The organism is Arthrobacter sp. MYb213 (assembly GCF_002979915.1).
Lineage (GTDB): Bacteria > Actinomycetota > Actinomycetes > Actinomycetales > Micrococcaceae > Glutamicibacter.
Genome location: NZ_PCQA01000007.1, coordinates 173,015 through 230,420 on the forward strand (window position 1 = coordinate 173,015; position 57,406 = coordinate 230,420).

General features: G+C 55.0%; 54 protein-coding genes, 4 tRNA genes and 1 riboswitch (2 of these 59 cut by a window edge). Of the genes, 23 read left to right on the forward strand and 35 right to left on the reverse strand.

The features are described 5' to 3' along the window. From CQ011_RS15895 to rpsB, 6 genes are all read right to left on the reverse strand, one after another. Positions 1–421 carry the 5' portion of a DivIVA domain-containing protein gene (locus CQ011_RS15895; RefSeq protein ID WP_414652640.1) on the reverse strand. It extends 152 nt beyond the left edge of the window, so only the first 421 of its 573 coding nucleotides appear in the window; its start codon is at positions 419–421; its stop codon lies off the left edge, out of view. Between the two features lie 143 nt (positions 422–564). Next, positions 565–2,076, reverse strand: a complete 1,512-nt coding sequence (locus CQ011_RS18100; protein WP_286161231.1) for a phosphatidate cytidylyltransferase — start codon at positions 2,074–2,076, stop codon at positions 565–567. Further along, entirely contained in the window at positions 2,076–2,633 is a 558-nt protein-coding gene (gene frr / locus CQ011_RS15905) for a ribosome recycling factor (protein ID WP_096256744.1), read from the reverse strand. Before frr ends, CQ011_RS18100 begins: the two co-directional genes overlap by 1 nt. Before the next feature lie 114 nt (positions 2,634–2,747). Continuing rightward, positions 2,748–3,470 (reverse strand): UMP kinase, encoded by a 723-nt coding sequence (pyrH, locus tag CQ011_RS15910; RefSeq protein ID WP_105678687.1) that lies wholly within the window; start codon positions 3,468–3,470, stop codon positions 2,748–2,750. Positions 3,471–3,638: 168 nt separating this feature from the next. Further along, on the reverse strand, positions 3,639–4,475 hold the full coding sequence (tsf, locus tag CQ011_RS15915; protein ID WP_096256799.1) for a translation elongation factor Ts: 837 nt from the start codon (positions 4,473–4,475) through the stop codon (positions 3,639–3,641). A gap of 143 nt (positions 4,476–4,618) precedes the next feature. Continuing rightward, positions 4,619–5,467, reverse strand: coding sequence for a 30S ribosomal protein S2 (gene rpsB, locus CQ011_RS15920; protein WP_105678688.1), 849 nt, complete (start codon positions 5,465–5,467; stop codon positions 4,619–4,621). 407 nt (positions 5,468–5,874) lie between these two features. On the opposite strand from rpsB, the gene CQ011_RS15925 reads away from it, so the two are divergent. Next, a complete protein-coding gene (locus CQ011_RS15925) occupies positions 5,875–6,396 on the forward strand; it encodes a M23 family metallopeptidase (RefSeq protein WP_105678777.1) in 522 nt (173 codons plus the stop codon). 94 nt (positions 6,397–6,490) lie between these two features. On the opposite strand, the gene CQ011_RS15930 is transcribed toward CQ011_RS15925, so the two are convergent. The 5 genes from CQ011_RS15930 to CQ011_RS15950 all read right to left on the reverse strand — a co-directional run bounded on the left by CQ011_RS15930 (position 6,491) and on the right by CQ011_RS15950 (position 10,347). Continuing rightward, positions 6,491–6,564, reverse strand: a tRNA-Ile gene (locus tag CQ011_RS15930). Between the two features lie 99 nt (positions 6,565–6,663). Beyond that, positions 6,664–7,869 (reverse strand): glycosyltransferase, encoded by a 1,206-nt coding sequence (locus tag CQ011_RS15935; RefSeq protein ID WP_105678689.1) that lies wholly within the window; start codon positions 7,867–7,869, stop codon positions 6,664–6,666. A gap of 20 nt (positions 7,870–7,889) precedes the next feature. Beyond that, complete coding sequence (locus CQ011_RS15940) at positions 7,890–8,813, reverse strand: DMT family transporter (RefSeq protein ID WP_105678690.1); 924 nt, start codon at positions 8,811–8,813, stop codon at positions 7,890–7,892. Between the two features lie 91 nt (positions 8,814–8,904). After that, entirely contained in the window at positions 8,905–9,744 is an 840-nt protein-coding gene (locus tag CQ011_RS15945; protein WP_105678691.1) for a phage holin family protein, read from the reverse strand. A 530-nt stretch (positions 9,745–10,274) separates the two neighbouring features. Then, a tRNA-Asn gene (locus CQ011_RS15950) sits at positions 10,275–10,347 on the reverse strand. A gap of 224 nt (positions 10,348–10,571) precedes the next feature. Here CQ011_RS15950 and CQ011_RS15955 point away from each other — a divergent pair. After that, the gene (locus tag CQ011_RS15955; RefSeq protein WP_286161232.1) at positions 10,572–11,540 is read left to right on the forward strand and encodes a methyltransferase family protein; all 969 of its coding nucleotides are present in this window, start codon (positions 10,572–10,574) and stop codon (positions 11,538–11,540) included. Between the two features lie 53 nt (positions 11,541–11,593). Here the strand turns inward: CQ011_RS15955 and CQ011_RS15960 are convergent. The 3 genes from CQ011_RS15960 to CQ011_RS15970 form a co-directional block, all read right to left on the reverse strand. Next, positions 11,594–11,666, reverse strand: a tRNA-Asn gene (locus CQ011_RS15960). An 82-nt stretch (positions 11,667–11,748) separates the two neighbouring features. Beyond that, a complete protein-coding gene (locus CQ011_RS15965) occupies positions 11,749–12,834 on the reverse strand; it encodes a glycosyltransferase family 4 protein (protein WP_105678692.1) in 1,086 nt (361 codons plus the stop codon). Positions 12,835–12,881: 47 nt separating this feature from the next. Next, positions 12,882–14,153 (reverse strand): MFS transporter, encoded by a 1,272-nt coding sequence (locus CQ011_RS15970; protein ID WP_181148163.1) that lies wholly within the window; start codon positions 14,151–14,153, stop codon positions 12,882–12,884. Between the two features lie 316 nt (positions 14,154–14,469). On the opposite strand from CQ011_RS15970, the gene CQ011_RS15975 reads away from it, so the two are divergent. The 6 genes from CQ011_RS15975 (at position 14,470) to CQ011_RS16000 (ending at position 22,811) form a co-directional block, all read left to right on the forward strand. Further along, complete coding sequence (locus CQ011_RS15975; RefSeq protein ID WP_105678694.1) at positions 14,470–15,990, forward strand: pyridoxal phosphate-dependent decarboxylase family protein; 1,521 nt, start codon at positions 14,470–14,472, stop codon at positions 15,988–15,990. Beyond that, positions 15,987–17,339, forward strand: coding sequence for a lysine N(6)-hydroxylase/L-ornithine N(5)-oxygenase family protein (locus CQ011_RS15980; RefSeq protein WP_105678695.1), 1,353 nt, complete (start codon positions 15,987–15,989; stop codon positions 17,337–17,339). Before CQ011_RS15975 ends, CQ011_RS15980 begins: the two co-directional genes overlap by 4 nt. A gap of 13 nt (positions 17,340–17,352) precedes the next feature. Beyond that, positions 17,353–19,698, forward strand: coding sequence for a GNAT family N-acetyltransferase (locus CQ011_RS15985; RefSeq protein WP_105678696.1), 2,346 nt, complete (start codon positions 17,353–17,355; stop codon positions 19,696–19,698). Between the two features lie 169 nt (positions 19,699–19,867). Further along, the gene (gene bioB / locus CQ011_RS15990) at positions 19,868–21,070 is read left to right on the forward strand and encodes a biotin synthase BioB (protein WP_105678779.1); all 1,203 of its coding nucleotides are present in this window, start codon (positions 19,868–19,870) and stop codon (positions 21,068–21,070) included. A gap of 130 nt (positions 21,071–21,200) precedes the next feature. Continuing rightward, positions 21,201–22,223, forward strand: a complete 1,023-nt coding sequence (locus CQ011_RS15995; RefSeq protein WP_105678697.1) for an LLM class flavin-dependent oxidoreductase — start codon at positions 21,201–21,203, stop codon at positions 22,221–22,223. 150 nt (positions 22,224–22,373) lie between these two features. After that, entirely contained in the window at positions 22,374–22,811 is a 438-nt protein-coding gene (locus CQ011_RS16000) for a 6,7-dimethyl-8-ribityllumazine synthase (RefSeq protein WP_105678698.1), read from the forward strand. Between the two features lie 71 nt (positions 22,812–22,882). On the opposite strand, the gene CQ011_RS16005 is transcribed toward CQ011_RS16000, so the two are convergent. After that, on the reverse strand, positions 22,883–23,239 hold the full coding sequence (locus tag CQ011_RS16005) for a hypothetical protein (protein ID WP_105678699.1): 357 nt from the start codon (positions 23,237–23,239) through the stop codon (positions 22,883–22,885). A 290-nt stretch (positions 23,240–23,529) separates the two neighbouring features. Here CQ011_RS16005 and CQ011_RS16010 point away from each other — a divergent pair, with 290 nt between their 5' ends. Together CQ011_RS16010 and CQ011_RS16015 are read left to right on the forward strand one after the other, a co-directional pair. Beyond that, positions 23,530–25,443, forward strand: a complete 1,914-nt coding sequence (locus tag CQ011_RS16010) for an MFS transporter (protein ID WP_286161233.1) — start codon at positions 23,530–23,532, stop codon at positions 25,441–25,443. After that, on the forward strand, positions 25,440–25,994 hold the full coding sequence (locus tag CQ011_RS16015; RefSeq protein ID WP_105678700.1) for a TetR/AcrR family transcriptional regulator: 555 nt from the start codon (positions 25,440–25,442) through the stop codon (positions 25,992–25,994). The genes CQ011_RS16010 and CQ011_RS16015 overlap by 4 nt, the downstream gene beginning before the upstream one ends. 71 nt (positions 25,995–26,065) lie before the next feature. On the opposite strand, the gene CQ011_RS16020 is transcribed toward CQ011_RS16015, so the two are convergent. Then, positions 26,066–26,875, reverse strand: a complete 810-nt coding sequence (locus CQ011_RS16020) for a DUF4352 domain-containing protein (protein WP_105678701.1) — start codon at positions 26,873–26,875, stop codon at positions 26,066–26,068. Positions 26,876–27,204: 329 nt separating this feature from the next. Then, a complete protein-coding gene (locus CQ011_RS18105) occupies positions 27,205–27,405 on the reverse strand; it encodes a hypothetical protein (protein WP_286161234.1) in 201 nt (66 codons plus the stop codon). A gap of 293 nt (positions 27,406–27,698) precedes the next feature. On the opposite strand from CQ011_RS18105, the gene CQ011_RS16030 reads away from it, so the two are divergent. Continuing rightward, positions 27,699–28,547 (forward strand): hypothetical protein, encoded by an 849-nt coding sequence (locus CQ011_RS16030; protein ID WP_105678702.1) that lies wholly within the window; start codon positions 27,699–27,701, stop codon positions 28,545–28,547. A gap of 92 nt (positions 28,548–28,639) precedes the next feature. Here the strand turns inward: CQ011_RS16030 and CQ011_RS16035 are convergent. The 4 genes from CQ011_RS16035 to dusB form a co-directional block, all read right to left on the reverse strand. Next, a tRNA-Asn gene (locus tag CQ011_RS16035) sits at positions 28,640–28,712 on the reverse strand. A 54-nt stretch (positions 28,713–28,766) separates the two neighbouring features. Further along, positions 28,767–30,647 carry a DNA primase gene (gene dnaG / locus CQ011_RS16040; protein ID WP_105678703.1) on the reverse strand — a complete coding sequence of 627 codons (1,881 nt, stop codon included), beginning with the start codon at positions 30,645–30,647 and terminating at the stop codon, positions 28,767–28,769. A 68-nt stretch (positions 30,648–30,715) separates the two neighbouring features. Continuing rightward, positions 30,716–31,999 carry a deoxyguanosinetriphosphate triphosphohydrolase gene (locus tag CQ011_RS16045; RefSeq protein WP_105678704.1) on the reverse strand — a complete coding sequence of 428 codons (1,284 nt, stop codon included), beginning with the start codon at positions 31,997–31,999 and terminating at the stop codon, positions 30,716–30,718. Between the two features lie 37 nt (positions 32,000–32,036). Further along, entirely contained in the window at positions 32,037–33,233 is a 1,197-nt protein-coding gene (gene dusB, locus CQ011_RS16050) for a tRNA dihydrouridine synthase DusB (protein ID WP_286161235.1), read from the reverse strand. Between the two features lie 102 nt (positions 33,234–33,335). Between dusB and CQ011_RS16055 the strand changes: the two genes are divergently transcribed. Both CQ011_RS16055 and CQ011_RS16060 read left to right on the forward strand, forming a co-directional pair. Next, positions 33,336–33,803, forward strand: a complete 468-nt coding sequence (locus CQ011_RS16055) for a nuclear transport factor 2 family protein (RefSeq protein ID WP_105678705.1) — start codon at positions 33,336–33,338, stop codon at positions 33,801–33,803. Between the two features lie 2 nt (positions 33,804–33,805). After that, positions 33,806–35,485 (forward strand): DUF5671 domain-containing protein, encoded by a 1,680-nt coding sequence (locus CQ011_RS16060; RefSeq protein WP_105678706.1) that lies wholly within the window; start codon positions 33,806–33,808, stop codon positions 35,483–35,485. Positions 35,486–35,496: 11 nt separating this feature from the next. On the opposite strand, the gene CQ011_RS16065 is transcribed toward CQ011_RS16060, so the two are convergent. From CQ011_RS16065 to CQ011_RS16075, 3 genes are all read right to left on the reverse strand, one after another. Next, positions 35,497–36,483, reverse strand: coding sequence for a DMT family transporter (locus CQ011_RS16065; protein WP_286161236.1), 987 nt, complete (start codon positions 36,481–36,483; stop codon positions 35,497–35,499). A 94-nt stretch (positions 36,484–36,577) separates the two neighbouring features. Further along, a complete protein-coding gene (locus tag CQ011_RS16070; RefSeq protein ID WP_105678707.1) occupies positions 36,578–37,504 on the reverse strand; it encodes a GNAT family N-acetyltransferase in 927 nt (308 codons plus the stop codon). 5 nt (positions 37,505–37,509) lie between these two features. Then, positions 37,510–38,895 carry a glycine--tRNA ligase gene (locus CQ011_RS16075; protein ID WP_096256719.1) on the reverse strand — a complete coding sequence of 462 codons (1,386 nt, stop codon included), beginning with the start codon at positions 38,893–38,895 and terminating at the stop codon, positions 37,510–37,512. Positions 38,896–39,096: 201 nt separating this feature from the next. On the opposite strand from CQ011_RS16075, the gene CQ011_RS16080 reads away from it, so the two are divergent. After that, positions 39,097–39,324 (forward strand): RNA-binding S4 domain-containing protein, encoded by a 228-nt coding sequence (locus CQ011_RS16080; RefSeq protein WP_105678708.1) that lies wholly within the window; start codon positions 39,097–39,099, stop codon positions 39,322–39,324. 80 nt (positions 39,325–39,404) lie between these two features. Here the strand turns inward: CQ011_RS16080 and CQ011_RS16085 are convergent, their stop codons facing one another. Beyond that, entirely contained in the window at positions 39,405–40,061 is a 657-nt protein-coding gene (locus CQ011_RS16085) for an alpha/beta hydrolase (RefSeq protein WP_105678709.1), read from the reverse strand. Positions 40,062–40,271: 210 nt separating this feature from the next. Here CQ011_RS16085 and CQ011_RS16090 point away from each other — a divergent pair, with 210 nt between their 5' ends. Further along, positions 40,272–40,652: an SHOCT domain-containing protein gene (locus CQ011_RS16090; RefSeq protein ID WP_105678784.1), complete on the forward strand. Its 381-nt coding sequence runs from the start codon at positions 40,272–40,274 to the stop codon at positions 40,650–40,652. Positions 40,653–40,698: 46 nt separating this feature from the next. Next, positions 40,699–41,568, forward strand: coding sequence for an SGNH/GDSL hydrolase family protein (locus CQ011_RS16095; RefSeq protein ID WP_502692897.1), 870 nt, complete (start codon positions 40,699–40,701; stop codon positions 41,566–41,568). Between the two features lie 92 nt (positions 41,569–41,660). Here the strand turns inward: CQ011_RS16095 and metX are convergent, their stop codons facing one another. Both metX and CQ011_RS16105 read right to left on the reverse strand, forming a co-directional pair. Beyond that, positions 41,661–42,806 carry a homoserine O-acetyltransferase MetX gene (gene metX / locus CQ011_RS16100; protein WP_105678710.1) on the reverse strand — a complete coding sequence of 382 codons (1,146 nt, stop codon included), beginning with the start codon at positions 42,804–42,806 and terminating at the stop codon, positions 41,661–41,663. A 2-nt stretch (positions 42,807–42,808) separates the two neighbouring features. Then, complete coding sequence (locus CQ011_RS16105) at positions 42,809–44,152, reverse strand: bifunctional o-acetylhomoserine/o-acetylserine sulfhydrylase (RefSeq protein ID WP_105678711.1); 1,344 nt, start codon at positions 44,150–44,152, stop codon at positions 42,809–42,811. A 92-nt stretch (positions 44,153–44,244) separates the two neighbouring features. Next, positions 44,245–44,362: riboswitch (SAM riboswitch) on the reverse strand. Positions 44,363–44,536: 174 nt separating this feature from the next. Here CQ011_RS16105 and CQ011_RS16110 point away from each other — a divergent pair. After that, the gene (locus CQ011_RS16110; RefSeq protein WP_105678712.1) at positions 44,537–45,181 is read left to right on the forward strand and encodes a VOC family protein; all 645 of its coding nucleotides are present in this window, start codon (positions 44,537–44,539) and stop codon (positions 45,179–45,181) included. A gap of 65 nt (positions 45,182–45,246) precedes the next feature. Here CQ011_RS16110 and CQ011_RS16115 read toward each other — a convergent pair whose 3' ends face one another. The 3 genes from CQ011_RS16115 to tpx form a co-directional block, all read right to left on the reverse strand. Next, positions 45,247–45,657 carry a GNAT family acetyltransferase gene (locus CQ011_RS16115; protein ID WP_105678713.1) on the reverse strand — a complete coding sequence of 137 codons (411 nt, stop codon included), beginning with the start codon at positions 45,655–45,657 and terminating at the stop codon, positions 45,247–45,249. 62 nt (positions 45,658–45,719) lie between these two features. After that, positions 45,720–46,442 carry a CPBP family intramembrane glutamic endopeptidase gene (locus CQ011_RS16120; protein WP_105678786.1) on the reverse strand — a complete coding sequence of 241 codons (723 nt, stop codon included), beginning with the start codon at positions 46,440–46,442 and terminating at the stop codon, positions 45,720–45,722. Positions 46,443–46,694: 252 nt separating this feature from the next. Next, the gene (gene tpx / locus CQ011_RS16125) at positions 46,695–47,195 is read right to left on the reverse strand and encodes a thiol peroxidase (protein WP_105678714.1); all 501 of its coding nucleotides are present in this window, start codon (positions 47,193–47,195) and stop codon (positions 46,695–46,697) included. 133 nt (positions 47,196–47,328) lie between these two features. Between tpx and CQ011_RS16130 the strand changes: the two genes are divergently transcribed. After that, entirely contained in the window at positions 47,329–47,961 is a 633-nt protein-coding gene (locus CQ011_RS16130) for a class I SAM-dependent methyltransferase (RefSeq protein ID WP_105678715.1), read from the forward strand. On the opposite strand, the gene hutI is transcribed toward CQ011_RS16130, so the two are convergent. The 3 genes from hutI to tdh all read right to left on the reverse strand — a co-directional run bounded on the left by hutI (position 47,951) and on the right by tdh (position 51,600). Beyond that, positions 47,951–49,144, reverse strand: a complete 1,194-nt coding sequence (gene hutI, locus CQ011_RS16135) for an imidazolonepropionase (protein ID WP_105678716.1) — start codon at positions 49,142–49,144, stop codon at positions 47,951–47,953. The genes CQ011_RS16130 and hutI overlap by 11 nt on opposite strands. Positions 49,145–49,343: 199 nt before the next feature. Then, positions 49,344–50,543 (reverse strand): glycine C-acetyltransferase, encoded by a 1,200-nt coding sequence (locus tag CQ011_RS16140; protein WP_105678717.1) that lies wholly within the window; start codon positions 50,541–50,543, stop codon positions 49,344–49,346. A gap of 10 nt (positions 50,544–50,553) precedes the next feature. Further along, positions 50,554–51,600, reverse strand: a complete 1,047-nt coding sequence (gene tdh / locus CQ011_RS16145; protein WP_105678718.1) for an L-threonine 3-dehydrogenase — start codon at positions 51,598–51,600, stop codon at positions 50,554–50,556. Positions 51,601–51,736: 136 nt separating this feature from the next. Here tdh and CQ011_RS16150 point away from each other — a divergent pair, with 136 nt between their 5' ends. The 3 genes from CQ011_RS16150 to CQ011_RS16160 all read left to right on the forward strand — a co-directional run bounded on the left by CQ011_RS16150 (position 51,737) and on the right by CQ011_RS16160 (position 55,071). Continuing rightward, entirely contained in the window at positions 51,737–52,642 is a 906-nt protein-coding gene (locus CQ011_RS16150; RefSeq protein WP_105678719.1) for a LysR family transcriptional regulator, read from the forward strand. A gap of 850 nt (positions 52,643–53,492) precedes the next feature. After that, positions 53,493–53,990: a GNAT family N-acetyltransferase gene (locus CQ011_RS16155; RefSeq protein WP_105678720.1), complete on the forward strand. Its 498-nt coding sequence runs from the start codon at positions 53,493–53,495 to the stop codon at positions 53,988–53,990. Positions 53,991–54,225: 235 nt separating this feature from the next. Next, entirely contained in the window at positions 54,226–55,071 is an 846-nt protein-coding gene (locus CQ011_RS16160; protein WP_105678721.1) for an alpha/beta hydrolase family protein, read from the forward strand. Positions 55,072–55,268: 197 nt separating this feature from the next. On the opposite strand, the gene CQ011_RS16165 is transcribed toward CQ011_RS16160, so the two are convergent. Then, a complete protein-coding gene (locus tag CQ011_RS16165) occupies positions 55,269–55,826 on the reverse strand; it encodes a GNAT family N-acetyltransferase (protein WP_105678722.1) in 558 nt (185 codons plus the stop codon). Positions 55,827–56,069: 243 nt separating this feature from the next. Here CQ011_RS16165 and CQ011_RS16170 point away from each other — a divergent pair, with 243 nt between their 5' ends. Further along, positions 56,070–56,738, forward strand: coding sequence for a DUF3887 domain-containing protein (locus CQ011_RS16170; RefSeq protein WP_105678723.1), 669 nt, complete (start codon positions 56,070–56,072; stop codon positions 56,736–56,738). 84 nt (positions 56,739–56,822) lie between these two features. Next, the gene (locus tag CQ011_RS17905; protein ID WP_181148164.1) at positions 56,823–56,990 is read left to right on the forward strand and encodes a hypothetical protein; all 168 of its coding nucleotides are present in this window, start codon (positions 56,823–56,825) and stop codon (positions 56,988–56,990) included. An 87-nt stretch (positions 56,991–57,077) separates the two neighbouring features. Here the strand turns inward: CQ011_RS17905 and CQ011_RS18110 are convergent, their stop codons facing one another. Beyond that, positions 57,078–57,406 carry the 3' portion of a hypothetical protein gene (locus CQ011_RS18110; protein WP_286161237.1) on the reverse strand. It continues 208 nt past the right edge of the window, so only the last 329 of its 537 coding nucleotides appear in the window; the start codon falls outside the window, past its right edge; it ends in the stop codon at positions 57,078–57,080.

A 57,406-nucleotide genomic window follows, 5' to 3' on the forward strand; every position in this document is an offset into this window, starting at 1 on the left:
GCTGATCGCATAGGCGGTCAACGTCCTCGATGTTGTAGCTTGCTGCGTTAGTTCGGGACGGACGGCGGAACCGTTCACCCTTAGAACGGTGCAAACGTCCGCGGAGGATCGCTGCGAGGCGGCCCACCTGCTGCAGCCATACCTCTTCACCCTGGTGGGCAATCAGGTCATCACGCTCGCGTTTAGCAAAGACGTCTTCCAGACGGTCCAATGCGCCATCAACTTCACGGGCCTGGTAGCCACCCTTTTGCGGGGCAAAGGTAGTACGACGGATTAGGTGGCTAGTGACCACGGCATCATCGTTTCCGCCGCCGTTGAAGGTGGCACGAGCCCGGCTCAGAAACGCATCAACCTGCTTAACGTTGTAGCCGAAGTCCTTTTCCGGGACCCGGGAGAACGGAGCATCTTGTTGCTGCGACACGACTATTCCTTAGTTCTAGACGAAAAGTCATCAGGCGTACCGCGATAATGCGGCACCCTTCAATCTTATGTGTTGTGAAATATTTTGGTGCCATAGGCACACCGAATGGTGCAGATCCGTGTGCGGGTCCACACCACTCGGGTTTAGAAGACTGCGACGCTCCACTCCAAGAAGTGCGAGACAAGGTAGGCCAACGGAATAGCGAAGAGCAACGAATCGAGCCGATCCATGATGCCACCGTGACCCGGCAACAGGTTGCTCATATCCTTGATCCCTAGCTCACGCTTTACCATCGACTCCGCGAAGTCGCCAGTTGTTGCTGCGATGGTGGTGAAACAGGCGAGAATGACGCCAGACCACCAAGGCATGTCCAGCCAGTAGTTCGCGGCTAGCGCACCGATGACCATGGATCCAACCATGGATCCGGCAAACCCCTCCCATGACTTCTTGGGAGAAATCTTTGGAGCCATAGGGTGTTTACCGAAGAGCACACCGACCGCGTAGCCAAAGGTGTCGTTACTGACCACAAGCAACAAAATTGTGGTGATCAGCAGGTTTCCGTTATCCCCGCGCATCACCAGCAAAGCGAAACTCAGTAGTAATGGCACCCAACTGATAATGAAGACACTGCTCATCACCGAGGCCACGGCACCCTTGAGTCCATCCAAAATTCGGAAGACCAAGGCAAGGACCAAGCTACCTAAGTAGGCAAAACTCAAGGCATCTAGTCCCCCGAGGATCGCGCTTACTGGAAGGAGCACCGACGCCAGATATAGCGGGAACTGCTGCACCTCAGTTTTCGCATAAGTTGTCGCACGAGCGACTTCCCATGAGCCGATGCCCGCCAAAACCACGATGAGTGCGACCAGCAGCGCAGGTACCCAAAAAAGTCCCACCATAGCCAGGCCGAGCATGCCCAAACCAACGCCGATGGCAGCTGGCAGGTTTCGTCCAGCCCGCGATTTCTTCGGCGGTCCGCCGATGAGTAGTTCAGCTGGAATCTCGGCTTCTTCTGGTTCTGCGTGACCAGTTTCGGCTAAGTCTTTGCTATCCGAGTGTGGTGGCGCCGGTATAGCTTCTACCGGAGAGTTTGAAGTCTGAGTTTTTTCAACGGACCGATCGGTGGCCGGTACCGGGACGAGCAACTGTGCTTTCGCCTCGGCCTTTGCCTTCGATTTGGTCGCATCGTTTAGCGGCTTTGGAGCCTGAACCGGTTCCGGCTTTGCTACCGGCGTTACTGGCTGCTGAGTCTTTTGTTCCGGCTTGGATGTACCTGGCGTGTCAACCGGTGCCTTCACGTTTTCCGGACGGATCACCGGCACCGGCTTTGGTGCGGCGTGATCTTTCGGCTTTGGTTTTTCCCCTACCGGGATCTTTACCTTGGCTTCTGCCTGAGGTTCGATACTTTTTGGGGTCGCCACAGGAGTTTGAGGCGGTACGGTCTCAGGGGTGCTCGGTGGTGAAGCCTGTGGCTTCACGCTCTCGGACTTCTCCCCCGACAATGCACGCTTAAGTTTCGAGGCGCGGGAATTTCCGCGTTCGGCGGCTTCGCGCTGTGCGCGAGCTTCTCGCCGAGTCATGGGCTGGTTTTCGCCGGATGCCACTGAGGGCACCGCCGAAGCGTTGCCCTCAGTGTTGTCTGTCGAGCCTGGCATTAGACTTCCAGCAGCTCTGCTTCTTTTTTCTTCAGAATCTCATCAACCGAATCAACATGTGACTTGGTCAGTGCGTCGAGTTCCTTTTCAGCGCGGCTGCCGTCATCTTCACCAATTTCGCCATCCTTGACGAACTTGTCGATGCTGTCCTTGGCCTTGCGACGGTGGCTACGCACCGCAACCTTGGCGTCTTCGCCCTTAGAGCGAGCCAGCTTGACGTATTCTTTACGACGTTCCTCGGTCAGTACCGGAAGCGTCACGCGGATCATCTTGCCATCGCTCGATGGGTTAGCACCGACCTCTGGGTCACCCAAGGCCTTTTCGATAGCTCGCATTGCGGAGATATCGAATGGGCTGATGGTGATGGTGCGTGCTTCAGGCACAGCGAAGGATGCCAGCTGCATTAGTGGGGTTGGGGAACCGTAGTAGTCCACCATGACCTTGGAATACATGCCTGGGTGGGCGCGACCGGTACGGATCGTCGCGAAGTCCTCCTTGGCTGCTTCAATGGTGCGGTCCATCTTTTCGGCGGCTTCCGCCAACGTTTCGTCAATCACCGGTACTCCTCAGTACTTTTACCTTGTGTTCCACGTTCCCAGACCTCCGCAGTACGGGCGATCTTAGTAGCGCAGAACAACTACATCTAATTCAATCCTATGTCACGAACACCCTTATGGGGTGACGGTGGTGCCAATCCGCTCGCCGCGAATGGCACTGGCCACATTTCCTTCGCCTTCCATGCCGAAGACCAGCATGTTCAAGGCATTATCTTGACACATGGTCATGGCGGTCTGGTCCATCACGCGGATGTCGCGCTGCAGCGCCTCGGAGTAGGTCAGGGTGTCCAGCTTCTTAGCGCTTGGATCCTTCTTTGGGTCCGCGGTGTAGACACCATCTACGCCGCTCTTGGCCATCAGCACCTCGTCAGCGTCAACTTCGAGGGCACGCTGAGCGGCCACGGTATCGGTGGAGAAGTATGGCAACCCGGCGCCGGCACCGAAGATGACCACACGGTCTTTTTCCATGTGGCGGATGGCACGACGTGGAATGTAGTTCTCCGCTACCTGAGCCATGGCAATGGCGGACTGGACGCGGGTTTCGACTCCGCACTGTTCCAAGAAGTCCTGTAGCGCCAGGCAGTTCATGACGGTGCCAAGCATGCCCATGTAGTCCGCGCGGGAGCGATCCATACCAGCGGCTGACAGCTCGGCGCCACGGAAGAAGTTTCCGCCGCCGACAACGATGGCTACTTCTACTTCGCCAACGGTCGCTGCAATCTGTTCTGCAATGCCGCGCACGGTGGTCGGGTCAACACCGACGTTACCTCCGCCGAAGACCTCTCCGGAAAGCTTTAGTAGGACGCGGCGTCGTTTAGTTTCTGGACTGGTTGGCATGGAATCTATCTCCTGAGGGTTGAGAATTCTATTTCCGGATCTCAAACTATCTTGCCATCCGGGCTCAAGAAAAGGGAGGGAGTCACCGAGTATGCTCGGTGGCTCACCTCCCTTGTCTTGGTTAGTCGCCGGTCAACGGCAACTGTCGCTTACTGTGTGGCTGAACCCTTAGGCACCAACACGGAAACGTGCGAAGGCAACTGGCTTGGTGCCAGCTTCTTCGAAGACCTTGGCTACGGACTTCTTTGCGTCCTTAGCGAATGCCTGGTCAACCAATACGATTTCCTTGAAGAAGCCGGTCAAACGGCCTTCAACGATCTTGGTTAGGGCAGCTTCTGGCTTGCCCTCTGCGCGTGCGGTCTCATCAGCGATGCGACGCTCGTCAGCAACCTTGTCCGCAGGAACTTCTTCGCGGGACAGGTAGATTGGCGACATTGCTGCGGTGTGCACTGCAACGTCGTGTGCAACGGTTGCTGCAGCTTCGCTGTCAGCGTCAACAGCCATCAGAACGCCAACCTGAGCTGGCAGGTCCTTGCTGGTCTTGTGCAGGTAAGCTGCAACCTTGGCACCCTCAATGCGGGCGACACGGCGAACAACGATCTTCTCGCCGAGGATTGCGCCCTCTTCGATAACGATCTCAGAAACAGGCTTGCCGTCTAGCTCGTAAGCCAACAGTGCTTCGGCATCTGCCGCGCCGGAAGCCACAGCGGCGTCCAGAACCTTGTTTGCTAGCTCGATGAACTTCTCGTTCTTGGCGACGAAGTCGGTCTCGCAGTTGATCTCAACCATGACACCAACGGTGCCATCGACCTTAGCGGCAACGAGGCCTTCTGCGGTCGAACGGCCTTCGCGCTTGGTAGCGCCCTTCAGACCCTTGACGCGGATGATCTCGATGGCCTTCTCGGCATTGCCGTCAGCCTCGTCGAGAGCCTTCTTCACGTCCATCATGCCTGCGCCGGTACGTTCGCGCAGAGCCTTGATATCAGCAGCGGTGTAGTTTGCCACGTGCATCCCCGTTCACTAGGAGGTTTCAAGTTTATGTCGCTCGTGGGACGGGTCGGATAACCAACCCGTCCCACGAGACTTTTTTGAGTATCCTTCCGCCCACGCTAGCGCGCGGAAGCAAACTCTAAGAGATAGTCAGATGACTACTTGGCTTCTGGAGCCTCTTCAGCAGCAGCCTCGGCAGGTGCCTCGGTTGCAGCAGCGGCAGGAGCCTCAGCCTTTGCCTTTTCGCCTTCGAGAAGCTCGCGCTCCCACTCAGCCATTGGCTCTGCAGCACCCTCGGTCTTGCCAGTTGCCTTGTTGTTCTTGGCGATGAGGCCTTCAGCAACGGCGTCTGCAACAACGCGGGTCAACAGGTTGACGGAGCGGATAGCGTCGTCGTTGCCTGGGATTGGGTAGGTAACTTCGTCTGGATCGCAGTTGGTGTCCAAGATGGCAACAACTGGGATGCCCAGCTTGCGAGCTTCGTCGATAGCCAAGTGTTCCTTCTTGGTGTCAACGATCCAGATAGCCGAAGGGGTGCGGGTCAGGTTGCGGATACCACCGAGGTTGTTCTGCAGCTTGGTCAGCTCGCGCTTAAGCAGCAGAAGTTCCTTCTTGGTGTGGCCCGAACCGGCAACGTCCTCGAAGTTGATCTCTTCCAGTTCCTTCATGCGCTGAACGCGCTTGGAGACGGTCTGGAAGTTGGTCAGCATACCGCCGAGCCAACGCTGGTTCACGTATGGCTGGCCAACGCGGTTAGCCTGCTCGGCGATCGATTCCTGAGCCTGCTTCTTGGTACCGACGAACAGTACGGTGCCACCGTGGGCAACGGTCTGCTTGACGAACTCGTAAGCGCGGTCAATGAACGACAGCGACTGCTGCAGGTCAATGATGTAGATGCCGTTGCGCTCGGTGAAAATGAAGCGCTTCATCTTTGGGTTCCAACGACGGGTCTGGTGGCCGAAGTGGACGCCGCTGTCTAGCAGCTCTCGCATGGTTACGACTGGCATGTCGCAACTCCTCTCAGCAGTGGCGGACCGGACGCGTGCGCGTCCGCGGTAACTGCTCTTAGTTGTTTGGGTTGTACGCAGATTTTCATTTTGAATATCCGCCCTAGTGCGCGATCCTGACTGCTTAGCAGCCTGCCTAAGTCCACCGATTCTCTCGGACCACTGGAACTTATGACCACTTCCTCAAAGAGGATGTGGAACCTCGCACGCGAAGTCAATCCCTTGGGAGGCGAACCAATTTTGGACACACCTCTGACAAGAAACTGCAGTTTCAAGTGTACTACACCGTCTTCACGCCAGAGACCGTGATCCATGGTGATCTAGCGCCTAAAACCAGAGCACCGAAGTTACCCACAACTTGCGGTCAATCCCCAAAAATTCGCACCTGGTTGCCACAGGCTGAACATATGAAACCCAAACGACTTTTATTGTTGCTCCCGACACTACTGATCCTGACTTTGGCCCCATTGGGCGCCCGCGCCGAAACCACACAGAACTATGCGCAACCTGCAGCCGCAGCTCAATGGCGCTGGCCACTGGCCGGAGAGCCAAAGATCCTTAAGGCTTTTGATAAGCCGGCCGAGCAGTGGTCGGCAGGTCATCGTGGAGTGGATCTGGCAGCGTCGGAAGGTAACCAAGTCGTGGCACCGAATCGTGGACGTATCACCTTCCGGGGTGTAGTCGTTGACCGCCCCGTGATGGTCATTGACCACGGATATGGATTTAAGACCAGTTTGGAACCGGTGACCAGCGAACTCTCGGTGGGTAGTTGGGTGGAATCTGGAGCCAAGCTCGGAATCGTATCCAGTGGCGCTCATTGTTCAAATCGCTGCATTCACTGGGGCGTGCGGTTAGATGGAGAATATATCGACCCGGCACTTCTCATCGAAGATTTGCGCCCCTCGATCTTGCTTCCACTGAACGACTAAGTAGGCGAAAACTATGGTATTTTCGCCAGCCGAAGATCAAAAAGAAATACGCCGGGTCACCTGTTTATACAGGTGACCCGGCGTATTCATACCGTAGGGCGTGTCGGACTTGAACCGACGACCAAGGAATTATGAGTTCCCTGCTCTAACCAACTGAGCTAACGCCCCACTATGAGAATTACCGCCGAAGCAGTAACCACACTCGAAATATTCTAGGGCATGACCAGCCAAAATCTCGATTCGAGGTCCTTGAGGCGTCCCCAAGCGCTAATGCGTCGTGATGCTCTGCCCACGATAGAGCGCTTCGAAGGAGTTCATAGTTTTCTCCTGCGCATGGTTCATGACCTTTCGGTGCCCCGCAGCTCCTAGGCGTTCACGTTCCTGAGGCTCAAGACTCAACACCTTGTCCAGCTTCTGCGCCAGATCCTCTCGGTTACCCGGTTCAAACATATAACCGTTCACACCGACGTCGACAAGGTGAGGCAACGCCATCGCGTTGGCTAGGACCACGGGCTTCGACGCTGAAAGCGCTTCGAGGGTCACCAAGGACTGCAACTCGGCGGTCCCTGGTTGGCAGAAGACATCACAGCGCAGATAGGCCTCGCGAAGTTCCTCCTCGCTGACATGCCCAAGGAATTGAACACGGTCACGCACACCTTTTTCGTTGGCAATCTTCTCCAACAGTGGACGTTGCTCGCCACCACCAACAACTTCGAGAATCGCATTAGGAACCTGCTTCATCAACGCCAGGGCCTCAACAAGTTCGTTCACATTTTTCTCGACAGCTAGTCGACCAACAAAAAGTATGGTGGGGGCTTCGTTACGGAGAATCTCCTCCTCGGTGCCCAACTCATAGTTGCCAACCTCAATTCCATTGGATAAAGGCAGCACCTTCGTCAGCCCCGCATGTTCCTTCATGGCTTTTGCAGCCAATGGAGTGGGAGTGGTCACCGCATCTGCTCTTCCGAAAATCTTCCCCATATCTCGCCACGAGTTGCGGGCAACGATCTTCTTAAACCACTTAGGAAAGGGTAAGAACGGGTCAAGATTCTCTGGCATAAAGTGGTTCGTCGCTACGGCTCGAACCCCATGCTTACGTGCATAAGCCAAGGTCTGCTGGCCAATCATGTAGTGGCTCTGCGCATGCACGACGTCGGGTTTGATGTCTGCCAAGATCTTGTTGATCTGCGAATTAACTTCCCAAGGAAATGCAATACGGAAATACTCATGGGTCGGTACCCCATGCGATTGCAGCCGGTGAACAATCGCTTCGGGGCGAACCTCAGTGTAGGTCTTCCCTTTTTCTCCGCGTACTGCCAACACGTGCACTCGGTGCCCGCGTTCTTTCATGGCACTAGCCAATCGGTAGCAGAACATCGCCGCACCATTAATATCAGGCAGGTAAGTATCGGCGGCGATGACTATCGTCAGCGGTTTTTCCTCGGCCACGTCTTGTCCTTGTTCGTTCAACATATTGTCTTGTGAAAGATTTTCTACTGCTTTGATGCATCTTTATGAGACATTTTTTGTGAATGTCTTGCTTTGGCTTTGCGTTCTAAAACGTCCGGATGGTGGCGAGATAGCGCCACCACGCCGATGATGGCCAGCACCGCGGCTACCACCATCAAGATCGCCAACACCGCAGGAACATCTGGGCGAAGCTCTCCAAGAATAGAGATGCCGATGGCAATGCCGACCATCGGATCGATCACGGTCAGTCCGGCGATCACCAAATCTGGTGGCCCCTTCGAATAAGCCGTCTGTACAAAATATGACCCGAGCAAACCTGCCACTACCACTGCGGCCAGTGCAACCCACGGTAGCGACTTCCAATCTTGTACTTGGAAATTCAATATTGCAATCGCGATAGTGCGCACCAGTACCGCCACAAACCCAAAGAGTACGCCCGCCCCGACGATATAAAAGAAAGCTCCCAGCTTGTGCCGGAAGAAAAGCACAAGAATTCCGAAGACGACAACCACGACGGCCAGAATCATCTCGATAAGTAATGCCTCGGCGTTATTTACGAGGTGCTGCTCGCCGGTGACGTTGATAGCCATCAGAACGAATGCGGCCGAACCGACCATGCAACTAATAATTGCTAACACCGTCGGCCGGTTCATGGTGAGCTTGTGTTCTCTCGAATTCACCACGGTGGTGACCACCAGGGCAATAGCGCCAATGGGTTGAACCACGGTCAAAGGGGCGCTTGCTAGAGCAAATACGTTCAGCACCATACCCAGCCCCAGCAAGAGCAGCCCGCTCATCCAACGCCTGTTGACCGCCAGATTCCCCAAGTTTTTCAAGGTGAGCTCTAGTCCACCGGAAGCTTTCCTTACCGCACTCGATTGAAATTGGGCTCCAAAGGCAAGGCAAAAGGCACCGCATAGTGCCGCTGTAATAGCGATCCAAACCATGTCAGTGCCTTTCCCAAAAGTTCTTTATTGTCCGAGAGACCATGCCGCCCAGTGGCGTGAAATCTGTGCGTCACCTCATCGGTTCAGGAACCTAGGAACGCTTGATCAACTTACGAATAATTGCAATAAGCGCAGCCGCCGATGCAGCGATGATCGCGAAAGGTTTAGCTTTCTCTGCCCGTTCTTGGCCTGCACGACCGGCCTCACTATTTTCTCCGGTATTTGCAGAAGGTGTGACGAAGCTACGTGCCTTGGCAGCTGCGTTGGATACTGAATCTCCCGCATTTTCGGCAAAATGACGTGCTTTATCTAATTTTGCTTTGGGACCCAGAACACTCTGTCCCAAATTGTCACGCAGTGCCTGAATCTGACGGCGGCGACGCTTGGTACGAAGAATCAATTCATCCGCGCTTGGAGCAGGAGGTTTAGGTTCCTTCTTCTTGTCCTTCGCGGCCTTGTCTTCCTCGTCCTTCTTACGCATAGGCTCATCCAATGTGCTGACGTCAAAGTTGCTGCCGTCCTTGAGCACACCAATATCGTGGCGGATGCCTCGAATCGCTGCATCAGGAGTTAATGGCAAGGCCTTCTTGAACTTCAGGTACATCACGAGCGCCAGAATTGCGGCCACGATCAGGAAGAACCCGGCAACTATCAATCCTGCGGCCCAACCAAGGAACCAAATCTCTAGAACATTCACCAGGGTGACGACTACCGCAATCACGAACAGCAAAACAACGATGAGCGCGCCAGCGCCCAAGCCCGCTGCCATGCCCAGGCTGATGCCTTTTTTCTTGAGCAGGGTAGTGCCCAGTTTCAGCTCGTCCGACAGCTGCTGTGGGACAAGCTCTTTGAGTCCATCAACTTGCGCCTTGGCACTCTTCACGCTTGACTTCAGGCTTTCATCTGCTTGCGTCGATTCAGCTTCAGACATGGTTTCTCCATATTCTCGATCGCTCGGCAACCGGTATTTCCACGCTAGCACTCCGGTTACCGTCTACGTATCAGTCTTCAGGCGTAAACCCCACAGCTCTATCTCATGCCACGGGTGTAAGTGTTAACGATTTGAAAGTCTATCGTCTATTCACTTGAGCTTATAGGAAGCGACCCAATCAATACGTGCTCATTATTGTTCATACGCTGTTCATAGCTACTCTGCAGACTAAACGTGTTGTAGCGAGGCAGGCTTTCAACTGATCATTGCCTTCATAGCGCTGAAGAAACGAATTTATTAGTACTATTCCCATCAATTGTTTCCACCTAGACAGCGAATTTGCCTGAACCTACGTGCGCTGAAACTGGTGACCAGCTAGTAAATATCCTAGCCAAATCGATCTGAACAGTGATATCCGGGTTTCCCCTGATGTTTTGCGGGATAACCCTAAGGATCTGAACTGAATTGCGCCGTAGCGTTAAAGAAAAATAAAACCCCAACCGTTCGAAACGGTTGGGGTTTTACGAGAGCTCCTCCAACTGGACTTGAACCAGTAACCCTTCGATTAACAGTCGAATGCTCTGCCAATTGAGCTATGGAGGAATGCAACGTGTAATACCTTAGCACTGGCCAAGATGGGTTTTCAAATCGACCAACTTCTACACTTAATGACGTAAATAGCCCCGACTTTCAAAGGGTTCGACTGCGAATTTCAACGCTGGGTTCCGCAACGCCAAAGCAATTCATTTAGTGATGCGCAACATAGGATGAAGCGAGCATGAAGGTCTAGAAGTTACAACACCCGTAGTTGATCTAGGCTTGTCTCCATGTCGAACAGACTAGTGAACTCCTCTGCTACAAACGAACCACACTCGCTACGCACTAATCAGTTAATGCTCGCCAGAACGTATTTCGCGGTTCAGGGAGTTGGCGGGCTGTTATGGTGGTTCTCGGTTTTCGCAAGCCCTACCATCACCATGTTGACACTTGGCAATCTGCCTCCGGCCTTATTGGCATGGTTCGATATCCCTTTGTTTGCTCTCGCCTCACTGTTAATTGCCTGCAATATACGTGCGGCATTGTGGGTGGCGATACCGTGGACCTGGCTCATGACAGGGTTGATGCTTTCCTACGCATTGATAACCACCAACGCCGGCTGGGGCGCCCTGATCATGCTGGCAGCGAGCTTCGCTTCCGGAGCAGCCGGTCTGGTCTTGTGGTTCGGGCGCTTTCCCTCGCAGTGGTTTGTCTCAGGCCCCTTTCGCTTCAAAACTGCGCGAGCCAAACGAACTCGAGTCCACCTACGTCAAACCTTCGCCCAGCTGTTTTGTTTTTGGTTCGTGTTTCTTGCGCTCTTTCCTACGCTCATAATCTTTGCTGAACACCGGTTCGCAGTGCATGTGAGCTTTGCTGACTGGATTCGCTTGACTGGATACGTCGCACTCTTACTCGCCAGCACGCTGGGCGTTTGGTCGGCAACCATAATGGCCAAATTGGGACAGGGCACTCCCCTGCCTTCTGCAATGCCACAGTATCTAGTGATCCGTGGCCCTTACCGATATGTTCGCAATCCTATGGCGGTTGCAGGCATCGTGCAGGGAGTCAGCGTAGGGCTGATTGCAAGTTCATGGCTCGTAATTCTCTATTCCTTGAGCGGTTCAATCATCTGGAATCTGATTGTGCGCCCACTAGAGGAAAAAGACCTGCAAGAGAAGTTTGGTGGAAGTTTCACTCGCTACTGCGCTGAGGTCTCTTGCTGGTTGCCAAAGTTCAGGAATACCTCAAAACGAGGATAAACGAAAACACCCTGTGGTCAGCTTGAAAAGCTGACCACAGGGTGTTTCTTCGGCTCCTCCAACTGGACTTGAACCAGTAACCCTTCGATTAACAGTCGAATGCTCTGCCAATTGAGCTATGGAGGAATGCTACGAGAACAACCTTAGCACTAGCCAAGTCACGATTTGAAATCCACTCTTAGTAGCGGCTCCAGTTTATGCTAGAAGGCTAGCTTGCAGTCTTTGCTGAGTTGTTGATGGCAAACTGTGCCAGCTCAATCAACTGCTGCGCAGAGGTTTCCCACGAGTAGTGCGCGGCACGGAGCAGTGCCCGCTCCGAGTACTTCTGCCATTCTTCTGGTTCTGAGAGTTGATGAACTCGGTCCGCAAAAGCCTGGGCACTATCGGGATCCGCGTAGAGCGCCGCATCCTGAGCTACTTCTCTGAATATGGGCATGTCGGTGACGACCACGGGTGTTCCCATGCTCATTGCTTCAACCAGTGGAAGGCCGTAGCCTTCTTCGCGAGAAAGCGTCACCAGCGCGGTGCACTCGGCGAGCATCTTCGCATATTGTTCGTCGCTGACCCCGTTGTGGAAGATGATTTGGGTACTATCAGAGGCTTTTGCTTCCAACTCAGCGCGACGCTCCGCGCTGATACCACTAAGCAGATGCAGCTGATATTCAGGAAGCAAACTCATGGCTTGAATCAAGGTCTCAACATTTTTGTATTCCATGAACGAGCCCATATATAGCAACGTCTTGGCCGGGACACCCTTTTGGTCACGAACTGAGGTTTGCGCTGGGGCGGCATTTGAAACTAAACCAATATGTCGTTTAGTCAACCGATGCTCTCGCATGAGTGCGGCCGTGGTATTCGAAACTGTTGCGACGGCGTCCGCGCGGTTCAGCAATAGTCGTTGCGGGAAGTAGACCTGATGAAACAGGAACCATCCCCAACGAATCGGGGCAGGCAAGAATTTTGGCGCATTCGGGTGCGAATAGTAGATCAGGTCATGCAGGGTGAGGATTACTGGAAATTTTTTTCCCAGCGTTCCCATGGTCTGCATTGGGGAGAAAACCACATCTGGTTGCAACTTATTAATCTGCAGGGCAACGAAGGGTTCCAGGACGCTGGTCGGGCCAGATATTTTCAGGTACGGGACCTCTGGCAGGAGTGCAAGCTGTCGCATGTCGTTGATCAGCATCGTGACATCGGCAATCTTCGAAGTAGCCTCAATGAGTCCTGCGGTGTAACGGCTAATTCCATCGTGATGGGTGACCCGGGTATAGCGGGCATCGATGACGAGTTTCACGGGCGTATTAGCCTTCTGTTGAGGACGTAGTAGTCCAAGCCTATCGGTTACCGCCGGCGCACTTGCGCTACCTCATGCTGCACCTTGCTGGGTCGAACAATCAAATAACCGATGAGTCCTACGGCAATGGATAGTGGCCATAGCGCGAGCGCGGCTGGCAGCCCGAACGCCGAACCAATGGCGCCACCTGCCAGGCTTCCTATCGGAACCGCGCCAAAGGTAAACAACCGGCGAGCGCTACTAACCCTGCCCAGCAGATGCTCTGGGGTGATATCAGCAACCCACGCAGTGACCGCGACGTTAAAAATGATCACGGCAACGCCCCACAGTGTTGAATGCACCGCAAGCAGGGTCATGGAAACTGCAGGGGAGGTAAAGGCCGCGAAAAATACCATCGCGGATAGCACGAGCTTGATCACCATGGTGACCGTAGTCAGTTGGGTCGCGCTGTAGCGAACAGCGATCCGCGTGGCTAGGGCAGCACCGAGCAATCCCCCGGCACCGCCAAGACCGGCGAGAATACCGAAGCCGAAGGATCCAAACTCTAGGTAGTTAATGATGAACAGCGCTTCAACCGCACTGCCTAAGGCCAAACCGAAGTTTGAGCACATCATCGCCAAAGTTACGGCGACCAACGTCCTGTTATGGCGTAGGTACGCCAGACCGGAGCGCCAATGGGTGTCACGCTGCGCGTTCTGCGCCGCAACTTCTTCCCTCCGCTGCTTGTCCTGGCGGGGAAGTTTGACTAGACAGGCCAAACTCAGCGCGATCAGCGCTAAGACTGCACTCACGGTCAAGAGTGTTGAGGCTCCGAGGAGAGTAAATGCGGTGCCCGCGGCCACCGGAACGATGATTGCCAATGACTGATCCGCAGCCGTCAGCCGGGCGATCAACGCGCTGATGGAGGTAGATCGCTGGGCACCCGAGAGCGCATTGAGTTGTGGAACTGCGGAAACTTGAGCGGTTTCCGCTACGACATTGCACATTCCCAGTATCGTCACCAGCAAAAATCCGTAGCCGATACTCAGCGTGCCGGTGACGCTCAGCAGTAAGAAGCAAACGGTGAGCGTGAGCTTCACTGCGAGTCCAATGCGCAACAGCCGCAAAGGCCGATAACGGTCCACCAAATAGCCGATGGGAATTGTCGCCACGAGGAAGGCAAGAGAACCCAAGGTGTTCAGAAGCCCCATTTGCCAGGCGCTGGCGCCCAATGTGGTAACAAAAATGAGGTCGACAGTGAAATCCGTCAGTGAACGGCTGGCCGCATCACCTGCATTCGAATAAAGGAAACGACGTTCGCTTCGCACGAAAGATTTCACCACAGCTCCTGAAAAGTGTTACGAAGCTCAACTGGCCCGCAGTTGGCAACGATACCGCATGTGTTCCTAACTGAACAGGATTTTCGCTAGTTCACTAGTTGTTTTGGGTTATGTCCGTTCAATAATTTTTTAAAATTTCTCCCATCGAACGCTGAGCCAACTAACTCGAATTCTCGGTGTTTTTGCGTTGCCTCAATGTAGTCAACCAACTCATCAATCACGCACTGGGGTTGCAATACAATACTTACTTGTGATGTTAATAGTCTGCAGTTAGGCAAGACTAACCAAATAATCGATTGCTATGCGAGGAGTATCCATGGGAACCGCTCTTGAGACCCTGCACATCCCCCAGCCTGAATCACAGCTTTTTGATAACTCATTACTTTGCTCAGATACCTTGGACCGCTACGAAGCCGAAGCTCGTGAAGCCTTGTTGCGCGTCACCGACCAACTCGCGGCAGTGGAGTCTCCCACCACGGGACCGAGTCCACAAGCCCTTCAGAAGCTGGTGTCAGAGATTGACCTCGACGCACCGTTGGGAAGCCACACCGACTCGTTTGATGAACTCACAAGAATTTACCTCCGTGACGCCGTCTACTTCCATCACCCGAAGTACGCAGCTCATTTGAATTGCCCGGTGGCCATTCCCGCAGTCGCCGCCGAAGCGTTTGTCACCAGTCTGAATACCTCCATGGATACCTTTGATCAAAGCGCCGGCGCAACGCTGATTGAGCGCCGACTCATCGACTGGACCACGCAGCTCATCGGATTCTCCGAAACCACCGCCGATGGGATCTTCACCTCTGGCGGAACCCAGTCCAATCTGCAAGCGATGCTCATTGCGCGCAATATCGCGGTATCCAAGATGACAGGTTCACTACCGCAACGCCTACAGAATTTGCGTATCTATACCTCCCAGGATGCACACTTCAGCATCTCCAACGCGGCGATGATGATGGGTCTAGGCCATGAGGCCGTGATAGCTATCGGCACCGATGCGTGGCACCGCATGGACGTGGACGCACTTCGCACACAACTCACCAATGACCTGCAGGCCGGCTTGGTCCCCATGGCCATCTCTGCCACCGCAGGTACTACCGACTTTGGTTCCATCGACCCACTTGCTCCGCTAGCTGCATTGGCTCAAGAAACTGGCGCTTGGTTCCATGTCGATGCCGCATATGGTGGCGGACTGCTACTTTCCGCGGTGCATCGCCAGCGGTTAGCCAATATTGAACTGGCAGACTCGGTCACGGTGGACTTTCATAAGTCCTTCTTCCAGCCCATCGGCTCCAGCGCACTGCTCGTCAAACACACACACTCTTTTGAATCAATTACTCATTACGCTGAATATCTCAATCCGCGCTCACACGCGCAACAGACACCGAATCAGGTAGATAAATCGCTGCAGACCACCAGGAGATTTGATGCGCTGAAACTTTGGGTCACGTTGCGTACCCTTGGCGCGCAACGCCTAGGTGCCATGTTCGATCAGGTCATCAAACTCGCTGAAAGTTTGGAGACTGAAATTTCGCTGAGACCACAGTTAACCCTTGAAGCGCCGGTACAGCTCAGCACCCTCGTCTTCAGCTTCGCGGTCCCCCATAACCATTTGAACCAGGCTGAGCAGAATGATCTGATAAATCAGATTCGCCACCGGCTCTACCAAACCGGTGAGGCAATGATCGCGGCTACCACCGTCCGCGGTGAACGCATGCTCAAACTGACCTTGTTGAATCCAAACACCACCTTGAAGGACCTGACCGAGATACTCGACGCGATCTGCCGGGTCGGCAACGACCTGCTACTCGAACGAGCCGAAGGAGCCCGCGCATGACCCATGCAATAGCCCAAGAACACTTTGACGTCATTGCCATTGGCGCGGGACCGTTTAATCTCGGCTTTGCGGCCCTCACCGATCCACTCCATGAGCTGAAGGTTGCAGTATTAGACGCCAGCGACCATTTCGTCTGGCATCCGGGCATGATGCTCGAAGGTGCACATCTACAGGTGCCGTTCATGGCAGACCTCGTCACACTCGCAGACCCCACCAATAAATTTTCCTTCCTGAACTATCTGAAGGAACAGGGAAGAATTTACCCGTTCTACATTCGCGAAAATTTCTACGCCCTGCGCAACGAATATAGTAACTACCTTGCTTGGGCATCGCGCCTATTGCCTAGCGTCCGATTCGGACATCGCGTGCTCTCGACCGAATACACAGACGGCGCCTACCAGCTATCTGTGCTCACCGCTCAAGGGGTGACCCATTTCAGTGCAGACAAACTAGTCCTTGGCACCGGGTCCCAACCTTATCTTCCACCGATTATCGACGTAGCAGCTCAAGCTACGGGCAAGGTCATGCATTCAAGTGATTACATGTTCCTTCGCGAGGAAATCTTAGCTCCAGCCCACCCGACATCCCGCCCGCGGATTACCTGCGTGCTGGGCAGCGGACAAAGCGCAGCCGAGATCTTTTTGGACCTTCTACGTAATTTGCCAAAGGAAGACCATCTAATTTGGGCCACCCGCTCGGAGCGCTACTTTCCTCTGGAGTACACCAAACTCACCTTGGAAATGACATCCCCGGACTATATCGATCATTTTCATGCGCTACCCGTGGAAAAGCGCGACGCGCTCAGCGCCGAACAAAAGGGACTCTATAAGGGCATCAATGCGGATCTAATTGATGAAATCTATGAAGAGCTCTATCAACGCAGCATTAGCAAGGCGGCCAATGTCCATCTGCGCACCGGATGCAGTGCAACTGGCATCGGCGTAACTGATGAGGCTCTGTCCGTCAGCTTGCGTCACGAACGTACCGAAGAAAACTTGGAGTTCTGCGCCGATACTGTGGTGATGGCCACCGGATACCGTTGCGGCACTCCTGACTTCCTCAGTGGAATCACCGAGCGAATAACCTATCTCGCCGACGGGAGAGTCAACGTAGACCGGGAGTACTCCATCGGAGTCGCCGAGGATATTTTTGTGCAAAATGCGGAACTGCATACTCATGGGTTTACAGCCCCTGATCTGGGTATGGGAGCCTACCGCAATTCGGTGATCATCAATCGGATCACCGGCCGTGAGGTCTACCCGGTCGAAGAACGTATCGCCTTCCAACGTTTTGGCGCGGCAGAACTGACCGGTCTGCCGAACGTATCCACTTCCAGCTCGCGCGACTAAGGAAAGAAACACCATGACTAACTACACCTTCCGTACGCTCAGGCTGCCCGAAGATACCGAGTTGCTCCACGCATGGATCGCGACCGAACATGCCGCTTACTGGGGTATGCCCACCGCAACCGCGACAGACATAGAAACCGAATACCACCGCCTGCTGTCCACCGCGGACTACCACGTATTGCTGGGCCTCGATGAGGCTGGGACCGAGAAATTTCTACTAGAGCTTTATAACCCGGCTAGTACTGCGTTGGCCGAAGCTTACAATTACGTTCGCGGAGATCGTGGCTTGCACTTCCTAGTGCCGCAAACCAGCGAACCGCAGCCGGGCTTCACCCTGGAGGCACTGACCCAAGCAATGCACCACGCCTTCATGCGCCCCGGAGTCGAACGCGTCATCGTGGAACCAGACCTGCGCAATAAAGCCGTCCAGGCACTCAATGCCCGCGTCGGTTTCCGTCCGGTCCGCCCGATAGCTCTGTCAGAGCCAGATGGATCAATCAAGCAGGCGTTGCTTTCTATCTGTACCCGAGATGATTTTGAACAAGCCACCGGCCACAGCCTCGGTTCCTCATTCCTCACTCCGCAGCGCTGGGAAACCGCCAATCGCCATGTGCTGGCCAAAGCCCTCGGCGAATTCTGTCACGAACGCCTCCTCGATCCAGTCGAACATGGTGAGCGGCGCTACCGCGTGCAGAAGGACGGGCACCGCTTGATCTTCACCGCTGGTCGCTACCAGCTCAACCACTGGCTTGTCGCCCCGGAATCACTGCAGCACCAGCAACTCGTTGGCGGTTCATGGCACAAAGCCGAAGTTGATGTCATTGATTTCATCACCTTGTTCTCCCGTGAATTAACCCTCTCCGAAGCTCAGCTGCCGGTCTATCTCGAAGAGCTCTCTTCCACCTTGTCTAGCCACTGCTACAAGCAGGCACACGCCACCCATACCTCTGCCCAGTTGGCCCAGTTCCCGGGCAGTGCGGCTCAGTCCTTCCAGCTCATAGAATCCTCGATGACCGAGGGGCATCCCTGCTTTGTAGCCAACAATGGCCGAATGGGCGTGGGTCGCAGCGATTACCTGCGTTACGCTCCGGAAACGGGTTCGGCCCTGCAACTCGGATGGGTCGCGGCACACACATCGCGTGCCCAATTTGATGCCATCGACACCCTTGATTACGAGACACTACTGGCTACACAGTTAGACACGGCGGAACGCCAACACCTCGACGAAGCTCTTGAGGGTGCACTGTTCGGGACCGGTATGACGCCCGGCGACTACATTTACCTGCCAGTACACCCCTGGCAGTGGGAAAACCGCCTGTCGATCACCTTCGTGAATGACATTGCACGCAAGCAATTGATCTGGCTCGGCTATAGCCAAGACGAGTATCAGGCACAGCAATCGATTCGCACCTTCTTCAATATTTCTGACCCCACCCGCCATTACGTCAAGACCGCGATGTCGATCCTCAATATGGGCTTCATGCGTGGGTTGAGCGCGGAATATATGAAGGTCACTCCCGCCATCAACCAATGGCTCGGTGAATTGTTTGACAACGACCCGGTGCTCGCCACGGCACCGGTGGCGCTGTTGCGTGAAATCGCCGCAGTAGGCTATCGCAACCCACAATTTGAAGCAGCTACGAATAAAACCGCGCCACAACGCAAGATGCTCGCGGCACTTTGGCGCGAGTCGCCCATCAGCATGCTCAAATCTGAAGAAAAATTAGCCACGATGGCCAGTCTGCTTCATGTAGATTCCTCCGGGAAGTCCTTCGCCGGGGCACTAATCCGCCGCAGCGGCTTAGCAGCGTCCGACTGGTTGACCCGCTATCTAGATGCTTATCTGGTGCCCTTGGTTCATTGCCTGACCGCTTATGATTTAGTCTTCATGCCACATGGTGAGAACGTGATCATGGTGTTGGAAAACGGTGCAGTCAAGAAGGTCCTGCTCAAGGACTTGGGAGAAGAGATTGCGATTTTATCTGATCGCGTGGAGCTTCCAGAGGAAATCCGTCGGGTGCGCACCGGCGGAGATCCGGTGTTGTCGGTATTCACCGATGTCTTCGACTCCTTCTTCCGCTTCCTTGCTCCATTACTGGACGCCGAGAAGCTCCTGGCAGAGGGAGAGTTCTGGACTATCGTCGCGGAACGTTTGTTGGACTACCGGGCACAGCATCCGCAGTTCGCGCAGCGCTTTGATGAGTTGGGCTTGTTTGACCCAAATTTCCCACTGTCTTGTCTGAACCGTTTACAGCTTCGCAATAATCAGCAGATGCTAGATCTCACGGATCAATCCGGCGGCCTGCTCTACGCCGGCGATTTGGATAATCCGTTGGTTCGGGTAGTTTCCGCGGTTTAGCTGATGTAGGAGAATGCTCGCGTCGTTTGGGTTGCGCCGAACGATGCGAGCATGTGCGCTTAACCTTGCAGCCACATTGCTGAACAGTGTTCAATGATTGAAGAATTCCCTGTACAGTGAAGTCAAACATTCTTGAACACCGTTCAATTGGAGATTTCTCATGGACACAATGACCGCATCAAGACGCATCCCGGTTGACCCTTTTGCCCTAGCCTCAAGGATCAGCTCGGGACACCGACTCACCCTCGCCGAAGCCCACCTGATCATCTCGACCTCCGATGAGCAGACACTGACATTGGTGTCAGCGGCGGGACGCCTGCGCCGCAAACACTTCGCCAATACCGTCAAGGTGAACTACTTGGTCAACCTCAAATCCGGTTTATGCCCCGAGGACTGCACCTACTGCTCACAGCGATTGGGGTCCAAAGCCGAAATCCTGAAATACTCCTGGCTCAAACCGGAAGAAGCGGTCCGCCAAGCCGGGCTTGGCATTGCCGGGGGTGCCTCGCGGGTCTGCCTCGTAGCCTCGGGCAAGGGCCCCACCGACCGGGACGTCAATCGAGTCTCTACGATGATTGACCAGCTCAAAACCGAGCATCCCCAGATCGAAGTCTGCGCATGCCTCGGCATCCTGAAGGAAGGGCAGGCCGCACAGCTTAAATCCGCCGGAGCCGACGCCTATAATCACAATCTGAACACCGCGGAATCTCTTTACCCGCAGATCTGCAGCACCCACAGTTATCAAGAGCGCGTGGACACCGTCGAGCAAGCGAAGACCGCTGGGCTGTCCCCCTGCTCCGGACTGATTGTCGGAATGGGTGAAACCACCGACCAACTCATCGAAGCCATCTTCGCACTGCGGACCCTGAACTCGGATTCAATCCCGGTCAACTTCCTCATGCCTTTTGACGGGACTCCCTTAGAAGGCACTTGGAACCTCAGCCCGCTTGCTTGCCTGCGCATCCTCGCGCTAGTTCGCCTAGCATGCCCAGACAAGGAGCTGCGTATTGCTGGCGGCAGGGAAATGCACTTGCGTTCGATGCAAGCCACAGCCTTAGAGGTTGCTAATTCAATTTTCTTGGGTGACTATCTAACCAGCGAAGGGCAAGATGCCCGCACCGACCTAGCCATGATCTCCGATGCCGGATTTGTGGTGCTCGGGCAGGAAGGCCAGGATTCGGCACAGATTACCCAGTCGCTATACGAGGCCGCGGACCATATCTCCCACCAGCCCAAGGATGCGGGTAATGCCGAGTCCTCCGGCTGCGCAGGGTCCTGCTGTTCCGGCACTACCGCCGGTTGCGGCAGCGACAGGACCGAGCCGGTACTGCGCCGTCGCGGTGCCGGAACCCCGGTAATTCCTAACGCCTGAGCGTCAAACAAAAGAGCCTGCTCGTCCGTAAGACCGGAGTCTTCCGTCCCCGCAGCGTTCCACTGCATCTAGCTCATCTGACCAGCGACTCTCAAGGAATAATGATTAGAAATTAGTTGTTGGATCAAGTATGAAGAACATCGGATTTCTGTCCTTCGGACACTGGACTGATCACCCACAGTCAGGAACTCGCAATGCCTCGGACGCGTTACTGCAAGCCATAGATCTTTCGGTCGCGGCTGAGGAACTCGGAGCGGATGGCGCGTATTTCCGAGTGCATCACTTCGCTCAGCAGTATGCGTCCCCGTTCCCGCTGCTCGCCGCCATTGGCGCACGCACTAGCCGTATTGAAATCGGTACCGGCGTGATCGATATGCGCTATGAAAACCCCTTGTACATGGCCGAGGATGCGGGCTCCGCAGACCTCATCTCAAATCGTCGACTACAGCTAGGCATCAGCCGTGGTTCACCGGAGCAGGTGATCGATGGTTGGCGTCACTTCGGCTTTGAACCGCGTGAGGGCGAGTCAGATGCAGATATGGGACGCCGTCATACCGAACGCCTCCTTGAGGTGCTTTCTGGCGAAGGATTCGCCCAGCCTAGCCCGAAACCAATGTTCCCTAATCCCCCGGGACTGCTTCGCATTGAACCGCATTCGGAAGGTTTACGCGATCGCATCTGGTGGGGGTCCGGCTCTAATTCCACCGCCGTGTGGGCCGCGAAGCTTGGTATGAATTTGCAAAGCTCTACGCTCAAGGACGACGAATCTGGCAAGCCGTTCCATGTTCAGCAGGCCGAGCAGATTGAACTGTACCGTCAGGCATGGAAGGAAGCCGGCCACCAGCGCGAACCACGCGTCTCGGTGAGCCGAAGCATTTTTGCACTCACCGATGAACGCGACTGGCAATACTTTGGGCGTGACCGTTACAGCTCAGACCAGGTCGGCAACATTGATGCGAAAACTCGCGCGGTCTTCGGCAAATCCTATGCCGGAGAACCCGACGAACTGGCAAAGAAGCTGGCCGAGGATGAGGCCATTGCCGCGGCAGACACCTTGCTACTCACCGTTCCTAATCAGCTGGGCGTTGACTATAACGCCCACGTCATCGAATCGATTCTGAAACACGTGGCTCCGCTACTGGGTTGGCGCTAAGCAAAAGCACACGGCAGTCCAGCGACTGAAATGATCAGGCGATAATGACGCGGGTTGTCGACGCCATTAAGCCAATGAGATCCAGGACACTAAGCTGTAATTAGTGAGCCAAAATTTAGCTATCAAAAGACCTGACCTAGGGAGAATTATATGAGCAAGCAACTCAACGTCGCATTTATCAAGGCGAGCTGGCATGCAGATATTGTCGACCAGGCTTTAGCCGGCTTCAAAGCCGATATGGACGAGTCCGGCACTGACTACACGTTGAACGTGGTTACCGTACCGGGCGCCTATGAAATGCCGCTTCAGGCGAAGCGCCTCGCACAGAGCGAAAAATACGATGCCGTAGTAGCTGCCGCACTGGTAGTGGATGGCGGCATTTATCGCCATGATTTTGTTGCCCAGGCAGTGGTTGACGGGTTGATGCGAGTTCAGTTGGACACCAATGTGCCAACCTTCTCGGTGAGCCTGACTCCACATCATTTCCACTCAAATGACGAGCACCAGACGTTCTACTTTGAGCACTTCGTCAAGAAGGGCGCAGAGGCTGCGCGCGCGGTGCGTGCCATCGCTGCGTTAGATCAGTAGCACCAGCAGATAATTTACAACCATCGAAGGTGGAGTCGCGCTTGCAAAGCGCTGCTCTACCTTCTTTGCTTTTAGCTATTTGAATACAAGACCTTCAAGGTCTCATACATACCGCGACGGCGATTGAGTGGACCTGGCCCAGCCGTTCGCATCGGAATAGCTTCGCCCAAGGCTTGCCAGAAGCCTTCGGTGGGCATCGAGGCCGGTGGTATGATGAACCAGCAGTCAGAGTATGGGTTCGTCAATGAATAGGATTCGTCACCGGAGAACTCAGAAGATTTTCTCCGTGGCCGGCGATACAGCGCATGCGGGACTCCTAATTCCAAGATGCTAGCAATAGCATGGAATCCAAGTGACGTACGCGGAACCTCAACTACCCCCACGGGTGGCTCCGAAACGGGAACTGCTTCCCAATCGATAATAGTCATCGCTCCTCCTTGAGTGAGACCGGGCCCAATTGCCCTGATCCGACAGACTACCCAAGAACCGGCAAAGCAAATATTCTGCAAGTCATCGGGTGCACCTTGTTACCAATTGCGACCGCGCATGTGGCGCATGGTTCGAGACTAAAGCGTTCCTGACAAGCTCAGATGCCACTTCCATCAGTGAGCGCACGCCTAAAACCTACTTGACAGTAGCTGTTCAAACAGTGTGTTCTTACCAAGGGTAAACAGCTGTTTACCCACATTTGATTCAGCTATTTTGTTAGGCCACTGCCGTGCCGATTCGCTCCGTCCCTTCATGGGCTACCACCACCGTCCTAGCCCTGTGCGGAATGGTCGTGGCACTCCAACAAACCCTTGTTGTTCCGCTGCTACCGGATTTTCCGGTGATCCTCGGAGTCTCGGCAGAAGACTCATCGTGGCTGGTCACTGCCACACTGCTCAGCGCCGCAATTTTCACCCCGGTCATCTCACGTATGGCCGACATGTACGGCAAACGCAAGATGCTGATACTGGCCCTGGCCGTGATGACCGCGGGCTCGCTAGTGGCAGCAATTGGTGGAAGTTTTGGCGCACTGATCGCGGGCCGCGCAATGCAGGGATTTGCTTCCTCCCTAATACCAGTTGGCATCTCAGTACTGCGCGATGAACTTCCCAAGGAAAAGGTAGCCTCAGCCGTGGCGCTGATGAGCGCAACCTTGGGCATCGGTTCGGCCCTAGGCATGCCAATGTCGGGCTTACTTTATAACGCCTATGGTTGGGAATCCCTGTTCTGGGTTTCCGCTGCACTGGGGCTAGTCTTCCTCGTGGGCGTGCTACTGCTGGTCAAAGAATCAAAGATCACCACGCCGGGTCGTTTCGACATCGCCGGCGCACTAGTACTCTCAGTTCTTTTGACCGCCGCATTGCTCGCAATTTCTAAGGGTGCCAGCTGGGGTTGGACCAACCCGCTCACGCTGGGCCTCTTTGCACTTTCGCTCGCATTGCTTGCAGGCTGGATTCCACTGCAGTTACGGGTTAACCAACCCATGATTGATCTGCGCACAGCAGTCAAGCGCCCTGTACTGCTAACCAACGTCTCCTCGTTTTTCCTCTGCGTCGCGATGTTCGTTAACATGCTCATCACTACTCAGCAGCTACAGATTCCGGAACAAACGGGTTACGGCTTTGGCCTCTCGGTACTAGTAGCAGGTTTGGCCATGGTGCCCTCGGGTTTGGCTATGGTTGCGCTTTCCGGCGCGGCCGGTGCAATGCTCAACCGTTGGGGCGGCAAACCTACAATTATCTTCGGTGGCGCCATCATGGCGTTAACCTACATTGCCAGAGTCTTCCTCGATGATGCAGTGTGGCAGATCATTGCGGGAGCCACACTGGTTAACGTTGGCGTCGCGTTCTCCTACGCGGCGATGCCAACACTGATCATGAGTGCGGTGCCAATTACCGAAACCGCCTCCGCCAACGGCGTGAACGCACTGATCCGCTCGCTAGGCACCACGGTAGCCAGCGCCTTGACCGGGCTAATCCTTGCCACGATGGTCGTTGAGTACAATGGCGTTCCCTTGCCGTCGCTCAACGCAATGCACTTGTCCTTCTGGCTCGCCGCGCTGGCCGCCATCATCGGTATCGGTATTGCGCTATTCATCCCTAGCAGCAGCCCAGCGCCTAAAACTAAGACCAATGTCGAAGAGACCATGGTTCATGGCCAAGTCATTATGACTACCCGTCCCGGATCCCAACAACCTGCCATCGTGACCTTTGTCCGCGAAGATGGAGTACCCGGCGACTGGGCTCGTACCGACCACGAAGGTCAATTTAGCGCGGTACTGCCTGGACCTGGCCGTTACGTAGTGGTCGCCAACGCCGCGGGGTGGGTGCCCAGCTCCCATTTAGTAACCTTTTCCGAAGGCATCACGGAACATGACATTGAACTGCACCATATGCTCTCGCTCAGTGGCGTAGTAGCTTCCGGTGAAACCGCCGTGGCCGGTGCGCTGGTAAGCCTCAGCGCAGGCGCCGGTGACTTCATCGCTGCGACCCACACCGATGATCTAGGCGGATACACCTTAGATCTTCCTCCGGTGGGTACCTATGTGCTCACGGCAGCTTCACCGCAGACCGAGACAGCCGCGTCAGTCAAAGTCATTTTGCGTGCCCGAACCGAACGGGTTGATATCGAGCTCCCCGCATGAGCGCGGACAACGGGCGGGCACGAATCCGCAAAGCCGCCGCTGAGCTCTTTGGCGAACGCGGATTCCACGATGTCACGGTGCGCGAGATCGCCGAAATCGCCGAAGTCTCCCCCGCGTTGGTGATCAAGCTCTTTGGCTCCAAAGCGGAGTTATATACGGTCGCGAACACGGTCACGGTCCCTCTTGCGGATTTGGATCTTCCGCGCGAAAGGCTTGGACGGGCCATGGTGCAACAGATCCTGAATCGCCGCGAGGATGACGCTATTGATCCGTGGGAAACGTTAGTTCCAAGGATCCGGCAATCTCCTACGCCGGAAATCACGCAACAAGAGTTGCGTGAAAAGTACCTCAATGGGGTCGCTCAGATCATTGGGGACACCACCGAAAACCGTCGTCATGCCTCTGCCGTGGCCTGTCAACTGCTTGGGTTGGCCGAAGGGATACGGGTGTTGGGATATTTCCCTGCCGAAGAATTTGATTCTGATGATGTGGTTGAGCAGTACGCATCCGCCGTGCAGGTCCACATCGATAGAGCGGCTATTGCAATCTAATACAGAGATAGGCCAGGCCACACGAAAAATCCGTGTGGCCTGGCCCTTGCTTTTGAGCAGATAGCGCTAGATTACTTGGTGGCCCAAAGCCCTGAAGCATCATCAAATGACAGGCTCTCGGTGACACGAATCTTCGCGTCGTTCAGTGCCTTTTCAGGCACGTCGAAGACAACCTGGTAAACGCCTTTGCCGCCGTTGGTCAGGGTTGGAACGTCCATGGCTGGCTTTGCAGGGATTGCCATTGAGGTGGTGGTGTTATAGATACGCGAGTCAGCTCCCACAAGTTCTGCCTGCAGATCAATCCACGCGTCGCCCTCTTCGTCCCCGTTGTAGACCACTGAAAGATCTACCAGAACGTACTGTCCCTCGGCCTTGTCGTTATACGGGTTCGCCTTGGCGATTGCCGCGTCAGCTTTCAGGTTTACAGAACTAACGTTGACGGAGTATTCGCCTATCGTTGTTGCCTCGCCCACTTTGAGCACCGCGGACTCATCCGCTGCCTGCTCGATAACCTTCTCTGGGGCTGCGACCTCACCATCCGCAGCATCTTCAATGGCTGCTGAGACACCATCTATAGCCTTGACGTACGCGGCCTGTGTAACAAAGACGAGGATGATTGCTACGATAGCGATCACGCTGGAGGCAATACCCAGTCCTTTGCTGCCGCGACGCTTGGCGGCAAGGACCAGTGAAACAATGCCCAAGATGAGGGCGACAAAACCGAGTACCGCGGCAAAGTTATTTACAATCGGGACCCAGCACAGGGTTAGAGCAACAATAGCGATGACCAGAGCAGCAATGCCTAGGCCTTTACCTGCGGAGGACTTAGCGGGCGGGACCGGCGAGTGTGGTGCGGGCTCCAATGGAGTTCCAACAGTCATGAATTTTCCTCAAGTGATGGCAACGCTAAGAAAAGCGTTGAGGTGAACCGCTCACTACCCCATGGTCGTGAGACGATTTGAATCTTGGTTGATCCATCAATGACGTTACGGTCAGGCTCCGACACTTTAGCGTGCGCGTACTTCAAAAGACCAGACGCTGGATGATGCGTCGCACAGAAAATTACCCACTGACCACGGAAATATGGGCCAGGAATCAACGCAGAACGTGGCGATCAGCTGCGCTGGTGGCTTCGGCAGCAACGAAGCCGCAGGTGGACACTTTATGGCGTGCTCCCAGCTCCGCTAGGCAACGTACAGCAGCACTGTAGCTAGCGCTTCCCCAGACCACGGGAGGCGAGCGCGGCGGTCAATTGTTCGATCGTTGGTGCGCCTTGTAGACCAAGTGGGGTCGAATAGACCCGGCAGGATAGCTCCTCGGTTGGTGTACCCGGGAAAAGGTCTAAACCATCGACGGTAATCGTTGGAGAGCCAGCAAATTCGGTGCCACGCACATCTGCGCGCGTTTTCATTACCCGATGCTCCACCGGCACTCCATCGATTCCTAGTGATCTGAACGCCGCTTCAAGGCGATTAGATGCCACGGCGGAATTCGGACAGTCCTCGATGACCAGCAATTGAATGCGCAAAGTTTTATCTTCCTTGAAAAGTCCTTGGTGGATCACTAGTTACTGAGTCCATCTTCAATCACCGATGTGCTGGAAGCTGATTCCTGACACAGCAACGGCCGCACCCAACCGCCACGACGACACGCTGAGCTGCAAACAATTCCTAGCCAACGCGGTGACTGTTGCAGAATTCAGGTATGAGTAGCAGAGACGAAATCCTCTATGGCCGAGACACCCTACGCTATGTCAGGCTGGCCCTGCTGGTGGTGCCACTGCTGCTCATGGTGGCCATCGTGATCTATGGTCTACTAAACGGCAAGGTCGAAGACTCGATTAGTTCCTACTATTTGGGCCCAAGCCGAGATCTCTTTGTGGCAATGCTTGTTTCCACCGGAGTTCTGTTGGTGGTTTATAAGGGTGCTCCGTTAGAAGACTACGCACTGAACCTCGCCGGATTCTACGCAATCTTTGTGGCACTAGTACCGACCAGACTCGGCCAAACGCTGTCGACGTTAAGCTCATCTGCGCAAATTCAGCTCATTCGGTCGGTGCAAATCTCGGTAGTTGCGGTCTTAGTCGTATCTGCGGTGTTTGTTTGGCTTGAATGGAAAACCAAAAAGTGGACTCCACGCGCTTTACACACCAGTAAACTCAGTACGATTCTGAGCATTTCGAGCACCGTAGCGCTCATTGCATTTATCGGCTTGCTGTTTTGGCGAAGCATAGAAGGCACGGACTTTGCCGGAGTTCATTACGCCGCAGCCTTGTTGCTGATCCTCAGCATGGGCGTTGCGATTGCCAGCCATCTGGGACGTGAAGACCTCTGCGCGGTAGATACCAGCGGCGGACGCCCAATACATTATGCGGTGCTACTGATCCTGATGGCATTAGGCATCATAGGTTGGTTTGTGCTCAATGCTTTAGGGATAGCCCAGGCGTTATTCATTGTCGAATGGTACGAAATCGGCCTGTTTAGCTACTTCTGGTATTTGGAGTCCCGCAGGCTGTGGGAAGCTCCAATGCCCCGAGACAAACTCGGCACCTGACCCGCTGATCCAGGATCCAGGATCCAGGATCCAATACTTGCTTCCAGATGTGAAAAAGTCCCGATCCACAGTGCGGATCGGGACTTCGTAAGCTCCTCCAACTGGACTTGAACCAGTAACCCTTCGATTAACAGTCGAATGCTCTGCCAATTGAGCTATGGAGGAATGCAACGAGATATAACTTTACCCGATGCTCAACTAAAAACCAAAACCAGACACTTAGGTGCCGCGGAGTATTCGGCGGCGCATCTCAAGTTCCATTAGTTCCCTGTTGATCTGGGCGTATTCCTCACCCTCGGGTTCCATTTCGGCACGCTGCAAGCGCCCAATAAGCTCCGCCTTGCGGTGTGTGATTTGAAGCTCAATCAGGCCATTGATGATATCTGAGCAATAGCGCGCAAGGTTGTGTTCATCCGACGCAGGAATGCTCGTCACCGCGACCTCAGAGACGTAGGAACGCAGCTGCTCGGGAACCTCATCACGGATGACTTCAACCCATGACGAAGCAGAGGCTCCGGCGGCGCTGGCTGCCACGATGCCGTCATGCACTGCTGCATGCACTGGCGCCATAAAACGAGCCTCGTAAAAAGCCTGCCACTGTTCTTCGTTGAGCCGGTGTGGCTGCTGAATCACGACTTCCAGCGCCTGACGTTCTAATCGCATGACCGGGTCGCGGCTATCTGGGCGCTCAAAAGCGTTAGCCGATGATTGTTGTGCTTGGCCCTCGCCCTGGTTACCCCGTGTATCTGGTGGAGTATTTTTGGGCAGCCGGGCGCGTTTGATGGAGGCCGCTACCGAGCGGTTGACGTCTTCGTTGTTCATTCCCAACCAGCCGGCGAGTTCTCTCGCGTAGGCCGGGCGGATCGATGAATCACGAATTTGCGCGACGATGGGCGCAGTCTGCCGCAAGGCCTGCACGCGTCCCTCAACGGTGTTCAAATTGAACTTCTTCAGCTCGGCACGGATCGCAAATTCAAAGAGCGGGCGCTTAAGCTCTATGAGTTCACGAACCGCCTCATCACCGCGATGCAAACGTAGATCGCAGGGGTCTGCGCCATTTGGCTCCACGCACACATAGGTCTGCGCGATAAAACGCTGGTCTTCATCGAAGGCACGCAATGCTGCCTTCTGTCCGGCTGCGTCACCATCAAAGGTGAAGATGACTTCGCCACCGGTGCCATCATCTTGCAAGAGTCTTCTGGCAATTTTGATGTGATCGGTACCAAAGGCCGTGCCACAGGTAGCGACCGCCGTGGTGATGCCCGCAAGATGGCAAGCCATCACGTCCGTGTATCCTTCAACCACCACGATCTGCCTGGTCTTGGAAATCTGTTTCTTTGCCAGATCTAAGCCATAAAGCACTTGAGACTTCTTATACAGCTGGGTTTCAGGGGTGTTCAGGTATTTAGGTCCCTGATCATCGTCGTAGAGTTTACGTGCGCCAAAGCCGATGGTGGCTCCGGACAGGTCACGGATGGGCCACACTAATCGCCCACGGAAACGGTCATAAATTCCGCGGTTACCTTCCGCGAACATGCCAGTTAGTTTCAGTTCTTCGTCAACGAAGCCCTGAGCACGCAGGTGCTTGAGCAATGCGTCCCAACCCTTAGGTGCATATCCAACGGAGAAGTCCGCAGCAGCCTGTGGTTCAAAACCACGACCACTCAGGAAGTCACGGGCGCTCTGAGCCTCTTCGGAGGCGAGCTGAGCCTGGAAGAATTCCTCGGCCACCTTGTGTGCATCGACCAGGCGCTGACGCTTGCCATAGTCTTCGCGCCGCGGCCCGGTGCCTCCGTCTTCGTAGTGCAGTTCGTAGTTGATACGAGCCGCCAGCGACTCGACGGTTTCGGAGAAAGATGAGTGATCCATCTTCTGAATGAACGCGAACACGTCGCCCGACTCACCACAGCCAAAGCAGTGAAAGGTTCCCAGCTGGGGACGAATGTGGAAGGACGGACTGCGTTCGTCGTGGAACGGGCACAGTCCTTTATAGGAACCCACGCCCGCAGATTTGAGCGTGACGTAGGATTCGACGACCTCGCGGAGGTCGATGCGGTTACGCACCTCGTCGATGTCTTCTCGTTTAATCAGCCCTGCCATGATTCCCATTCTAAGAAGTTGCGCTCGGCATAGGCCGAGCGCGTCACGGGCTGTGCATGAAGCTCAGCCTAGAAAAGCTTTGGTTCGTAACTTTCGCCCTTGACCAGCGACGCATGCCATTCCAGCGCGGAAGCGTCGGTCAGTGAGGCCACCTGGTCGATGACCACGCGAAGTCGTCCTTGTTCATTCGCGGCATCCTTGTAGTCCGCAGCGAAGATCGGTTCGAGGTATTTATCTTCATTATCTGACAATAGATCCACTAGATCAGTCAGTATCTGCCGTTGTTCCAAGTACATCGGCTGAAGCTCTTCTTTAGTCATCACGAAGTTTGCGGCAATACCCTTCATCACCGCAATCTCGTGCTCGGTCTCCTCCGGAACTATCAGCTGCGCGTTGTACCGGGTGAGGTTTCCCTGCCCATACTCGCTGCGCGTGGCATCCATCGCTGCCTGACAGAACCGACCAATAAATTGGCTGGTCATGTCCTTGAGCGCGGCCCGTGCTCGGCGCGAACCATCAGCATGTGAAACCCATTCTGCCGAAGCTTCCAGCCGTGCCAGCGCCGCATCGATATCGGCCTCATCCGTGGTGGGCAGGTACCAATCCTTGGTCACCTGCAACGCACGGTCACGCACCGAAGATTCCAACAACCAACGCAGCTGAAAACGTCCGCCAACAATCGCGTCTTCCACGTCATGGACCGAATAGGAAATATCATCAGCCAAGTCCATCACTTGGCCCTCCATGCAAACTCGTCCAGGGACCGAATCCGGTCCGCTACGCAACCAATCAAAAACTGGCTGGTCATCGGTATACACACCAAACTTCTTGGTCTGCTTCCCATTGCGTAGCGGCGCCTCTTCGCGTAACCACGGGTATTTACACGACGCGTCCAAGGCCGCCCGTGACAGGTTTAATCCTGCCGAGTGCCCGTTGTGTCGAAAAGTTTTTGTTTCCAAGCGAGTCAGCAGACGCAGGGTCTGCGCGTTGCCTTCAAAACCGCCAATGCCTTTGGCCAGTTTATTTAATGCTTTTTCACCGTTATGTCCGAAGGGTGGGTGCCCCAGGTCATGGGCAAGACAGGCGGTATCAACGATGTCTGGATCGCAGCCCAAGGCCGCTCCGAGTTCACGTCCCACCTGCGCTACTTCCAAGGAGTGAGTCAGTCGGGTGCGCACAAAATCGTTGAGCGTCGGAGAGACCACTTGGGTCTTGGCGCCCAGCCGGCGCAGCGCCGAGGAGTGCAAAACCCGAGCGCGATCACGTGCGAACGCGGTGCGATACGACTTCTTAGCCGGCTCGGGTACCCAACGTTCCTGATCAGCTTCGGTATATCCGTTGATCTGGGTCATATTAGAAGTCTAGTGACCTTTTGGGTCACTCGCTGACTTATCCACCGGAGATGTCTAACTCAGCGGCCTTAATCATCACTCGGTGCTCATCACTCATCTCCCGAGTGGACAACCATCCGTCGGGTAGGTGAGTTTTCTTCGGCGTTCCGGCGCGGCCACGAGTTCCTTCTGCGGCCGTTCCTGGGTAACCCAAATCGAGATCGAGTTCGTTCAGTAGTTCACGCAGTCGTTCCAAGGAGGGCACCTGTGCCAGCTGGGAGCGGATGTCGCCGCCCACCGGGTAACCCTTGAAGTACCAGGCGATGTGCTTGCGGATATCGCGCATCCCTTTGCCTTCATCTTCAAAGAATTCGGCCAGCAGTTCACCATGGCGGTACACGGTATCGGCAACCTCACGCACTCCGGGGCGGAACCGATCGGCCCGGCCTTCGAAGGCTGCCTGCAGGTCACCAAAGAGCCACGGGCGGCCCTGGCAGCCACGGCCAATAACCACTCCGTCTACGCCGGTCTGCTCGACCATTTCGATCGCGTCTTCGGCGCTAAAAATATCTCCATTGCCCAAGATTGGCATATCTGGCATTGCTTCACGCAGGGTGGTGATTGAGTCCCAATCGGCCTTGCCCGCGTAGTACTGACGCGAGGTGCGCGCGTGTAGGGTGACCGCGGCGGCGCCGTGGTCACGAGCGATCTTAGCCGACTCGATATACGTTAGGTGATCGTCGTCGATACCCTTGCGCATCTTGATGGTTAACGGCACCTCGCCCTTGGCGGCCTCTGAAGTTGCAGCCTCAATGATGGAGGTGAACAGGTCCGTTTTCCACGGTAGCGCCGCTCCTCCACCCTTACGGGTTACCTTTGGCACCGGGCAACCGAAATTCAGGTCAATGTGATCGGCTCGGTCTTCGTCGATGACCATGCGCACTGCGGCGCGGACGGTATTCGGGTCTACCCCGTAGATCTGGATGGATCGGAATTCTTCATCTGGATCGTGGGAAATGATGCGCATCGATTCGGTATTACGTTCTACCAAAGCGCGTGCGGTCACCATTTCGGTGACATACACGCCACCACCGTATTCGCGGCACAGTCGACGGAACGCCCGGTTGGTGATGCCTGCCATCGGAGCCAAGATCACCGGTGTTTCAATGGTGTGCTTGCCCAATTGCAATGGAGGCAATTCGAGAGTCGGAACGTCGGTCGACGTACTAGTTTGGGTGGGAGAAAGAATCGTCACTAAACCAGTATCTCAAATATGCGCAAATCGCGGGTGAGATCTTTATCAATTCGGTACGTTTCACAGCTGGTTTATTCACCCCTCAAAAGGCAAAATTAGGGTATGACAAGTAATTTTTCACTAGTGCGCTGGGTCTTGGCGGGCCTCGGAGCGCTATGTGTGGCGTTGGTTATAGCCGCATTAATCTCGGTTGCGATGCGACCGACCGCGCCGTTACTTCCACCGAATACCGCGGAGGGGGTCATTCAACGCTATGTCATGGCCATTGCGGACGGTGATATCGCCGAGGCTAAGGACTACGTCGCGAATACTGCGGTGACCCAACTCTGTGATGTGTACACTTCCGAGAGTCAAGATCTCAACGTTGACCTGCTTAGTACGGTGATCACTGGTAATCAGGCAGTGGTTACCGTGAATTTTGTGGACAACCCCGGAGCCTTTGATTCGATCTTCGGCATCGGCAGTTACCCAGAAACCTTCGAACTGAGAAAATCCGCGGATGAATGGAAAATCCAGACAGCACCTTGGCAAGTTAATCTTTGCACCGACAAAGAAATGATCGGGTACTGATCATGAGCACACTATCTACCCCACGTTCGACTCCGGCCGTCACCAGCCTGCGCCAACTCATCTTGCATGGACTGCTATTCATTGTGCTCATGGTGCTTGGGTCCGGACTATCCACCTTGATTACGATGGCTCTTCGAGGTTTTGTCCCCACCGACCCAGGGTCTTCGGAAATAGCGATTGGCCTGTCATTCACGCTCATTGCAGGACCTTTAGTGTGGTTCTTGTGGGGTCAGCTGAAACTTAAACTGCCTACGTTGCAACCTGCCGATTCGGCAATTTGGACCATACAGGCCGCGGCGGTCTACGTGATCGCCTTGGCTATGTCCGCAGTGTCCTTGCTGCGTTTATTCTCCGAGCTCATCGATCCGACACGAGCCACCGACTGGCAACCAATGCTCGGGGCCGCGCTAGGCTGGGGCCTGATTTTCATCTGGCAATACCGGATCCTCAAGAGCCCCAAATATGCGCCGACACAACTACCCTCACTTCCAGGAGCATTAGCGGCAGCTTTTGCACTGGTGTTATTTGCTATCTCAGCGGTGACCCTGTTGCAGATAGCCTTGGTTGAACTCATATCCCCGCAGCCAACATTGATCGGTCCGGCCTCGGCATTACCTAGCCTTTTGAGCGCCGCGGTATGGGCCGTGGGAGCAGGCGTGTTGTGGTGGTGGCAGTGGATCGTTCAGCGCGTGCACCGGATGGTCGACGAATTCACAGATTTTCTATTTATTCTGCTTTTTGTTGCCATCCCTGGCGTAATTACCCTGTTTAGTGCCGCGGTGTTGCTCGGGGTGCTCCTTCCCCTACCCGGCGCAGCAGACGGTGCCGCCGATGATCTCGCCAGCCAAACACCGCTCTTGCTTGCCGCGGTCTTGGTGGGTTCTATGACCTGGCTTTACCACCACACAAAGAGTGCATCGCGTCCTGCCCACGTCGCCGAGGCTGCGCGCCAGCTGATCAGTGGCGGATCCCTTGCGATCGGGGCCAGTGGGCTTGGCATGGTGATCAATGCGCTTCTGGCGGGTCTCGTCAGCGACTATGCGACTGCCGGTTCAACCAGCGTGTTGCGCTACGGCCTTGGACTGTTGGTTATCGGCGGAGCAGCATGGGTATATTTCTTCCGCCCTCAGCGAGCGTCAGATCCCGCAAATCGGCGTATTTATCTGGTGCTGTTCTTCGGAGTCAGCGCGGTAGTCGCGTTGATTTCCCTGCTGGTGATCGCTTATCGGGTGTTTGAATTCTTGTTAGTCACCACCGGTTCGGGAAGCTTGCTCGACTTGATCCGGGCGCCTTTTGGTTGGCTGATAGCCACCGCTGCCGTGGCCGCGTATCACTTTGCACTGTGGCGTTCAGACCGAGAACGTCTGGCTACGGACCAGTCGAAGACTGTAGTACCGGTTCATCGCCCGGTGCTGACAACTCTGATGGTCGTTGCGCCACACGGATGCGAGCCGTTACTCGACGAACTGCGCAAGCTGCCAGGGATTGGACTTCATTGGATTCCTGCCGCGGGAGCAAAACCGGAGCAAGCAAAGTTCAGTGAACTATTGCAGTCGATTACTGCCCATGCGCAGAGTGCGCCATCGGGCCTACTAGTAAATATCGACTCTGAGGGTCAGACGCAATATACCGTTCTCGCGTTAGTGGCGGGCCAAGAAACCTCAGACGCCGGCCGAGACTAAAGCTGCAGTTTTTAGCCTCGGTTGCGTCGAGTTTTTCCGCTGCCGCTCACCGAGGCGAGCGCGACTGCCAGCAGCGTCAACACCGTTCCGGCCACGGTGGCGAAGCTGATGTGTGAACCGGCGGTGGGCACTACTAGATCAAGCAATAGGGATCCGAGCAACTGGCCACAGATCATACATAGCCCGGTAAAAAGCACGCCCAAATGCTTGACCATGAATGCTGAGACACCGATAAACACGCACCCCAGCAGGCCTCCAACGTAGAACCACCACTGTGTGGGGAAGTTTCCTCCGGTGGAGGCTATGGGTAAACGAATCAGGATGATCATTCCCAGCATGAGCGTGCCCACCACAAAGTTCATGAGTGTGGCGGTCAACGGGTTTCCATAAGCCTGAGCTTGGACTCCGTTGGACGCAGATTGGTAGCCCATCAGCACGCCGACAATCAATGAGAAAACCATGGGAAACAGTAACGTCCCCAACTCAACGTCGGTGACAATGCGTGGACTGACCGCCCAGAGCACGCCAACCACTGTCAGTAGCGCGCCGATCATTCGTAGTGCACTAATCTTTCGCGGACCGGCAGGCCCAAATCCGAGTCGGTCCACAATCATCGAACCCACGGTTTGGCCGGTCACCAAGCTCACCGTAAAAAGTGCCACACCCACAATGGGCACCGCGGTGGACTGACTGACCACCACAAATGCACCGACCATGCCAGCAGCCAAATACCACCAAGGAAACTGTCGTTGCCTAATCACCCGTGGGATAGTTTGTGCGGCCCTTCGCGGACCAGGTAGCAGCAGATGAATCAGCGTTAGGGCCACCAATCCCCCCACAAAGCTGACCAGCGCGGCGGCAAAAGGGTCCGCTAATTGCACGCCCAAAGCGCCATTAACGCGGCTCTGAATTGGCATCAGCAACCCGGTAGCCACGGCGATGATCAGATATGCCAGTCTCGTCCCTGGGCTCAAGGCCGGGCTTACGGATTGATTCACTACTTAGTCTTTCTCAAATGTGTGACACAAAGTGTGTGCCGGGAGAACAAAAAACGGGACCAGTTCAAATGAATTGGTCCCGTTTTTGATTGGTTTAGCTACTGTGGTCGCTAGCCAGGATATGCGTAGTCGAGATGACCGTAGCCTGCTCCACGCTTGCCAGTGCATCAACCAAGGAGGAGAGCACAAACATCGAGGAGTCGACTTCGAGCTTGACCGGGTATTGGTACACCAGCATGGCCACCAGGTCACGGATCGACTCGGCAACCTGATCATCGCTGTATTCCGGGTTGAAGCCCACCAACACGTCGGTTGGTGACTCTTCGCGTGCCGGAATGTAGCTAATCGCGAATGCCAAGATCTTGCCGCCGTCAACACGTGGTCGGTCACGCAATACGATAGCCCCTTGGGCACCGGTGCGGTCATCGAGCAACATCTTCTGCGCCGAGCCCAAGGTCATCTTCGCCGGGTCCCACTGGTGGGTGGCGTTATAGAAGTCCATCACCAGTTTGGTCAGCTCTACGCTGCCGGTGGCGATGTCCTCGATGACGCGGTCATTGGTGTCAAACACCGGTTCGGCCAGCGCACCGGGTTCAACAATCACATCACGCGAAACCTGAATCTCACCCAAACCCAGTGCGGTACAGAAGCCCTGTGCCGCGGTGGCCGGGTCCCCGGCAGTCACCGTGTAACGCGACTTCAGCTCGGTGCTCTGCCCCGCAGGAATCAGTTCACGTAAATGTGCCACCAAAGCCGTGCCCACACCTTGTCGACGCTGGCCCGGAGCCACCTCAACATAAAGCCACAAACGCTGCGGGTGCAACGAGGAGGCAAAGATGACGCCAGCACCAATGGCTACCGATTCACTGGTAGCCACCAACGTGCGTGAAAACGGCGAATCGCTATTCTCACGCAGCATCGTGCGGTCCTGATGAGCGTGTGGGGACAGCGGATCGCCAAAGAGCTGCAGCAGTTCGAGGTCATCGCCCGAACGCCAGGGGCGAATCTCTAGGTCGCTCATGCGCTCTAGGCTCCGTTCAGACGCTCGGATAGGTAGGTCGTAACCTGGTCCAAGGCCACGCGTTCCTGCGCCATGGTGTCGCGTGAGCGGATGGTCACTGCCTGGTCTTCGAGGGTGTCGAAGTCCACGGTGATGCAGAACGGAGTACCAATCTCATCCTGACGACGGTAACGACGGCCGATAGCCCCGGCATCATCAAAGTCAATGTTCCAGCGCTTGCGCAGTTCCGCTGCCAGATCCTTAGCCTTAGGCGACAGCGATTCGTTGCGCGATAGTGGCAACACGGCGGCCTTGACCGGAGCCAAGCGTGGGTCCAGCTTCAGCACGGTGCGCTTGTCCACGCCACCCTTGGTGTTCGGTGCCTCGTCCTCGGTGTAAGCATCCACCAAGAAAGCCATCATGGAACGGGTCAGGCCAAAGGAAGGCTCAATGACAAACGGTACGTAGCGTTCGCCGGAGGCCTGGTTGAAGTAGGACAGGTCGGTGCCCGATGCGTCCTTGTGGCTGGTCAGGTCGTAATCGGTACGGTTGGCGACGCCCATCAGCTCGCCCCATTCCGAACCCTGGAAGCCAAAGCGGTACTCGAAGTCGATGGTGCCGGCAGAGTAGTGCGCACGATCGTCTTCTGGCACATCAAACTGGCGCAGGTTTTCTGGGTTCAGGCCTAGGTCCAAGAACCAAGCCCAGCAAGCATCCACCCAGTGCTTGAACCATTCATCGGCTTCTTCTGGTGCGGTGAAGAACTCGATTTCCATCTGTTCAAACTCGCGGGTACGGAAGATGAAGTTACCTGGGGTAATTTCGTTACGGAAAGCCTTGCCGATCTGGCCGATGCCAAAAGGTGGCTTCTTGCGGCTCGCGTTGAGCACGTTGGCGAAGTTCACAAAGATACCCTGAGCGGTTTCCGGACGCATGTACGCCATACCAGCCTCGGTATCCAGTGGACCCAAGAAGGTCTTCATCAGGCCGGAGAACTGCTGTGGCTCGGTGAACTGGCCCTTAGTTCCGCAATCTGGGCAGGCGATTTCGCTCATGCCGTCTTTGGGATCGCGACCCTTCTTCGCAACGAATGCCTCGATGAGGTGATCTTCGCGGTGGCGCTTGTGGCACTGGGTGCACTCAATGAGCGGATCGGTGAAGGTCTTCACGTGGCCGGAGGCTTCCCATACTGCCTTAGGCAGGATGATGGACGAGTCCAGTCCCACCATGTCTTCGCGCCCGCGCACAAAGGACTGCCACCATTCGCGCTTGATGTTTTCTTTCAGCTCGGTGCCTAGTGGCCCGTAATCCCATGCGGAACGGGAACCACCGTAAATTTCACCAGCCTGAAAAACGAATCCGCGACGTTTCGCGAGGGAAATAACCTGATCAAGCTTGGACTGTGGCGCCATCTTCAACTCCAAAGGAAAGTACGAGGCCGCTGGTTGCGGTCCGTAGGAAACACATACCGCTTAAGCCTATCGCGTCCGTCTCGTGGGACGCACACTTCACGGGTGCCCAAGCGCATCCAGTCCCGTGTTTGATCCGCCACAAAAGTCGGTGCGCGGCTGAAAAGCATTCACAGTCACTCCTCGATGCGAGATGATGTAAGCATGGCAAATTCCGAGGTATTCCCCATCCAGATCCGTGACGAATCCATTCGCCTAGGACAGCTACTGAAGCTGGCGTCCTTAGCCGAAGACGGAATTCACGCCAAACAGCTGATCGAAGACGGTCAGGTGCTGGTCAACGGCAAGATCGAAACTCGCCGTGGCGCCCAGATGCGCAATGGAGACACCATCTCCGTGCGCGGCGAATCGGTAGTTGTCGAAACCGCGTAGTTCAATTTATATTCTGCGCTTGTGGCGGTGTCTCCTTTTATTGGAGACACCGCCACAAGTTTTTTACAAGATTCAACTTCTTACTCGGCTTCGGTTTTTAGGACTACTGTGCTGAGAAATTCGTGCACGTGAGCCATCTCCTGCGCATTGACCGAGTGCAACATATTTGAGTAGAGCACCTTGGTGAGATGAACCTCGGTGGTCGCCCAACCATGGGTGTACTCAACTTTTTCCGCCGTAATCACCGGATCTTCTTGATCACGTCCCCAGAAAAGTGGCTTGCGCAGCTGGCGGAGTTTTTCGTCATTGAAGAAGCCAGTACCTTCTTCGGGAACCGCAAAACCAGAGAGGCCCACAACGGTTTTGATGGCCTCCGGCTGATGACGCAACAACGAAGTGGCCACGGCCATGCCCATTGAGAATCCAAGCAGGCTCACCGAGGAATGTTGCTTGCTAATTGGCTCCAGCCAACTCCACAAATCAGTGATTGCTGATTTCACTTCAGTGAAGGAGTAATCCAGATCTTGCATTAGTGGGAACCAGGTGAAACCCGGCCCCAGTGCTTGCGGTGCACGCACGGAGACAATGGTGAATTCCTCGGGCAGCATAGGAGCCAAGCCCATGAGGTCTTCTTCATTAGATAGGTAGCCGTGCAAGAGCACGAGCAACGGAGTACCCGCCCGTTCTTCCTCGGGACGAGACCAGATGACTGTAGGATTCCAAGTTTTTTCGTTCACCTAACTAGTCAACCAGAATCCTGCGCGCTTTGATCCGCAAGGGTGGTCGCAAGTCTTTTGTTGCAATAGCATAAACTTCAAAAATCATCTTACATTCTGTTCATAAACATGTTTGACTAGTGATAATTATTCAAATACGTAGCACCACCGGTCATAGGTCTTGGTGATCGACAGGGGCCGATTCGCAGAATTACGGGACTCATGGACGAGATGGAAATAACACAACTGATCGATTCTAATGAATTGCAAGATTTCGGTTTCATGGAGGACGATCCACTGGGCGGTTCAACTTTCGTGGAATCGACCTTTAGCGCTATTCCGCTATTAACGGGAATATTTGCCGTGCTCTTTATCCTTTTCGTGGGCTTCATCATTTACATCGCAGTTCGAAATTACAAGGCCACCAGAAAAGCAGGATTTGATCCGTTTACCCTACAGACAGACGTGACCACCCGGTTGGCTCGCTCACAGATGCTCGCTCCCAAGAAAACAACGGAACAGAAACTATCCGAGCTAGATGATCTGCTTACACGCGGAGTCATTTCTCGCGAGGAATATACGCAAGCTCGAAGCCAAGCGCTGCGTGACTAATTTGTCTTAATCCATTGACATCAAGTTACCGATTGGTAACAATGTAGTGGTGTCTGAATTCCCCACCTCCGGCTCAGCCGTTCCAGCCCAAGCAGCAAATCATCCATGGCGACGATACGTTGCGCTCGGAGATTCTTTTACAGAGGGAATCGGCGACCCCGATCCACACAATCTAGGTAGACATCGCGGGTGGGCTGACCGCGTAGCCCAGCAGCTAAGCACCACCGTTCCAGATTTCGCCTATGCAAACCTAGCCATTCGCGGACGGCTAATCAATCAAATTGTTGCAGAACAGCTTAAACCAGCAATCGATCTCAAACCGGATTTGATCAGCATTTGCGCCGGCGGAAACGATGTCATCCGGCCCGGTGGCGACCCCGATAAAATCGCAGAAAAGCTAGATCTCGCCATCACCGAGTTAAGCGTTACCGGGGCCACCATCGTGTTACTCACCGGACCGGACATTCGCGACACCCCGGTACTTGGCGGGATTCGTGGCAAGGTCGCCATTTACAACGAAAACGTCCGTGCCATCGCCCAGCGTCATGACGCAGTCGTGGGAGATCTCTGGGCATTGAGCGAGCTCCGCCAAACACAAATGTGGGATCCAGACCGCTTGCACTTCTCCCCCGCCGGACACCAAGTGATCTCAGCGATGGTGCTCGATGCACTGAACGTGCCCCATGAACAAGTCATGGACGCGCAATTAGAGCACGCAGCCCGAAGCTGGCGCGAAGCACGCATTGAGGACCTGCAATGGGCTCGCGAATACTTTGGTCCGTGGATCCTGCGCAGAATTCGTCATCAGTCTTCCGGTGACGGGGTTAGTGCAAAAAGACCGCTTCCCACACCCTTCACCGTGCAACCGCCGAATGCCTCGCTGGGTGCTGGAGATAGTACTCCCGGACAAAAATAAACACGCAAAACAAATGGGACGTGGCTTGCTGCACCGATTACTGGTGCGACAATCCACGTCCCAAATTCATATCACTGCGTAGTTTTTAGACCTTAGTCATCAAAGACCAGGGCGGTCAGTACCGGACCAAGTTGCTTGGCGTCCGTGAGGAAACCGTCATGACCGATCGGTGAATCGATGTAATGCACTGGCTTAGGTTTCGGCAACGAGGATGCGATCAGTTCAGACTGCGCCGGGAAGTACAGCCGGTCACTGTTGACCGCGGCAACCACCACGTTCACCTTAGCCAGCCGAGCCAACGCCTGGGTAAGCGACCCATAACCGCGCGCCACATCGTGGCTCATCAGAGCCTCGGTGAGGACCAGATAGCTATTCGCGTCAAAACGATGGACCAGTTTAGTCGCCTGATGATCCAGGTAGCTTTCCACCTGGTACCGGCCACGCCGGCCGTCCAACGAAGCGAACGGTTCTTCACCAGGCTGCGCATTGCGCGCAAATCTGGTCTCTAGCTCGGTCTCTGAGCGGTAGGTAATATGTGCCAAGCGACGGGCCAGTCCCAATCCCGCATCCGGACGCACACCGTTGGCGTAGTAATCGCCCTGCGCAAAGTTAGGATCAAGCCGAATCGCCTCGGTCTGCACCTGCGCAAAAGCAATCTGTTCCGCCGTAGCTTGTGCGCTGGAAGCCATCACCACCACGTTCTTCACGAGGTCGGGGAATTCAACTGCCCACTCCAGAGCTCGCGCGCCACCCATGGAACCACCGATGACCGCATGCCAGGTGTGCACACCTAGCAGGGTAGCCAGACGCGCTTCGAGGCGCACCGAATCCTTGATGGTGACAAAGGGGAAGCGTGAACCCCAAGCATTGCCCTGTTCGTCAAGCGAACTTGGTCCGGTAGATCCATTGCAACCACCGATGATGTTGATGGCCACGACAAAATATTTGTCGGTATCAACGGTTAGCCCGGGGCCGACAAAGTCTTCCCACCAGCCCGGGGTCTGTGAATCTCCGCGCGATACGTGCGCATCACCGGTCAACGCGTGCTTCACCAGCACCGCGTTACTCCCGTCCGCGTTTAGCTGACCCCATGTCTCATAGGCCAACTCGATTTGCGGTAGGTAGCCACCAGTTTCGAAGGTGTACTCCCCCACGAACGCGCGACGCAAAATGCCGTCTTGTCCGTCGGTAAGCTCCTGCGATGGCAGAGTTTCTTCGGTAGTCACTATGGATGCCATGCCTAAAGAGTTTCCTGCAATTCCTGGCTAGAAAGCTGCTTGGTAGCAGCAAAACCAAGTTGCAGATCAGCGAGAATATCCTTGATGTTTTCAAGTCCCACGCTCAACCGCACCAGACCTGGACGCACACCTGCGGCCAAACGTTCTTCGTCGCTCAATTGTGCGTGGGTGGTAGACGCTGGGTGGATTACCAGCGAACGAACGTCGCCTAGGTTCGCCACATTTGAATGTAGTTCTAACGCATTCACAAAAGCCTTGCCAGCTTCGGCGCCACCGGCAATGTCGAAGGCAATAATTGCGCCAACACCATTTGGTGAATACTTCTGTCCGCGTTCAAACCATGGTGAGGAAGGCAGGCCTGCGTAGGCGACCTTCTCAACCTGTTCTTGGCTTTCAAGCCAGGCGCCAACTTCCTTGGCATTTTGCACGTGACGCTCCATGCGCAACGACAAAGTCTCCAGACCCTGCGCAATGAGGAAGGCGTTGAAAGGTGCCACCGCCGCTCCAAGGTCACGGAGCAACTGCACGCGTGCCTTCAGAATGTAGGCGAGGTTCGCCCCAAGAATTCCGTCGACGCCTAAGTCCCGCGCGAATACCAAACCGTTGTAAGACTCATCCGGGGTATTGAAGTCCGGGAATCGTTCTGGATCCTTCGCAAAGTCGAACTTACCCGAATCTACGATGACCCCAGCAATGGCGGTGCCATGTCCGCCTAGGTACTTGGTGGCCGAGTGGATCACGATATCGGCGCCCCATTCGATGGGACGAATCAGGTACGGGGTCGCCAAGGTGTTATCAACTAGGAGCGGAACTCCGACCTCGTGGGCGATCTCAGAGATCCCTTCGATATCTAGGATGTCCTGGCGTGGGTTGGAGACGACTTCGCCAAAGAAGGCTTTGGTATTTGGCTTGACCGCTGCACGCCACTGCTCCAAGTTATCTGGATCAGCAACGAAGCTAACCTCAATGCCAAGTTTGCGCAGGGTGTGCTTGAACAGATTCTGCGTTCCACCGTAGAGGCTTGGGCTGGCCACCAGGTGATCGCCCGCCTGCGCGAGGTTGAGGATGGCCAAGGTAGTGGCGGCTTGGCCGGAGGCAAGCAACAACGCACCGATTCCGCCTTCGAGATCGGCGATTCGATTTTCTACGGCTTCCTGCGTTGGATTACCGATACGCGTGTAAATCGGCGCCAGTTCCTGCAGAGCGAAGCGAGCTGCAGCGCTCTCTGCATTGGGGAAGACGAAAGAAGTCGTCTGGTAGATCGGCAGGGCACGCGCACCGGTCACCGGATCGGGCTGCTGCCCAGCGTGGATCTGACGTGTTTCAAAAGACCAGTTATTACTCATGGTTTCCTCCATATAGCTTGTCGACTATGGGGGTACACCACTCAAAAACACACCGACGGCAAGTTCCTCGTCGAGGCGCTTTCGAAGGGGGTAACCCGCGCTTGTCCGCAACACATAGTGTGTTGAGGGCCAGGTCTTCACCCGGGGCACCCCACCGCGGCGGAGGGTTGCCGCCCAGTAAGCCGGGGCTTGTTACTGGGACTCATGACCTGACTCAAGTCTGCCCGATAGCCGAAGAATTTGGCAATATGAGATAGCTCAATGTGACTCAATCGGTCATATAGATCTTTAATGAAGAATTTTCTGCAGACTGTTCGATCCCGCCATTACCACTTAGGGTCACCTAAGTCGAGACTGAGATCACATAGTGACATGATGGGGCACATGATGAGGCTAGATCACGTTAGTTACGCATGTGGCCCCGATGGGCTCATGCCAACCGCCGAAAGAATCTCCAAGACTTTGGGCCTGGAATTCGTCAAGGGGGGCGTACATCCGCGTTTTGGAACGCGGAATGTAATTTTCCCGCTCAAGCACAACCAGTACCTAGAAGTTGTTGAAGTTCTCAACCACCCTTCAAGCGACAAAGCACCGTTTGGGCAGGCAGTACGAGCCCGCTCTGAGCTTGGTGGCGGCTGGATGGGATGGTGTGTGTCTGTTGAAGACCTCTCCAGCGCCGAAGAGCGGCTGGGGCGCAAATCTGTTCCGGGAAACCGAAAGTTCCCAGACGGCCGCGAACTCACCTGGCAGCAGGTTGGAATCAAGGGTCTGATCGCTGACCCGCAGGTCCCTTACCTCCTGCGCTGGGACGCTGGCACCGAGGATTTGCACCCGTCCAAGGCTCTAGAGCCTGTAGGTGCGATTCAAAGTATCACTATCGCTGGTTCTCGAGACCGAGTATTGGACTGGCTCGGCCAGCCCGAGAACGTCAATCTTGGCGCGGTGAGCATGGAATACGAAGCACCCAACGGCACTCCAGGCATCTTGTCGGTCACCTTTGAAACCGACAATGGCTTGGTCACGCTATAACGAAGAACGTCAAATAAAGGGTAGGTAGGGACGGCAACGTCCTCGCCTACCCTTTGTCGTTCCAACTACTCAAGTCTCTTACCCAGGACCACTACATCTTGAGCTTCGTAACCCAGTCGCTCGTAAAATCCGATCACATCAGTGTTTTCGGTCCGCACCATGAGCTGCACTTTGGGCACCCCTTGTTCAGCAAGCCAACGCGACGCGGCTTCGATGATCTGTTGCCCAAAACCTTGGCCCTGCATGTCGGGGTGGACCGCCACGTAATATAGCCAGCCCCGGTGACCGTCAAACCCAACCATGGCTGTAGCTACCAGCCGTTGCTCATGATGCCCTGCAAGAATCGTAGAGCTCTGATTTTCCAATGCTTTGTGCGCATCTGATGTGGGATCGTTCCACGGTCGCGTAATTTCTACGCTCTGCCACAGGGCTGTTGCTTGGCCAATCTCGGGCACTTCCAATTCTCTGATCTCCATGGCTAAAAGGTACCGTTGAAGGGTTGGTTTATTGCCATTTCAGGATGCTTACCGTTGTGGCGTTAACTACCGATACCGATAGCAGGGCCGAAGAACATGAAGCCGACAAAGCCAACGGCGTCCAACAAGAAGTGCGCGATTACCAACGGCATCACCCGACCATATTTCTGGTAAATCCAACCGAATACCACACCCATGGCCACATTTCCCAGCATCGGGCCAACGCCTTGATAGAGGTGGTAGCTACCGCGGATCAGCGCCGAAACCAAAATCAGCGTCCACGGTCCGAAGTTGAGTTTCTTTCCGTAGCCGAAGAGGAATGCCAACATGATCACTTCTTCGAGCACCGCATGCCGGACGGCAGAAAGTAGCAGCACCGGCACGCTCCACCAATAATCTGCGAGATTAGCCGTCGACAGAGTGGTGGTGATCCCTAAGGCGCGGCCTGCGGCATAAACCCCCAAAGTTCCCAGACCCATGGCAAGAAATAATCCTGCCCCGAGCAACGAATCTTTGCCCGGCCTGCGAAAGTCGAATCCGATATCTTTCACACTTCGTCCCAGCGTGCGGTGCATCAAGTACAGCGCAAGAAGAACCGGGATCAGAGCAAATAAAATATCCAGCAGCTGATAAGACAGGTCAAAGTATTCGCGGGTGTTGAGCGGATTATTCATCGACGTGGTTTGGTCGCGCAGTGGCGCACGGGTCACCTTGTCGGCAAAGCTAATCAACGAATACACCGCGCTCTGCCCCAGACAGAGCCCCATAACAAGGAAGATTTCCATCTTGAGGATGCGAGCATTGCTCTTCGTTAACGTCTTTTCACCAGTCACCTATCGATCATAGACTTCGGCCGCTGTGTTGGAGCTGAGCGTAGGGTAATCGCTGTAAACAAGAACAGCCAGTATGCGCGCGGACATGCGATGTTCAAGCCGCATTAAAAAGTCAAGGAGCACCGCGCCCAAGTTAATGGGCCCGATACTCCTTGACTAGCGCAACACCTGACGAATTAATTCGCCTATGACCGCAAAAAATTACTAGCTATTTAGCGCTGCAATAGCTGCGTCGTAGTCTGGCTCCGTGGTGATTTCCGGAACGATCTGGGTGTAAACGACCTTGCCGGTCTCGTCCAAAACGACGACGGAACGTGCCAAGAGACCAGCTAGTGGCCCATCTACCTGGGTCACGCCGTACGCCGAGCCAAAGTCCGAGCGGAACACGGAAGCAGCGGTCACATTTTCGATGTTCTCTGCACCGCAGAAGCGGCCCAAGGCGAATGGCAGGTCAGCCGAAACACACACAACGGTGGTGTTTTCCAAGCCGGCAGCCAGTTCGTTGAAGCGGCGTACGCTAGCTGCGCACACACCGGTGTCGACCGATGGGAAGATGTTCAGCACCACGCGTCGGCCAGCGAGTGATTCGCTGGTGACATCTGCGAGGCCGGTGTCGGTGAGGGTGAACGCTGGAGCCTGCGCGCCAACGGCTGGCAGCTCTCCAATAGTCTGGACGGGGGTATCTTTGAATGCAGTAGTAGCCATACTTCATTGTCTATCACGGATGGCCAACTTACTTCTATATTTCGGTCTCAGCGCAACGATACGTCTAGTGTTTACCTCTATTCTTCCCACGTTTCATGGTTTCGAATTCTTCGCCCCGTGACTGACTGAGGCTATGACTCAGGTCCCTGATTTGAACGCCTATGCTTCCAAAATGCGCGCGCTCACCGAGGAAGGCATCGATTTTGAGGTTGATGTACGCTTTCTCGACATGCTAATTTCTCGCTCAGCAACAGTCTTGGACGTTGGCTGCGGAATTGGAAATGCCGTCAATGGCCTCAGGACCCGTGGCCATCAGGCTTTTGGAATCGATCCGACCGTGGCGGTGCTTCGGACGGCCCACGAGCTCTACGAACCTAGCTGGTTCAGGCGGCTAGGAGCCGCCGAAATCACGTTCGGACGCTTAGCAGGCCTTGGTCTGCCGACTACCTATGATGCCATTTTGCTTGCTGGAAATGTTCCGGCTTTTCTCTCGGAGACCGATTTCGCAGCATCTATGGCTCAGCTTGAAAATCACCTCTCCGACAATGGCGTCCTCATCATTGGCACCACCACTGGCATGCGTGGTGGACCTACAGATCAAGACCTCGCAGTGCATGGCACCGGTCTCATCTTGACGCACCGATATTCTGACTGGCATCTTGGCTCATTTGATGAAGAGTCGCCGTGGTCCGTGAGTATTTTTGGGCGATCCAGCAATCGTCAGTTTTCCGAAACACCTGACGGTAAATTTATCCTCAGAGGGTAACCTTTTCTCCTGCTCGATACACGCTGTGTGTCAGAGTCATTCCGGGCCGGTATGCCAGATGTGCGGCGGAGGGTGCATCCAGAACATGCAGGTCTGCACGCTTCCCAACTTCTATCGACCCTACTTTGTCCGCCACACCGAGGGCTAAGGCACCGCCAAAAGTGGCTGCCTCAATCGCCTCGGCAAGGCTCAGCCTCATTTGCAGCACCGCGGTCGCCACACAGAAGTTCATGTTGCTGGTGTAGCTGGTCCCCGGATTACAGTTACTGGCCAAAGCGATCACCACACCGGCATCGAGCAGCTCACGCCCCGGCGCCAATGGCTGACGAGTGGAAAGATCACAGGCCGGAAGGCATGTAGCCACCACCCCACGCGAACCCTTCCGTGCCGCCTTATCCCAACCGCTCCAAGACCCGGCGAGCGCGTTGATGTCCGCTGGTTCAAGATAATTCACGTGGTCCACCGAGTGGCTACCAAATTCTACGGCGAGCTTTGTCCCAGGACCTGGGCCCAACTGATTTCCGTGAATCTTTGTGGAGATCCCGCGGTCTTTGGCCGCCTGCATTACTCGGCGTGATTGTTCTTCGTTAAATGCTCCGCGTTCGCAGAAGACATCCACAAAATCTACGCTCTGGGCCACTGCATCAAGCATTGGGCCGGCTACCTCGTTGGTGTAGTCATCTGCGTCGCGACCGGCCGGAACCAGATGAGCACCCAGAAAAGTCACCTGATCCACGATTTCTCGTGCCAGAAGTGCATGCCGCACTTCCTCGGCTAAGGTGAGGCCGTAACCCGTTTTAGTTTCCATCCAGGTTGTTCCCATAGACAGTGCTTCAGCCCGACGAGCCGAGACCAGTGCAGACAAGGCGTTGTCATCGGTGGCGCGGGTAGCCGAGGTGGTGACGGCAATCCCCCCGGCGGCGTAGTCTTCACCGGCCATCCGGGCAACAAATTCGTCTGCTCGATCTCCGGCAAAGACTAGGTGGCTGTGCGAGTCGACCCACCCCGGAAGTACCGCACGGCCGCCCAGATCAGTAATGACCTCAGCCTCGGGCGCTTGCTGGGCTGAGCCCACCCATTCGATGATTCCGTCTCGGATCAGCACTGCTGCGTTCACCATTACGGTGCCGGCGGCGTCAACGGTGGTCAGTTGGGAGATGTTTGTCAGTAAGTGGGTGCTCATCTGCCTGTGGTTCCTTTTGCTTGAGTGCGTCCTAAGCTTCTGATGGCGCACTATCACGGTTCTTATCAGAGCTTATTGAAAAGTACGCGGCGCAGGTAGCGAAGTCATCAGGTTCAATCTGGCATTTCGGACTTGTCAGTGGATATAACAGAGTCGCCCCGTTTCCATGGAGGGAATCGGGGCGACTGAGACCGTCTATTTAGCGCGAGGCGATGAAGGCCTTCACGCAGGCTTCGATATCTTCGGCCGAATGTGCTGCGGAGAGCTGAACACGGATGCGTGCTGCGCCCTTTGGCACTACCGGGAAGCTGAACGCGGTGACAAAAACGCCATGTTCCAACATCTTTGATGCTACTTCGGCGGCCTTGACCGCATCGCCGAACATCACCGGAATGATGGCATGCTCGCCGTCAAGCAGATCAAAGCCTTCCTCCGTCATCCGACGACGGAAGAGCGCCGCATTCTCAAAGAGCTTCTCGCGCAGGTCACCTGAATCGACCACCAATTCCAGGGCCTTCAGGGTGGCTGCCACGATGGACGGAGCAAGTGAATTGGAGAACAGGTAAGGGCGGGCCTTCTGGCGAAGCATAGCTACGATCTCGCCGCGTCCAGAAACATAACCACCTGAGGCTCCGCCTAGCGCCTTGCCGAAGGTGCCGGTGTAAATGTCCACGCGGTCAGAGACACCTGCGTGCTCCGGAGTTCCTGCGCCTGTTGCTCCCATGAACCCCACCGCGTGGGAATCATCAACCATGACCAGTGCACCGTATTTATCGGCCAAATCGCAGATAGCTTCCAGCGGAGCTAAGAAGCCGTCCATGGAGAACACACCGTCGGTGACGATGATGGTGCGTCGTGCACCGGCACCATCGTTGAGGGCTGCTACTGCCTGTAGCTGAGTTTCCAGATCAGCCATGTCCTGGTTGGCGTAGCGGAAACGTGCTGCCTTGGACAAACGAATGCCATCAATGATCGAGGCATGGTTCAGCGAGTCGGAAATGATCGCGTCTTCCTTGCCGAACAAGGACTCAAATACACCACCATTGGCGTCGAAGCAGCTGGAGAACAAGATGGTGTCTTCGGTGCCAAGGAAGGCCGAGAGCTTGGACTCAAGTTCTAGGTGCAGATCCTGGGTACCGCAGATGAAACGGACAGAGGCCATGCCGAAGCCACGCTCATCCATTGCATTTTTTGCCGCGTCGATGATGCGGGCATCATCGGCTAGGCCTAGGTAGTTATTCGCGCAGAAGTTCAGTACCCGGCGGGCTTCACTGCCCAAGGAACCGGCCATAATTGACGCGGACTGTGCCGAATCGATGTGGCGTTCTGCTTTAAAAAGTCCTGCTTCTTTGAGCTGTTCCAGTTCCGCGGACAGCTGCTCTTTCATATCTGTGTACATGTCATATCTCCTAGAAAACAGTCCAGTCCAAAACAACCTTGCCGCCGTGCCCACCACGGGCGGCGGTAAATCCGTCTTGCCATTCGGTGGCAGGGATAAAGTCGGTAACTACCGAAGCGACGCGTTCACGCAAAACGTCCGAGGTGGTGAGCATGGCGCTCATGGCATACCAGGTTTCGAACATTTCACGCCCATAGATCCCCTTCAGGGTGAGCATGTGGGTGACGACCTTGCCCCAGTTAATATCGATCGATTCGCTAGGCAGTCCAAGCATGCTGATCTTGCCACCGTGGTTCATGTTTTCGATCATTTCTGGCAATGCGGTCTTGTGCCCCGACATTTCCATGCCGAAGTCGAAACCTTCGCGCATGCCCAGTTCCTTCTGAGCCTCAGCCACACGCTGTTTAGAAACGTTGATGGCCAGGTTCACTCCCATGCTTCGTGCCAGTTCCAGACGCTGTTCAGAGACATCGGTGATGGCGATGTTGCGCGCTCCGGCGTGGCGGGCCACTGCTGCTGCCATGAGTCCGATTGGTCCGGCACCGGTGATCAATACGTCCTCGCCCACCATGGGGAACTGCAATGCGGTGTGCACAGCGTTGCCAAATGGATCAAAAATTGCGCCCAGCAGCGGGGTGATGCGCTCGTCGCGGTGAATGTACACGTTGCTTGCCGGGATCACTACGTATTCGGCGAATGCACCATCGCGCTGAACGCCAACGGAGTTGACGTTGATGCACATGTGCGGACGTCCGGCACGGCAGTTTCGGCAGATGCCACAGACTACGTGGCCCTCGCCGGACACACGGTCACCGACCTTGACGCCGTGTGCGAAAGCTCCAACTTCCACGACCTCGCCGTAGAATTCGTGACCTGGGACCAGAGGGGTGTTGATCATGGCCTGCGCGGCCTCATCATAGGCTTCAATATGCAGGTCCGTGCCGCAGATGCCAGCGGTCATGACACGGATTTTCACATCATGAGCTCCGGTTTCTGGCTCTGGCCGGTCAACGAGTTCCAACCCGGCGTGTGGGCCGGACTTGTATAGAGCTTTCATGCTGGTTCCTTTGAGGATCGGGCACCGGGGTGCACGCACGGCAGGCTTGGGATACCTCAAGTGTCGCACCCCACGGCAGCAGAATAAACCTTAGAAGATCAGTCATTTTCTGATCTAACAGTTTAGTATTTACTTCATGGAATTACATCAGTTGAGGATCCTTCGCGAACTAGCGGATCTGGGTAGCGTGAACGCGGTAGCCAAGTCCTTGTTCGTCTCACCTTCTGCGGTCTCGCAGCACCTCGCGCAACTGCAACGTAATTTCCCAGCGCCCTTAACTCAGAAGGAGGGGCGTCGACTCGTACTTACCGCCGAGGGCAAGCTCTTGGCATCCGCGGCCGCCTCTGTCGCCTCAACCCTGGCCGAAGTCTCAACCAGGATCCGCACGCAGGAACAAGATCACGACGTTCCGATTCGTATCGCCGGATTCCACTCTATCGGGCAGACAATCTTTGCTCCGCTGCTTTCTTACCCCGAGGGGCAGCTCCCGCCGCTGTATTTTTCCGATGAAGATGTTTCGCAACAGGATTTCCCGGCACTCACCTCTTCCTACGACTTGGTACTTGCGCACCGTATGCCGCATACAGCCCCGTGGCCTGAAGATCGCATCGCGGTGATCCCCTTGGCTTTCGAACCACTGGACATTGCCATCCACAAGGATCACCGTCTGGCCGAATTCGACGAGCTCGCCCCCGAGCAGGTCATCGATGAACCCTGGGTCGTTTCCCGCTCCGGATATTCCCCAGCCGATGTCTTGGAAACCATCGCCGCATTGGCAGGGAAGGCGCCGCGGATCGTACATCGAGTCAACGACTACGCAACCGCTGGCGCGCTCGTCGAAGCCAGTGAATGCTTAGGGATATTGCCTCGATTCACCGCTAGAAAAACAATGGACGAAACGGTGACTTTACGACCAATCAAAGGACTCAATTCAGGTCGACAAATCGACCTTTTATTGAGAGCCGAACACTTACACCGAAATACCGTCAATGACGTCATCGAGGCGATAAGAAGCACCGTGAAACGGTTGGTCATCAGCTAGTTCTGCCAATTGGGGAGCTTTCCGCCTCTAGCAGTTCAGAAATCGTCGTTATCAAGTTTTAACGATCCCACGAGACGCACTTATTCAATCTTCCCCGCCGAGAACGGCCAGGTCTAACGTCGGCCTGGTTTTCTAAATCTTCATGTAGACCAGGCGATGGACTACCACCAGTTCCGTGCCAGCTGTCGCCCTTGTAGTACGGTCTTGGCCGGCTGAATAGCTTGCCACGTGGCGGGGCTTCCTCTGAACCTTTGAAAGCTCGCCGTTACATCGATTAGGTTTCCACAGTAGGACGAACGAAACCGTCATTATTCTCTTTCATTCGCTGCCTGGCACGTTGAATTTAATCGGTACATTGATATTCAGTGGCACCTCTTACAAACAACCTGAGCGCGCATCAGCACATCGAGTGTTTTCATCAGGACTTGGGCGACCTACCAAATGGGTGGACGACCGCCCTGCGTAAATCTGAGTTGCATAGACCATCAAGCTTTCCCACGAGCCGGGCACAAGCTTCAACGCATCTTTACGTTGCAAGAGATGACTTCTGCTGCAGATCCAGATCCAGATCCAGATGGCATCTTTAGCTCGTTTTCCTGTCCCGCGTAAGGCCCGGGCATTTTCTCGGGCGGGGTATACGGAAATATTAAATCTTTGAAAACTCGGAGTTTCGAAAATTTACCAAGGCAACGGATCGAGTCCCGTATAACGACGACCGTCTTGCGGGACGCGTCAAGAGCATTGAGAAATTTTCTGTAGCCCGTTGATTCTTTCGATGCTAGATTCGAATCATGCTCCATTCATAAAGTTTTCTCTCAACTAGTTCAGAAGACCTACGAATGGATTTGTCATGCCCTCTGATGTTTTGCAAGCTGTTCTTCAGCACGCAGATTTCACTCCCACTGTGTCTTCCTACGCAGATATTTGCCATGCAGAATCATCATCCTCGGCGGCACTAGCTGATGCGTATTTCGCAGCGTACCCACCGGGAATTGCGGCCAGGACTCTTAAAGAAGCGCAATCCGAGATGGAAGAAACCTTCGCCCACGAGTACGGGCAGCTCCTCGAAAATGCTTCTTTCGTCGCACTACAACAGGGAACGCCGATTGGGGCGATCTTTGTTGTCGAGGAATCGATCTGGGATGAAGATCTATTCGGCCCATTCATCATCGATCTTTTTGTTGATCCGCGCCATCATGGGCACGGGCTGGGTCGCACCTTGATTGCCGCTGCCATGTCTGCTTGTAAGAATCATGGCGCGGACACTCTAAGTCTGCGAATCGGTGATGGAACTTCCGGTGCCGCGCTAGAGCTATATAAACGACTTGGGTTCCGCGAATTGGCCTAACCGAATAGCGATGGTGTCATGCGTCTGATAAGTGAGACAAGACATCACCACTAGCCTCCCCTATGGTGATTTCCTCAACGTGCTGGCAAAGCTTCCCTCCGGAATGTACTAACGATGCAAAGCTAGGACACCACCAAATTGGTTTCAAAGCACTGTCCACCAAGCCATTAGAGAGCGAGGCCGCGTTAATCCGCCTTTCGGACATTTCCGAAAGCGGAAGCGCTAGGCTGTTGAAATGAACCCCGAGACGACGCTGCTTCGAGATCGCTCACGCCCAAACTGGGCCAAACCGACCGAACCTCGTGAGCTACAAGCACGCATTTGGCCGGTGAATGGGGCTAAACCCGCGCCCGTTGTCGTACTTTCACACGGCACAGGCGGCGCGGGAGAAGACCTAGACTGGCTCGCCAGCCCCCTTAACGACAAGGGATTTCTCGTAGCGTCGGTCGACCATCCAGGTAACAGCTACAACGACGAGTACCTCGTCGAAGGGTTTTCCTTCGCGTGGGAACGTGCACTGGATATCAGTCTCCTTCTCGACTACCTTGTGGCGGAGCATGACATCGATGTCCACCGCATCGGGGCGGCAGGATTCTCGTTCGGTGGCTATACCGTCGCAGCGTTGCTCGGCGGCAGGATTGATGTAAACATCTTGGACGCGATGTTCCGCGGATTTATCCCCGCGCCTGAGGTGCCGGAGTTCCCCGACTTGATCAAGACGTTACGGAGCAAGTACTCCGATGCCGAGTTAACATCGTTGGCGGAATCCGGTGCGCGATCGATGACCGACCCACGCGTGCGGGCCGGACTCCTTCTGGCACCCGCTATCGGCAGACTCTTGGCCCCCGAGTCCTTGCAGCAAATATCTGCCCCGGTAATGGTGCGCTGGGGCGACGACGACAGCAATACACCACCAGAGGACAATGCACACCTTTATCAGGAACTCATTCCTCACGCTCACGGAATGAGCCTTGGCTCGGACGTCGGACACTATGTTTTTCTCGGTGACAGAGAGGACCCCACCGGCTTGCGGCCACAGGTCGCAACCGAGACCGTCAAGTTCTTCGCGTCCCAACTCTAAATAACTCCCCCGCACGCTGGCAACCACCAAGCGGGATCTAATTAGGGGCTTCGCGCGTAGGTCTCGTGGCATGGGTTCGGCTGTGCCGCGATAGGTTCCCCTTTCGGCACTGATCGAATCGCTTTCAATAACCGCGATGTATTCACTAAGACAGCAAACGCGGATCACAACTTCACAAAAACGTCAGCACTTCAGGGTTACGGCGCGCTTCTTAACTTCTCCCACTCTTTCTTAGTGATGACGTAATCGACATTTCCCTGTTCCGACTCTGGGATTGAACTGATTTGCCCTACATCACGCGTCCGCAGATGACTCATGCCCAAGCGACTCAGGACGGCTCTAGAACCTTCGTTGATGGTCATCGTCTCAGCAAAGATTTGCGTAAGACTCAATTCGTCAAAACCATAAGCCAGCAGTGCCTTGGCCCCCTCAGAAGCAAAGCCTTGCCGCCAGAAATCGGGAGAAAGTCGGTATCCGATCTCGGCTTGTCCGCGTTCGTCGTTGCCCGCTGGAGCTAGGAGCCACCATCCAACGAATTGAGTTCCAACAAATCCTGTCCAGTATCCGAGGCCATCTCGTGCAGATTTGAGCCGTCCATTGTGGTGCTTTTCCACTTCAGCACGTTCTCTTGCTACTCCGTTTCCGAGAAAACGCATGACCTCTGGCCTGGCGTCTAGTGCAATTTCATGTTCAAGGTGGTCATCGTTCATCGGTACGAGAGTTAGTCTCGGTGCCTGAATTGTGCTCTGCATCATGCTCTGACTATTTCAAGAGATGCCCTTGGACACCAAATACTGTTCGGACACATGATCCTAATTTCAGCCGTGGAGGGGAAGTAGTCAGTGATCCGCTCCGATCTGTCGCGGATGCTCCACAGAACGTTCCTCTTACGGACCTGCTTGCGGGACGGTTCGAGAACGATTTGATCCACATGCATATCAGCACGTGATTTGTCATAACATGGTTGACATTTCTCATTCCTGCGTTAGGTTTGAACAATGACAGGACGAACGAATTCTCCACTTGAACGGCTTGCTGCGCTCCTTGAAGACGCCTCAAATCTCGGAACAGTACCAACCACCCCGGCTGGTGCGCTGAACGCTGTCGAAATCGGTAACCATATCGAGCGGGCAGCTCGAGCGCATTTAGAGGAATCCGTTGCGGTAGCGAGGGCACGGGGCGTGTCATGGCAGGACATCGGAAATGCCTTCGGGATTACCCGACAGGCGGCGTTCAAGCGGTTCGGAACAGTATCAACAGCAACGCCAGAGGAAGGAACCGTAGGCAACCCAATCATCGATCTCACCTCGCGAACCGAAGAAATCTTTGAGTGTCTCAGTAACGGTGATTACGGCTCTGTGAAGTCCATGATGACCTTCACCTGCTCTCGAGCCCTGACGAAGAAGAAAGTAATGGGCGTCTGGGATCAAGTCGTTGTAGACAGCGGCCGGTTCAAATCTTGCTCCAATACCACCATTCAAACCGCCGATGGAGCAAATGTCATTGCACAGAAACTGAACCAGTATCTTGCTGGCGGACTGACAGTCCAGACCCAGCTCAACCACGAAGCAGGTGAATGGATCGGGCGAATTGCCTACAACGGCGCCGGAAAAATAACCGGAATCTTGATCGTACCGCCACTACAGACGGGCAACTTGCCCTTCTAACTGGGCCCAAGAACGTTCACGGCACAACTTGGCAACGCCAAGGCTTCCCCTACTCACTATTCCCATCACAAACAGAGGCTTCCAATGGAAAAGATAGTCAACGTTGCATGCACCCTGCTCACATTTGTAGTGCTTTTCGCTGCTTTGGGTGCGTGGGAACTCGACGATTCAGTGCGTTTTATTTGGGCGGCCCTGTTTGCTGGAGCCTTTGGCTACATCTTCTTCGGGACAAGCAAGAAATCTGAAAAATGAGTCACATCTGCTGGGATTCCACCCCCGGCTGCTGACTGATGATGCCATCACTCCACGTGACGATTGGCTTTCCGTAGAGGGTTCCGTTTACGGAACGCTTAGACTTCGTAGGTTCGTTACTCTCATGCCTAGCGACGGGTCCCCACTAAAAAGACTTTGGGCGCGCACTTCAGCCCGACTGCCGTGCACTAGGTAGTCGGGCGAGAGCAGTACTTCCTTCAGACGATCCTCGCTCCGCCAGTTCCTATTTGGTCTCGTTGGGATGCTTGGTATGGACCTGCTCCAGATACGCCACTGCGCCCTCGCGTAGAACCAGATGCGAGCGTCGCCTTTGAGTGTTGGCTTGTGCTGCCACCGCTCATGAGTGGAGCCATTACGGGTCACGATGCCGTGCTCACCACGTAAATGATAGTTGG

Coding starts and splice junctions, on each gene's coding strand:
- CQ011_RS16060 (WP_105678706.1), top strand. CDS start 33,806: ATGAGCACACTATCTACCCCACGTTCGACTCCGGCCGTCACCAGCCTG.
- CQ011_RS16090 (WP_105678784.1), top strand. CDS start 40,272: ATGGAAATAACACAACTGATCGATTCTAATGAATTGCAAGATTTCGGT.
- CQ011_RS16110 (WP_105678712.1), top strand. CDS start 44,537: ATGATGAGGCTAGATCACGTTAGTTACGCATGTGGCCCCGATGGGCTC.
- CQ011_RS18105 (WP_286161234.1), bottom strand. CDS start 27,405: ATGAAAACGCGCGCAGATGTGCGTGGCACCGAATTTGCTGGCTCTCCA.
- CQ011_RS15925 (WP_105678777.1), top strand. CDS start 5,875: ATGAAACCCAAACGACTTTTATTGTTGCTCCCGACACTACTGATCCTG.
- tdh (WP_105678718.1), bottom strand. CDS start 51,600: ATGAAAGCTCTATACAAGTCCGGCCCACACGCCGGGTTGGAACTCGTT.
- tpx (WP_105678714.1), bottom strand. CDS start 47,195: ATGGCTACTACTGCATTCAAAGATACCCCCGTCCAGACTATTGGAGAG.
- CQ011_RS15940 (WP_105678690.1), bottom strand. CDS start 8,813: ATGGTTTGGATCGCTATTACAGCGGCACTATGCGGTGCCTTTTGCCTT.
- CQ011_RS16080 (WP_105678708.1), top strand. CDS start 39,097: ATGGCAAATTCCGAGGTATTCCCCATCCAGATCCGTGACGAATCCATT.
- CQ011_RS16030 (WP_105678702.1), top strand. CDS start 27,699: ATGAGTAGCAGAGACGAAATCCTCTATGGCCGAGACACCCTACGCTAT.
- CQ011_RS16070 (WP_105678707.1), bottom strand. CDS start 37,504: ATGAGCGACCTAGAGATTCGCCCCTGGCGTTCGGGCGATGACCTCGAA.
- CQ011_RS15975 (WP_105678694.1), top strand. CDS start 14,470: ATGGGAACCGCTCTTGAGACCCTGCACATCCCCCAGCCTGAATCACAG.
- CQ011_RS16160 (WP_105678721.1), top strand. CDS start 54,226: ATGAACCCCGAGACGACGCTGCTTCGAGATCGCTCACGCCCAAACTGG.
- pyrH (WP_105678687.1), bottom strand. CDS start 3,470: ATGCCAACCAGTCCAGAAACTAAACGACGCCGCGTCCTACTAAAGCTT.
- CQ011_RS16015 (WP_105678700.1), top strand. CDS start 25,440: ATGAGCGCGGACAACGGGCGGGCACGAATCCGCAAAGCCGCCGCTGAG.
- bioB (WP_105678779.1), top strand. CDS start 19,868: ATGACCGCATCAAGACGCATCCCGGTTGACCCTTTTGCCCTAGCCTCA.
- metX (WP_105678710.1), bottom strand. CDS start 42,806: ATGGCATCCATAGTGACTACCGAAGAAACTCTGCCATCGCAGGAGCTT.
- CQ011_RS16170 (WP_105678723.1), top strand. CDS start 56,070: ATGACAGGACGAACGAATTCTCCACTTGAACGGCTTGCTGCGCTCCTT.
- CQ011_RS16115 (WP_105678713.1), bottom strand. CDS start 45,657: ATGGAGATCAGAGAATTGGAAGTGCCCGAGATTGGCCAAGCAACAGCC.
- CQ011_RS16150 (WP_105678719.1), top strand. CDS start 51,737: ATGGAATTACATCAGTTGAGGATCCTTCGCGAACTAGCGGATCTGGGT.
- CQ011_RS16075 (WP_096256719.1), bottom strand. CDS start 38,895: ATGGCGCCACAGTCCAAGCTTGATCAGGTTATTTCCCTCGCGAAACGT.
- CQ011_RS15995 (WP_105678697.1), top strand. CDS start 21,201: ATGAAGAACATCGGATTTCTGTCCTTCGGACACTGGACTGATCACCCA.
- CQ011_RS16105 (WP_105678711.1), bottom strand. CDS start 44,152: ATGAGTAATAACTGGTCTTTTGAAACACGTCAGATCCACGCTGGGCAG.
- CQ011_RS16020 (WP_105678701.1), bottom strand. CDS start 26,875: ATGACTGTTGGAACTCCATTGGAGCCCGCACCACACTCGCCGGTCCCG.
- CQ011_RS16005 (WP_105678699.1), bottom strand. CDS start 23,239: ATGACTATTATCGATTGGGAAGCAGTTCCCGTTTCGGAGCCACCCGTG.
- dnaG (WP_105678703.1), bottom strand. CDS start 30,647: ATGGCAGGGCTGATTAAACGAGAAGACATCGACGAGGTGCGTAACCGC.
- CQ011_RS18100 (WP_286161231.1), bottom strand. CDS start 2,076: ATGCCAGGCTCGACAGACAACACTGAGGGCAACGCTTCGGCGGTGCCC.
- CQ011_RS16165 (WP_105678722.1), bottom strand. CDS start 55,826: ATGATGCAGAGCACAATTCAGGCACCGAGACTAACTCTCGTACCGATG.
- CQ011_RS16045 (WP_105678704.1), bottom strand. CDS start 31,999: ATGACCCAGATCAACGGATATACCGAAGCTGATCAGGAACGTTGGGTA.
- CQ011_RS15985 (WP_105678696.1), top strand. CDS start 17,353: ATGACTAACTACACCTTCCGTACGCTCAGGCTGCCCGAAGATACCGAG.
- CQ011_RS15945 (WP_105678691.1), bottom strand. CDS start 9,744: ATGTCTGAAGCTGAATCGACGCAAGCAGATGAAAGCCTGAAGTCAAGC.
- rpsB (WP_105678688.1), bottom strand. CDS start 5,467: ATGCCAGTCGTAACCATGCGAGAGCTGCTAGACAGCGGCGTCCACTTC.
- CQ011_RS16120 (WP_105678786.1), bottom strand. CDS start 46,442: ATGGAAATCTTCCTTGTTATGGGGCTCTGTCTGGGGCAGAGCGCGGTG.
- hutI (WP_105678716.1), bottom strand. CDS start 49,144: ATGAGCACCCACTTACTGACAAACATCTCCCAACTGACCACCGTTGAC.
- CQ011_RS17905 (WP_181148164.1), top strand. CDS start 56,823: ATGGAAAAGATAGTCAACGTTGCATGCACCCTGCTCACATTTGTAGTG.
- CQ011_RS16140 (WP_105678717.1), bottom strand. CDS start 50,543: ATGTACACAGATATGAAAGAGCAGCTGTCCGCGGAACTGGAACAGCTC.
- CQ011_RS16130 (WP_105678715.1), top strand. CDS start 47,329: ATGACTCAGGTCCCTGATTTGAACGCCTATGCTTCCAAAATGCGCGCG.
- CQ011_RS16000 (WP_105678698.1), top strand. CDS start 22,374: ATGAGCAAGCAACTCAACGTCGCATTTATCAAGGCGAGCTGGCATGCA.
- CQ011_RS15955 (WP_286161232.1), top strand. CDS start 10,572: ATGTCGAACAGACTAGTGAACTCCTCTGCTACAAACGAACCACACTCG.
- CQ011_RS15980 (WP_105678695.1), top strand. CDS start 15,987: ATGACCCATGCAATAGCCCAAGAACACTTTGACGTCATTGCCATTGGC.
- CQ011_RS15935 (WP_105678689.1), bottom strand. CDS start 7,869: ATGTTGAACGAACAAGGACAAGACGTGGCCGAGGAAAAACCGCTGACG.
- CQ011_RS16155 (WP_105678720.1), top strand. CDS start 53,493: ATGCCCTCTGATGTTTTGCAAGCTGTTCTTCAGCACGCAGATTTCACT.
- CQ011_RS16055 (WP_105678705.1), top strand. CDS start 33,336: ATGACAAGTAATTTTTCACTAGTGCGCTGGGTCTTGGCGGGCCTCGGA.